Raw genomic sequence first — 57365 nt, forward strand, 5'->3', positions numbered from 1 at the left:
CGAGGCCGAGGGGGCGGCACGCACCTGCGCCTCCTTCAACCTGCCGGTCTCAAAGTCCACGATCACCCACCACTTCCGGGTCCTGCGCGAAGCGGGCCTGGTCCGCCAGGTGGACCGCGGCAACAGCCGCGCGGCCACCCTCCGTCGCGAGGACCTCGACAAGCGCTTCCCGGGCCTGCTGGACCTGGTCCGCGCCAACCCCTGAACTCCCCTGCCCGGAGAGGTGGTTCGGCGAGGGGTGGGTTGCGACTCCTGGCCGCCCCTCGCCGCCCCTCGCGCCCCTCGCCGCCCCGGACCCGCCGCGCCCGCCGCCCCGCGCCGCCCGCCACCCCCGCGGCTCACGCCGGTTCGTAGGTGGTGCTGCGTACCAGGGCGAGGGCGCGGGTGGAGTCCATGGGGTGGGCGAAGAGGTAGCCCTGGCCGAGCGGGCAGCCCATGGCGGCCAGCAGGTCGCGCTGTTCCGGGTGTTCGATGCCCTCGGCGATGACCTGGACGCCGAGCGTGTCGGCGATCCGCGAGATGCCCTCGACCAGGGCGTACTGCTGGGCGGAATGGCCGAGGCCGTCGATGAAGGACTTGTCGATCTTCAGCAGGGAGATCGGGAACTCCCGCAGGTAGGAGAGCGAGGAGTAGCCGGTGCCGAAGTCGTCGATGGCGATGGCGACTCCGAGGTCGGAGAGGGTGGCCATGTCGGCGTGGATGCGGTCGTCGCGGCGCATCAGCACGGACTCGGTGAGCTCCAGGACGAGGGTGTGCGGGTCGATGCCCGAGGTGGCGAGGGACTGGCGGACGACGTCCACGAAGCCGGCGTCGCGGAACTGCCGCGCGGAGACGTTGACGTTGACCCGCAGCGGGGGCCGCCCGGTCGCGGCGCGGACGGTGGAACTGGCCGCCTGCCAGGCGGCGGCCTCCTGGGCGGCGCGCTCCAGGACCCACGCGCCGAGCGGGACGATCTGGCCGCTCTCCTCGGCGAGGGCGATGAACTCGTCGGGCAGCACCATGCCGCGCCGGTCGTGCGGCCAGCGGACCAGGGCCTCGAAGGCGACCAGGTCGCCGGTGCGCAGGTCGACGATCGGCTGGTAGTACAGCTGGAACGCCGATTCCGCGATCGCCGAGTCGAGGTGCTCGTTCAGCTCGTGCCGTTCCACCAGCCCGGCCTGCAGGGCCGGCCGGTAGTGGCACCACTGGCGGCGGCCGGCCGCCTTCGCCGAGTAGAGCGCGAGGTCGGCGTGGGTGAGCAGTTCGGTCGCGTCCACGCTGTCCTCGGTGGTCGCCACCCCGATACTGGCACTCACCCGCACCGCACCCGCCTTGAGCTTGAACGGCTCGGTGAAGACCTCCAGCACGCCGGCCGCGATGGTGTCCACGTCCGCCGGCCGGGTCGCGTCCTCGACCAGCACCGCGAACTCGTCGCCGCCGAGCCGGGCCGCGGTGTCCGAGGAACGCAGCGCGGTGGAGATCCGCAGCGAGACCGCGACCAGCAGTTCGTCGCCGACCGCGTGGCCCTGGGTGTCGTTGACCACCTTGAAGTCGTCCAGGTCGATGAAGAGCACCCCGGTGACGGACCCGCTGCGCTCACCGCGGGAGAGCGCGTGCCCGACGCGGTCCTGGAACAGCACCCGGTTGGCCAGGCCGGTCAGCGAGTCGTGGAAGGCCCGGTGGGTCAGCTCGCGCTCCATCTGGCGCTGCTCGGTGACGTCGCGCAGGGTGAGCACCAGGGCACCGACGGTCGGGTCGGCCCGCAGGTCGTTGAAGCGGACCTCCGCCTCGATCGGGGTGCGGTCCTGGCGCAGCAACCGCCAGTGCTCGCGGGGGTGCTCGCGCGCGTGCTCGCCGCGCGGCGGGTCGCCCGCGCCGCGCATCCGGGCCAGCGCCTTGCCCACCTCCCGGCTGTCCTCCGGCGGGACCAGGTCGGTGACCAGGGTGCCCGCCAGGCGGGGGCGGCCCAGCACCGACTCGGCGGACGGCGAGGCGTAGCGCACGCCGTCGTCCGCATCGAGGATCAGGATGACGTCGCTGGCGTTCTGCACCAGGGTGCGGAAGTACAGCTCGCTGTTGCGGCGGGTCACCTCCTGGCTCAGCACCACCCGCTCGACGGCGAGGGCCGCCTGCGCGGCCAGGATCTCCAGCGAGCTCCACAGACTGGCCAGTTCCTGCTCGGTGCCGGTGACGATGAGCGCGCCGATCAGCGGGTCGCCGGACGGCCGTTCGGCGAGGGTGAGCGGGCAGATCAGGGCGTACGGCATGCCGTCCAGGTGCCCGGTCAGCTCGCGGGTGGGCAGGTCGACGGCCTCGACGGGCAGCAGCCGGGTCTCGCGGTAGGCGGCGAGGGCGAGCACCTGGTCGGAGTCGGAGGCGGTCCCCACCCGGTGCTGCGCCGCGCCGCGCTCAGCGTGCCGCACGTGCAGCACGCCCGCCTCGGCGACGGCGAGCAGGGCGACGTGCCCGGGCTCGGCGGGCATCAGGGTGGAGGCGGCCGACTGCACGGCGTCCGCGACCTCCTCCACGGTGACGGCCGCGGTCAGCCGGGCGCCGGCCTCGCGCAGCGCCCGTTCGCGGGCGATGGCCTGCCTGCGGGCGGAGACCACCACCGCCAGGCGGGCGAGCACGAGCAGGTACAGGAGCGCGGAGAACGCGCCGATCACGCCCGCGTTGCTGGTGTTGCCGGCCAGGGACTCGATGATCAGGATCGCCGGGGCGATCAGCGAGGCGAGGGTGAGCAGGACGAGCCGGGCGGCGCCGAGATCCGGCTGCTGGGTGGGGACGGGCCTGGTCAGCTCGACCATCGACGGGTGCAGCGCGGCCGCGCCCCAGGCCGTGTAGAAGGCCGCCCAGCCGAGCTCGACGGGCGTGCCGATGCGCCAGGTGCCGTGCAGCTGGATCAGCGCGTACAGCACGTCGGAGACCAGCAGGCCGACTGTGCCGACGGCGAGCAGCTGCAGCGAGCGGGAGTTGCCGCCGCGCGGGGTCAGCAGGCGCAACAGCAGGGCGAGCACGACGACGTCGCCGAGCGGGTAGGCGATCGAGACGGCCTTCTGGAACCAGGTGAGGTCCGGGTTCTGGGCGTACGGGAGGATCAGGTAGATCCAGGCGAGCAGGGCCAGGCCGATGGTGGGGATCAGCGCGTCGAGCAGCCCGGCGCGGTCCTGACGGGCCGTGCGCCAGCGGATGAAGCCGAGCACGCCGGCTGCGTACAGCACGTACTCGGCGAGGTAGAAGGCGTCCGCGACGGAGGGGAACGGGTTGGCCTCGTGCAGGATGTCCAGTTGGACGGCCTGCACCACCTCGCCCGCGGTGAAGCTCAGGTTGGCGAGCGCCAGGACGTACCAGAAGCGTGCGTGCGCGGGGCGGTTGAGGCGGACGCCGAGCACGATGGCGGCCACGCCGCCGAGCCCGATGCCCGTCCACCAGACGATCCGCTGGCCCGGATTGGCGTAGTAGATGCCGGTGAACACCACCATCCAGAGCAGGTAACAGGCCATCAGGCGTTGTCGCCGGCGTGTCAACGAGCTACCTCCTCCACGACATCACCCCGCCGGTCGGGCGGGGGATTCGGGTGAGGGCGGGGGCCGGGCCGGCTGCGGGGGGTTCGGTGGGCCAGGCTATCCGATTCTCCTGGCTCCTGGCGCCTCCGGGCCTTCCTGGCGGGGGCTGCGCGTGTCCGCGCGAGGACCCGGCGGGTGTCGGCGCCCGGTGCCGGGTGTGTGTCCTTGCCCGGTGTCGGGTGCATGCGTCTTCGCGCGGGTGTGCGGCGTCCGGTCGTTGTGCGACCGGACGTTCTCGATGTGTCGTGAGTGCGTATAGTCGGAAATGTCGCACTCCCAAGCATTCTGCCGCCACAGCACGAGGTCAAGCCGGTGGATGACGCAGCAGACAGCGCACGGGGCGTACGAACGGATGCGAGGTCCGGGCGTCACGCCGTGGTGCGCAACGACAACGGTCAGTACGCGCTCTGGCCCGGGGACTTGACCGTCCCCGCCGGGTGGCACCCGGTCCACGGGCCGGCCGGGCGGGACGAGTGCCGGGCCTGGGTGGAACGGGAATGGCGGCCCGCGGGGCTGGGATTCACCGGTCCCGGGGACGGTCCGGGAGAACCCGGGGGCGGTCCGGGGGCAGGCGCGGGTGAAGGTGCGGGCGCGGGTGAAGGCGCGGGGGGCGCGGGTCGCGAAGCGCCGGCGGCCGGATTCGCGGACACCGTGCACGGGTTGTTCCGCACGCGGGCGGCGCACGACCCGGATGCGCTCGCCGTCATCGCCGAGGACGCCACCCTGAGTTACCGCGAACTCGACCTGCTCAGTGACCGGTTGGCCGCCGAGCTGCGGGCGCGCGGCACCGGGCCGGAGCGGGTGGTGCCGGTCTGTCTGGAACGCGGGGCGGCCCTGGTCGTCGCCTGGCTGGGCGTGCTCAAGGCGGGCGGCGCCTTCCTGCCGCTGGACCCGGCGCACCCGCAGCGGCGGTTGGCCCGGCTGGTCGAGGACTGCGGGGCGCGGGTGGTGGTCACCGACGGTCACGAGTTTCCCGAGGTGGCGGGGGTGGCGGCGGTACGGGCGGACGGCACCGGTACGGGTACGGGTGCCGGTGTCGGTAGGGGTGCGGGTGCGGGTGCGGAGGCCGGGGTCGAGGAGGTCCGGTCCGACGACGGCGCCGTCCCGGACGACCTCGCGTACCTGATCTACACCTCCGGCACGACCGGCCGACCCAAGGGCGTCCCGGTCACCCACCGTGCGCTGGTGTTCACCCTCGACCGGATCGTCCGCGCGTACCGGCTGGCGCCCGGCGAACGCGTCCTGCAACTGGCCGCGCTGGGCTCGGACACCGCGCTGGAACAGGTCTTCGGAGCCCTGCTCGCCGGCGCCACGGTCGTCCTGGGCGGCGGCGGGACCGGCGGCGGGACGTGGGCACCCACCGAACTGGTGGGCCGGCTGCCCGGGCTCGGCCTCGCCGTCGCCGACTTCACCCCTGCCTACGGGCACCATGTGCTCGACCTGCTCCCGCCCGGCGGGCCCGGCCCGGACGGGCTGCGGCTCGTGGTGGTCGGCGGGGACGTCGTGCACGCCGACGACTGCCGCACCTGCCTGGACCGGCTGCCCGGCGCGCGGCTGCTCAACGCGTACGGGGTCACGGAGGCGGCCGTCACCTCCACGCTCTGCGAGGTCACGGCGGAGCTGCTGGGGGACGGGAGCTCGGGCGGAGGATCAGGCGCGGCCGGGAGCGCGGGCGGGAGTGGGGGCGCGGGCGGGGGGCCGGCCGCCCCCGTGCCGATCGGACGACCGCTGCCGGGGGTGCGGGTGCACGTGCTGGACGCGCGGCTGCGGCCGGTCCGCCCCGGGGAGAAGGGGCAGATCCACCTCGGCGGGCCCGGCCTCGCCCGGGGCTACTGGCGCAGCCCTGGCCTGACTGCAGAATCCTTTCTGCCCGACCCGTACGCGCCGCTGCCCGGTGAGCGGATGTACTGCACCGGCGACGCCGGACGCTGGCGGCAGGACGGACAACTGGAGATCCTCGGCCGCTTCGACGACCAGGTGAAAGTCCGGGGCCACCGGGTCGACCCGGCCGAGATCGAGGCGGTGCTGGCCGCCCACCCGGACGTCCGGCAGGCACGGGTCGCGGCCGACGGGACGGCCGCGGACGGCAGCCGGGCGCTCACCGCCTACTACACGCTGGCCGACGGGGCGGGCGGCAGCGCCGAGGGGATCCGGGCGTTCCTGGCCGAGCGGTTGCCGGAGTACCTGGTGCCCGCCGAGTTCGTGCCGCTGGAGGCGATGCCGCTCACGGCGGCGGGGAAGATCGACCGGCGCCGACTGCCGCACGCCCCGGTACGGACGGCGCCCCGGGCGGCGGGACCGGGCGGGACAGGCGCAGGGAGCGGCGCCGGGGGAGCACGGGACGCGGTCGAGGAGGCGGTCGGGCAGCTGTGGGCGGAACTGTTCGGCGTCGAGACCGTCGGACCGGACGACGACTTCTTCGCGCTCGGCGGCACCTCGCTGCTGGCGATGGAGATGCTGGCCCGCGCCCGGATCATGTTCGGCATCGACGTCGGCCGGGTCCGCACGCTCACCCGCTCACTGCTGCGCGAGTCCGTGCTGCGGGCCTTCGCGGGGGCGCTGCAGGAGGCCCGTACCGACGGCGGGGCCGGTGCGGGGCCGGGCGGCGGGGCTGCCGCCGGTACGGGGCCGGGTGTTGCCGCAGGCGTCGGGGCCGGCGTCGGCGTGGGCGTCGGCGCCGGCGGTGCGGAAGCGGCCGTCGACTGGTTCGCGGAGGCCCGGCTCACCGAACCCGTCGGGCAGTCCTGGAGCCCCGCACCCTCCCGGGCCGAACCCGCCGAGATCCTGCTCACCGGCGCCACCGGCTTCTGCGGCGCGCACCTGCTGCACGCGCTGCTCGCCACCACCCGGGCCCGGATCCACTGCCTGGTCCGGGCGCCCGACGAGGAGCACGCGCTGGAACGGCTGCGGGCCACCCAGCAGCGCTTCCTGCGGCACGACCTCGCCGACCGCCGGGTCGTCCCGCTGGTGGGCGACCTCACCCGGGCCCGGATCGGGCTGGCGGAGCGGCAGTTCGACTGGCTGGCCGGCCACCTGGACGCGGTCTACCACCTCGGCGGGCAGGTCAACTTCCTCTACCCGTACCACCAGTTGCGCGACGCCAACGTGGGCGGCACCCGGGAGATCGTCCGGCTCGCCGGACACAGCCGGGGCATACCCGTGCACTACCTTTCCACCCTCGCCGTGCTGGCCGGCTTCGGGGCGGCGGGCGTCGACAAGGTCACCGAGCGGACCCCGCTCGCCCATCCCGACCGGATCGGCGTCGGCTACGTCGAGAGCAAGTGGGTGGCCGAGCAACTGCTGCACAACGCGGCCGCCGCCGGACTGCCGGTCACGGTGCTGCGCACCAACGACGTCACCGGGGACCTGGCGAGCGGCGTGATGAACACCGGCACCGAGCTGTGCGCGCTGATCAAGTACCTGGCGGACAGCGGCACCTGCCCCGACGTTCGGCTGCTGCTCGACTTCGTCCCGGCCGACCGCTTCACCGGCGCCATCGCCCACATCGCCGCGCACGCACCCGCCGACGGCGAGGTCTACCACCTCACCTCCCCGCGGCCGGGCGTCCTCGCAGACCTGGCGGACCGGCTGCGGGCGCGCGGCCACCGGATCGTCCAGCTCCCGTACGGGGAGTGGGTGCAGCGGCTGGTCCGCTTCGCCGCAGGTAACCCGACGCACCCGATCGCGCCGTTCGTCCCGTTGTTCGTGGACCGCGCGCCGGGGTCGGAACTGTCGATCAGCGAGATGTACTTCCGGCCGACGTTCCCGCTGTTCGACCGGGCCAACGCGGACGCGGCGCTGGCCGGGAGCGGGATCGAACTGCCGCCGGTGGACGCGGGGCTGATCGACCACTATCTGGCGGGGCTGGAAGGGGAAGGGTTCTTGGGGGTGGCGCGATGAACATCACTCATGGGGGGCGACATGAGCGGGCGTCATGCGTGGACCTCATGGGGCGGCGCCATGAGCAAGTCTCATGAGGGGGAGCGATGAGCAAGTCTCATGGGCCGGTGCGATGAACAGGTCTCATGCGGGCAGCGCGATGAGCAGCGCTCATGGGGTGGCGGCATGAGCGGGGCTCATGACGCGGTCGGGGTCTTCGACGCGCTGGACGTCCGGCACGGCCTCGCGGACGGGCCGGTGGCCTTCGGCGGCAGGCTCGGGTCGCAGGAACTGCTGGCGGCGTACCGGTGCGGGCTGTTCCCGCTGCCGGCGGGGGACGTGTACGCGAGCGCGTACAGCGAGGCGCTGTACGGGGACGCCGTCGAGGCGGGCGAGGTGGCCCTGCTGCCGGGCGGGGACGATCCGTACGCGCTGGCGTGGTGGTCGCCCGATCCCCGGCCGGTGATCGCGCCCGACGGCGTACGGCTCGGGAGCCGGCTCGCCCGGCGGCTGCGCAACCGCTCGGAGTGGTGGACGACCGCGGACCGGGCCTTCGGGCGGGTGTTGGCCGAGTGCGCCGAGCGGCGCCGGCCCGTCTGGCTCACCGAGGAGTTGTCGACGGCGCTGGAGCACCTGCACGTACTCGGGGCGGCGCACAGCGTGGAGGTGTGGGAGGGGGAGGAGCTGGTCGGCGGGGTGTTCGGGGTCGCGGTCGGGTCGGTGCTGAGCCTCGACTCGATGTTCCACCGCCGCCCGGACGCCGCCCGGGTCGCCGTCGCCGACCTCGGCGCCCGGTTCGCCGCGGCGGGCGGGCGGCTGCTCGACGCGCAGTGGGACGGGCCGCACGTGCGCAGTCTCGGGGCCGAGCCGATGGCGCGCTCCCGGTACCTCGCGGAGCTCTCCGCCGCCACCGGGACGGGCCCGCTGTCGCTGGAGCGGCTGCCGGCGTCGCGGCTCGGCTGACCGGCGGCTGGGCCGACCGGCGGTCGACCCCCGCGATGGGCCGACCGGCGGTCGAACCCCGCGATGGGCTGACCCGCGGTCGAACCCCGCGATGGGCTGACCCGCGGTCGAACCCCACGTCAGGCGCCCGTTTGGCCTGTCTTCGACAAACTAATTCCTCGTCAGTAACATGACGCCGCGTGTTCAAGCGTTCGATAGGCAGGGCCGCCGGCCCCGCCGCTCTCACCCTCATCCTCGCCGGGGCCGCCGCGTGCGGGCCGACCAGCCCCGGCACCACCCAGAACGGCGCCGCCCCGGCGGCCGCCACCGTCGCCGACGCGAGCGCGACGGCGGCCGGGGGCAGCCCGGCCGCCGCCGTACCCGCCGCCGGCACCCCGCGCGCCAAGGCGGCCTCGCCCGCCACCGGCCGTCCGACCGCCGGTGCGGCGCCCGTCACCGCGGCGCCCGCCGGAGACCAGCAGGCCGCGATCGGCAGCCCCGGCAAGGACGGCAGCGCCGTCACGGCGGCGGCGAAGGGCCTGCAACTGACCGCCTACGACCCGGCGGGCGGCACAGCAGTCCTGACGGCGGCCGGCCCCCCGGCAGCTTCCCCGAGCTCGGCGCCGAGCAGCACACCGAGCGCCGCCGCCCCGAGCACGCCCGCCCCGAGCACCCCCGCCCCGGCCGCTGGCGCCCCGGCCGCCGCTGCCGCCGTCCAGCCCGGCCAGCTGATCGCCAGCCCGCCCACCGCCGCCGCGCCGCAGGGCGCGCTGGTGGCGGTCACCGGCGTCCGCCCCGGCGCGGGCAACACCGTCAACCTGACCACGCGTCCGGCCACCCTCGCCGAACTCCTCGGCGGCACCGAGGCCGACGGCAGCGTGCCCGTCGATCCGCACGGCATCACCGTGACACCGCTGGTCAAGGACCTCAAGGCGAGCGTCGGCGTGGACGGCAACGGCGTGAAGGGCGACGCCTCCGGCACCCTGGAGGTCAACCTCAAGGCCCCGGTCCCGCTGCCCGAGGGCGCCAGCCTGGACGCCTCCGGCGCGCTCCAGCTGCACCCGGCCGTCCACTTCGCCTACCACGGCGCCACCGTGGGCAGCCCGCGCACCGCGTCCATCGGTTTCGACCTGGGTGCCCACGCCCAGTGGAAGGTCACCGGCGACGTGGCCCGCAACACCGGTGCGGCCCCCATCCGGGTGCCCTTCGCCAAGCTGCAGGCCAGCCCGGTGCTGACCGTTGCCGGCCTGCCGGTGGTCGTCAACCTCGGCCTGACCTGCTACCTGGAGGTCAGCGCCGACGGCCAGGTCCACCTGGAGGCAGAGCAGGACGCCGCCGGCACCTGGGCCGTGCGTGCCGACTACACCGGCGGCAAGGGCTGGACGCCGGTCACCAACGCCGAGACCAAGATCAGCCCGGTCCACGTGCGGCTGAACGGCAAGGCGGGCGTGCGGGCCGCGCTCGGCGCCGAGATCAACCTCGGCCTGTACGACACCGTCGGCGTGGAGACCACCGTCGCCCCCTACCTGAAGGCCCAGGTCGAGGGCTCGCTGGTCGCCGACTCCTCCGGCAACCCGCCGCAGGCGCAGGGAAGTTGGTCGCTGCTCGGCGGAGTCGACCTGAACGGTTCGCTGCTCGCGCACCTGAAGGTCTTCGGCACCCCGATCATCGAGGGCAAGCTCCCGCTGCCGCCGTTCCACCGCGAGTGGCCGCTGCTGGGAGGCTCGGCCGCGCTGCCGTCCCCGCGCGCGAGCAAGAGCTGACGCACCGCCGACGAGGCCCCTTGACCGGTCCTCCGGTCAAGGGGCCTCGTCGTATCACCGGCCGGGCGGCGCGGGCGGGCAGCCAGACGGGCGGGTGCGGTCGGCGGGTGCGGCGCGGGCCCGAACGGTGATGGTGCTGACAGGATGGCCGCATGGAACGTGTGCTTGGAATCGGCGGGTACTTCCTGCGTGCTGCCGACCCGGCGGCCCTGAGTGCCTGGTACCGCGACCGTCTGGGCTTGGATGCCGACGAGTACGGGCTGTGGCGGCAGGCGTCCGGGCCGACGGTGTTCGCGGCCTTCGAGGCCGGGACGGACTACTTCGGATCCCGCACCCAGCAGACCATGCTCAACTTCCGCGTCCGCGACCTGGACGCGATGCTCGCCCAACTGCGGGCCGGGGGCGCGGAGGTGGCCGAGGAGACGCAGGACATGGAGGGTGTCGGCCGGTTCGGCTGGGTCACCGATCCCGAGGGCAACCGGATCGAACTGTGGCAGCCCGTCTGAGCGGGTCGACACCGCGGCCGGACGTCCACCGCGGCCGGACGTCCACCGGGGACGACGGCGACCCGTGTGATCACGTGGTCGGGAGCGGTCGAGCCTGCCTCCTCCTTCTCCTCCTCCGCACGGCCGAGCACGAGGGTCCGCGCGGCGGGCGCGTTGATCGATTGTCTGCCGGTGGTTGGTCGACTGGGGCCACTGACCAGTTCGGACCGAAGGAGGACCATCGTGATCAAGCGTGTCGTCGTGGGTGTCGCAGCAGCGGCCGTGATGTGGGGCATCGGCGCGGGCTCGGCTTCCGCGGCCACCGGCGCAGGCGGGGGCGGGTCCACGGACGCCTGGATCTGCCACGCCTGCCATGAGGAACTGCTGGTGACCGCTGCGGCGCCGGCGACTCCGGCTGCCTGGATCGGCCACGAGGAGCACCGCGTCCTGGCGGTCGGCGGTGAGGTCGCCATGGACAGCTGGCTCGACAAGCCGCGGCCGGGCGTGCTCTGACCTTTCGGGAGCGCCCGTCGGCAACGGGTTCGGAGCGAGACGTCGGATCGGCCGACTTCCCACTCCGTTCGCGTGGTCACGGGCGGGCGGGGTCGAACCCGCCGCCCGGTCAGCCTTCGTGTCGTTCGCCGCGACCGTCCCGGCCGGCCGTGCCTTCCCCTACTCTTCCTCCATGCTCTCTGTGGTGGTGGCCCCTTGGGCGGGCGAGGCGGAGCCGGTGTTCGTCCATAACCCGGACGAACTGCACGACGCCGCAAGCACGATGAAGATCGCGGTACTCGCCGCGCTGACCCGCAGCGGTGCGAACCTCGATGCCGAGGTTCCGGTGGTGAACCGCTTCGAGTCGGTCGTGGGCGGGGACTTCGGCAACGATCCGGACTGGGACAGCGATCCGCTCCCCTGGGAGCTGCTGGGCACCCACGTCCCCCTCCGCCTGCTCGCCGAGCGGATGATCACCCATTCCTCCAACCTCGCCACCAACCTCTGCCTGGCCCGTACCACCCCGCGGGCCGTCGCGGACGTGTGGCGTGACGCCGGGGCCACCCGCAGCGCCAGCCCGCGCGGGATCGAGGACTACGCGGCGCGCGAGGCCGGCATCCACAACCTGGTCACCGCCCGCGACCTGGTCCGCCTCCTGCACTCGCTCGCGGGCGAACCGGAGTTGCTGGACCTCCTGGAGCGCAACGACTTCCGGGTGGACCTCGCGGCCGGCCTCCCCCCGTCCACCCGGATCGCCTTCAAGAACGGTTGGGTTCCGGGTGCCCGCCACAGCGTGGGCCTCATCCAGCCGCTGGACTGCCCGCCCTACCTGCTCGCCGTCTGCTACACCGGCCCGCTCGCCACCGGCGCCGACCGCAACGACCCCGCGGGCCGCCTGCTGGCCCGGATCTCGGCGGCGGTCTGGGCCCGGCGCCGGGACATCGGCAGGGCGTTCGACGGCGACATCGGCGGCGAGTTCAACGGCGAGTTCAAGGGCGAGTTCAAGGGCGAGTTCAAAAGCAAGTTCGAAGGCGACTTCAACGGCCGAGGGCCGTCAGCCCTTCGAGCGCCGTTTCGTTCAGCAGGTTGATCCGTACGAACCCCTCGTGCCCGGTGAGTTCGAAGTGCCGCTGGTCGAGCGCGAGCAGCCGGTCGGCCACGGTGACGTCCCCGTGCAGGTTGAGGTGCAGTTCGGCGAGCGGTTCGCGCAGCCGCTCGGGGGCCGGCAAGTGGGCGCAGCGGTAGCCGCGGACGGACAGGTACGTGGTGGGGCTCACCAGGCGCAGCGTGCAGCGCCGCGATCTCGGCCCGCAGCGCGCGGTCCTCGTCGATCGCCGAGTAGCGGGTGACGTCGCCGAGCAGGTACGGCGGGGTGTCCGCGAGCGGGCCCAAGTAGTCGGCGACGTACGGGTGTCCGCCGTCGTCGTCGGAGACGAAAGCCGCCCGCCCGGGTGCTGCCGTTTGCGTTCCACGGACTCGTGCAGGTCGAGCATGCGGAACAGGGAGGACGCCGTACCTCCAGGGCGTCGGGCGGTCGGGACGGCCGCCGGCCTGCCCCGCGGTCGCATCCGGACACAAGGCCGGTCTCCGTGTGCATGACGATCAGTCAGAAGTGGTATGGGTGTGGAGCGTTCCGCTCATGCTGTCGGGGGAGAATCATGGGGATGGGCTGAAGTGTCGTCGCGCCTGCGGAGGTTCGCCAGACTGGTCACGGGGCTCGCCGTCCTGTCGGCGTACGTCGCGTTGCACCTGCTGATCAGCGTGGGTCTGGGCGAGGGAGCCGGCCCTAGCGCCGTCGCGGCGCTGTGGTTCGGCGTGGCCGCCCTGGTGCTGCTCGGCCCGGCCCTGTGGCTGCGCCGGCGCCGGCTGTCCGGGGTCGCGGAGTTGGTGCGGATCGTCAGTGGGTACGCGCCGCCGCGGAAGCCGTGGCAGCGGGCGCTCCTGTTGGCCAACAGCCTCGGCCTGGTGCTGTTCGGGGGCGGGACCTTCGCCGTCGACGGCTCGGAGAGGCAGGGGCACAAGATGCCCATGGAGGCGCAGTCCCTGCTGCTCTTCGGCGGCCTGGCCGCCATGGCGGCCGGCCTGCTCATCCTGCGCCGCACCCGTCCGTACGCGGCCCGCCCGGCGGCCCGCGCCCTGCGGCTGGACGGCCGGAAACCCGTGCTCTACCTGCGCAGTTTCGGCGACGACGAGACCGCCGCCGAGGTCGACGACGCAGCGGAGATCAATCTGCACACGCGGGAGGAACAACTCGCCGCCGGGCTGGGCGTCGTCGGCCCCGTGATCGCGGTGGGACGGCCGGGGGAGTTCCTTCCGCACCTGGGAGCGTCCCGCTTCTACCTGCCGCCGGACGACTGGAAGCCCACCGTCCTGCGGCTGATGGAGCTGTCCCAGCTGATCGTCCTGCGCCTGGGGCAGGGCGACGGGTTGTGGTGGGAGGTCGAGCAGGTGCGCACCACCCAACCGGCCGCGAAGCTGGTGCTGTTGGCCCCGGGCGGCCCCTCCGACCTGGTGGCCAGGCTGAACGATCACCTGCCCAGCCCGGTGCCGCCGGACGAGCTGGGCACGAGCGAGCACTGGATCTCCGCCGTCATCGTCTTCGACGACCTCTGGACTCCCCGGGTGTTTCCGGTGGGCCGCAGGCGCAGGGGGCTGTGGAGCCGGCTGCGGCGAGCCCTGACGATGGAGAATTCCACGGCCGACGTGGCGCTGGCCATGAAGACCGCGCTCGCCTCCGTGGGTCGCCGCCGACGGGGGATGATCTGGCGGTCCCGGGGAGCGACGTACCTGGCCGTGTACGCGGGTGCCGGGCTTGCGTCGGCGGTGGCCCTGGCGGGCTGGCTCGGTTACCGGGCAGTGCAGTTGACCGGACTCTGGTGAACACGAACCCTGGGGGAGACATGGACGATCCGCACGGAGGCAGCACGTCCGAGGGCGGCAAGTTCGACGGCAGCAGGTTCCGGGACAGCAGGTTCGAGGGCAGCAGGTTCGAGGGCAGCAGGTTCGAGGGCACGCGTACGGCCGGGACCGGAGCGCGGCAGCACAGGGCCCTCTCAGGGCTGGGGGTGGCCGCGTCGATCCTGATCGTGCTGGTGCTGGTGTACGACGTCCTGCACGCGGTGTCCGACTGGCAGGTCTACAACGCGGTCGAGGACGTACTCGCGGGAACGGCGACGGACTCGCAGATCCAGGCGGCCGACGACTTCGGGCGCTACTTCGACGGGCTGCAGGAACTGCTGTTCCTCATACCGGCCGGCGTGGTGTTCCTGGTCTGGCTGTGGCGGGCGAGGGCCAACGCGGAGTCGCTGGGCGGTCCGGGCAGCCAGCGCCGGGCACGGGGCTGGGCGGTCTTCTCCTGGATCACCCCGGTGGCGAACCTGTGGATCCCCTACCAGGTCGTGACGGACATCTGGAAGGCCGGCAGGCCCCGGCGGCCCGTGCCCGGTCCGCTGCTCGCCGTCTGGTGGGGGGCGTGGGTGATCGGGGGCTATGTCGGCCGGGCCTACACCTACGAGGTCACGCGGGACACGTTCTCGGAGGACGACCTGCGTCGCGCCGTGTACCTGGGCACCGTCTTCGTCGTGCTCAACGTGCTGGCCGGTGTGCTCATCGTCTACGCCATCCGTCAGATCAGCGTCTGGCAGACCCAGCGGAGCGCCGAAGCGCTCCGCTGAGCCCGCCGACCGCCGAGGCCGTCGGGCCGGCTGCCGTGATGGTCGGTCCGATCGCGGTGACGGTCGGACCGGCCGCCGTGACGGCTGGTCCGGCGATCAGTACGGCTGGACGAGGACGTGCGCCGCGCCCGGGATGCCGACCTTGAGGAGTTCGTCCTCCTCCGGGGTGGTCGGGGTGCCGGTCTCCTGCTTGAGGACCGCGCGGGACAGGGCCTGGACCCACAGGGCGCGCGGGCGGCGCCTGGCCTCCCAGGCGGCCAGTGCGGCGGGGACGGTGTCGGCGGCGTCCAGGCTCTGCGCGAGGACGAGCGCGTCCTCGACGGCCATCGCGGCGCCCTGGGCCAGGTGCGGGGTGGAGGCGTGCGCGGCGTCGCCTGCCAGCACGATCCGGCCGACGTGCCAGGGCCCCTCGACGGTCACCTGGGAGATCCGGGTGTGGACCACGGCCGCCGGGTCGGTGACCTGGGCGAGCGCTGCGGCGATCGGGCCGCCGAAGCCGGCCAGGCGCTCACGGAGCTGCTCGTGGGCGCGCTCGGGGTCCGGGTGGAAGCCCTCGGGCTCGGCGAACACCGTGCCCAGGTACATCAGGTCCGCGCTGATCGGGGTCAGCAGCGCCTTCGCCTTCAGGTTGCCGGCGGACATCACCACGCCCCGTACCTCGGGCGAACGCGGCAGCGTCACGCGCCAGTTGGCGAAGCCGGTGTACTCGGGCGCGTACGTCCCGCCGTACAGGTGCTTGCGCAGCGGCGAGCCGATGCCGTCGAAGCCGACGACCAGGTCGTAGCGGGCGGCGTGGCCGTCGCTGAGCGTGACGTCGACGCCCGCGCCGTCGTCCGTCACCGACGCGATGGTGGTGCCGAAGCGGACCGTGGCGCCCGCCTTGACGGCCGCGTCGGCGAGGACGCGGGCCAGGGCGGGGCGCGGGATCCCGTTGGCGGAGGGGGCGTCGCTCATCCGGGGCTGCGGGATCTCGGCGAGCGTGGCGCCGGCCGGGTCGCAGATGGTCAGCACGTCCCACTCGAAGCCGACGGCCAGGCAGTCCTCCAGGACGCCGATCTCGCGCATCACGTGCAGGGCGTTGGACGGCTGGACGATGCCGACGCCGAGCGCCTCCAGCTGCTCGCGCAGCTCGGCGACGTCGACGTGGTGGCCGCGCCGGGCGAGGGCGGTGGCGAGGGTGAGGCCGCCTACGCCGCCGCCGTGGACGAGGACGCGCAGGGGTGTGGTCATGGTGGTGCTCCCAGGGAAGTGCGGTTCAGCCGGGGACGGGTGAGGCTGGGAAGGTGGGCGCAAGCCGGGCGCAAGCCGGGATGGCAAGGGCCGGCCGGAGTCGGGGTCAACCGACGGGGGCGGTGGCGGCGAGGTCCATCAGGTGGTCGACCAGGGCGAGCAGCAGGTCCCGGCCGAAGGCGCGTTCGCGCACGTCGCCGAGGAGCATCGGGACCTGCGGGTCGAGGTCGAGCGCGGCCCGGATCTCGTCGGGGGTGCGGGTGTTGGTGTTGTGGAAGCAGTTGATCGCCACCACGAAGGGGATGCCCCGGCTCTCGAAGAAGTCGATCGAGGCGAAGCTGGTGTCCAGTCGGCGGGTGTCGGCGATGACGATGCCGCCGAGGGCGCCGTTGACCAGGTCGTTCCACATGAACCAGAAACGTTCCTGCCCGGGCGTGCCGAACAGGTAGACGACCAGCTCCGGGTTGACGGTGATCCGGCCGAAGTCGAGGGCGACGGTGGTGGTGTCCTTCTGGTCGACGCCGGACAGGTCGTCGACGCCGATGCTGGCCCGGGTCAGGTACTCCTCGGTGCGCAGCGGGGTGACCTCGCTGACCGAGCCGACCAGGGTGGTCTTGCCGACGCCGAAGCCGCCCGCGATGAGGATCTTGACGGCGGCCGGGGCGGCCGGGGCTGCCGCGGTGGTCCCGGCAGCTCGGCCGGCCGGGCCGGTCAGGCCGGTCGGGTGGGCGGCGGCGGTGGTGGAGGGGTGGGTGGCGGTGGGGTCGCCGATGGCGGAGTGGGGTGTTGCCATGTCAGAGTCTCCGGAGTCCTTCGCGTACGGCCGTGAGCAGGCCGAGGTCCACGCCCCCGGCGGCCCGGGCCACCGAGAGCGGGGCCCGGGCGCGCAGCAGGCCCTGGGCGACCAGGTCGCCCAGCAGGATCTTGGTGACCGAGACCGGGAGGTCCAGGCCGGCCGACACCTCGGCGACGGCCGCCGGGCGGCGGCAGCGTTCGAGGATCAGGCGGTGCTCGGGCTGCAGGCCGCGGGCACCGGCGCGGCTGCCCCGCGCCAGGGCCGCCTCGGCCTCCGCCTCGACCGTGGTGAGCACGGTGATGAGGGTGAGGTCGTCCCGCTCGGGTGCCGTCCGGCCACGGGTGATGGTGTACGGGCGGACCATGACGCCCGTCTCGTCCTCCGCCTCTGCGTCCTCGATCTCGCTCCAGTGCGGCGCCAGGCCGGGCCGGCGGTCGTCGGGGAGGCCGTCTGAGAGGCCGTCCGAGCCGCCGGTGCCGGGACCCGGGCCGGGGCCCCAGGAGGCGTCGTTCCCGTACGGGCCCACCCGGGTCAGCCCCGGTTCCGGGCGGCGAAGACGTCGAAGGAGGCGGGGGCGTTCGGCGTGTCCTCGCCGCGGGCCGGGGTGGTGAGCTTCTGGCCGACCTGCTGCACCAGGGTGTGCATCGCGACGGACATCACCTCGGCGTCCACCTCCTGGGAGGCGACCACGGCCAGGTGGGTGCCCTGGGCGGCGGCGATGACGAACAGCCAGCACTCGGCCAGCTCGACGATCACCTGGTGCACCGGCCCGCCGTCGAAGAGCTGCCCGACCCCGCGGGCCAGGCTCTGCTGGCCGGTGGCCACGGCGGCCAGGCGCTCGGCGTCGGCCCGCTCGATGGTGCGGGAGTGGCTGACCACGAGACCGTCGTCGGAGAGCAGGACGGCGTTCCTGGTCCCGGTCACCGAGTCGACGAGTCCGTCCAGCAGCCAGTCCAGGTCCTGGTGGGTGGCGATCGTGCGGTTGATCACTGGTCATCCGTTCGTGTGGTTCGGGGGTCCGCGGCGGGCAGGGCCCAGGGGGAAGGGCCGGGCGCCGGAGTCGGGGGACCGGCGGGCGTGGGGGGAGCCGGTCGGGTCAGGGCCTGGGGCAGCCGGTGTTCACCGCTGTCCTGGGACCGGGCGGCCCGGGACTGACGCTGGAAGGCGCCGATCGCCGCGCCGGAACGCCGCACCGGGTGCTCGGGGCGCTGGAACGGGCCCGCGGGCGGCGCGGCCTCGGCCGTCTCGGCCGGACGCTCCACCCACCGCGGGGCGGCCGGAGGCACCCGCAGCTCGGCGGCCAGGCTGGCCTGCCGCACGCGCTGCGGAAGCGGCGGCTGCCCGCCCTCGGCCGGGCTGTACGGGACCGAGGTCGGGTAGTCGCGCCTGCCGCGCCGCTCGGCCAGCCGGTAGTGGTCGGCCGGGCGGTACTGCTCGTCGGCGTACGGGGCCTCGGCCTCGGTGACCCGGGCGTAGGCGATGTCCGGGTAGGCCGGGGTGTCGTGCGCGGTCGCCGGGTCGGCGGGGGAGCTGTGCTCGATCGGCTGCTCGGACCGGAGGGGCTGCTCCGGCTGGAACGGCTGGAACGGCTGGAACGGCTGGAGCGGCTGGTCGGGCTGGAGCGGGTGATCGGGGTGGAGCGGGTGATCGGGGTGATCTGAGCGCTCGGGCTGCTCGGGCTGGTACGGCGCCGGAGCCGAGGCCTCCGCCGGCGTCGGCAGGGACACCGGGGCCGCGGGCGTAGGCGACGGCGCGGGCAGCGGCACCGGTGCCGCCTGCGGCACGAAGTCGCCCCGTCCGAAGGACTCCACCGGCGCGACCGGCGGCCCGGCCACCACCGGGGCGGGCACCTCGTCGGAGGCCGAGCGCAGCGCCCGGCGCGAGCGGCGCACCAGCGGGATCGGCTCGGCGGCCGCGGCGGGGGCCCCGTCCGGCAGCCCGGTGTCGCCCTCGATGACCAGCTCGTCCGGGACGAGCACGACCACCCGGGTGCCGCCGAAGGCGGACGGGCGGAACTCGATCTTCAGTCCGTGCAGCGAGGCCAGGCGCGAGACCACGTGGAAGCCCAGCCGGATGTCGTCGGCCCGGGCCAGCACGTCGGTGCGCGGCGGGCGGCTCATCAACTCGTTGGCCGCGTCGTACTGTTCCGGGTCCATGCCCAGGCCGCGGTCCTCGATCTCGATCGCGAGCCCGCGGCCGACCATGGCGGCCCGCACCTCGACCGGCGTGGGCGGCTTGGAGAAGGTGGTGGCGTTCTCCATCAGTTCGGCGATCACGTGGGCGACCGGGCCGACGGCCCGCTCGGACAGCCACGGGTGGCCCTCGACGTCGATCACGATCCGTCGGTAGTCCTGCACCTCGCCCTGCGCGGAGCGCAGCACGTCCAGCAGTGGGACGGGCTTGCGCCAGCGCCGCTGCGGCTGGCCGCCGGCCATGATGACCAGGTTCTCCTCGTAGCGGCGCAGTCGGGCGGTGAGGTGGTCGAGGTCGAACAGGCCCTCCAGGACCTCCGGGTCCTCGTGCCTGCGCTCCAGCTCGTCCAGCTTGCGCAGCTGGCGGCCGATCAGCAGCTGGGTGCGGCGGGCGATGCGCTGCAGCAGGCGCTCGAAGCCGCGGTGCTGCTCGGCCTGGCGGACGGCGGCCTGCAGGGCGGAGGCGCGGGCCAGGTTGAGCGCCTGACCGAGGCGGGCCAGCTCGTCGGTGCTGCCGCTGCCGGTGACGGTGCCGGCGCCGGTGTTGTTGCCGTCGCCGGTGCTGCTTTCGGTGTCGGTGTCGGTGCCGGTGCCGGTGTCGTTCGGGCCGGCGGTGATGGTGCGGGTCTCGGCCTCGACGTCCACCTGTTCGCCGCGCCCGAGGCGCTCGACCACCTCGGGCAGGGTGCGCTGCATCTCCTCGGCCTGGGTGTGCAGTTCCCCGATACGGCGGCGCAGTGAGCGACTGAGCCGCCAGGAGGCGACGACCACCGCGACGACCGTGATCAGGCCGATGACGGTGGTCAGCACCACCCTGGTCAGCAGGTTCAGGATGGTGCCCTTGCCGACCTCGACGATGCCGCTGGTGCGGGTCTCGATCGCCTTGACCAGCTGAGGGTTGAGCTGGTCGAGGGCCTGGCGCCACTGGTCCTGGGCGGCCGGGAGCCGGACGGTGCCGTTGGCCTCGGCGGCGGTGGGCTTGGTCAGCTGCTGCTCGACGGCGGCCTTGGCCTGCCAGGCCGGGCTGTTCATCAGGTCGTGCCAGGCGGCGGCCTCGCCGTCCGGGACGTACGGGACGACCTGGACGGTGAGCAGGTGGTCCTGGGCGCCGATGGTCTGCTGGACGGCCTGGTAGTCGGCGGTGCTCAGCCGGCCGGAGGGCCAGCCTCGGGCCAGCAGGGCGTCCTCGCGGGCCAGCATCTCCTTCGCCCAGAAGGCGTTCACCAGGGTCTTGGAGATCCAGGTGACCTCGCCGGTGTCCACGTGGCTGAGTGCGGTGAACAGCCGTAGGTCGACCGCGATCAGGTCGGTGTAGTACGTGAAGACGGTCTGCTGGTCGACCGATCCGCGGTCCACGGCGGCGCGCTGCTCGGCGAGTCTGCCCATGGCCTGGCGGGCCTCGGTGACCGCTGTGCGCACCTCCTCGGGCGCGCTGTCGGCCGTCTCGCCGGACAGCGTCTGGAACTGGCGCACCGCGTCGTCGGTCGCCTGGCGTTGGCGGCGCAGCTGGTCGGTGTTGGCGCCGGGACGGGCGAGGGCTTCGGCGCTGAGCCGGCGCTCCTCCTGGAGGTTGTAGTAGACGATGTTGGACGGCTGGCCGGCCTTCTGGGCCAGCAGGCCCTGGGCCGCCTGCCGTTGGAAGTCGAAGACCGTCTCGCCGCTGGTGACCGCCCAGAGGAGGACGAGGGCGATGCTGGGGACGACGGCCAGGACGAGCAGTGCCGTCCGCAGGGACAGGCGTGACCGCCTGCGGGGGCCCTTCGGCGTCGGGGGCCGCCGATTTGCACGCGCGCGCAGAGCAGTCTCCTTGGGGCTGGCGGCCGGCCGGTGAGGGGCGGGCCGTCCGGGCACGGGCTTTTGACGAAGCGATACTAGTCATACCGTGTGATTGGAGTGAAAGCCCGTTCGCTGCCTGGGCGGTGCTTGTGCACACCTTGGACACAACGTCATGCAGTCGTTGACCGTCCGTATGCGGAGCAGACTGTTCCGGGCTCGCCCGACACAGTGTCAACGTGTCGCGCGGCCGCCGGATGGCCACCGTGTGAAAACTGTGTGACGCCGTATCGGGGGGTCGACCGGTCGGTCGATCCATCGGACTCAACGGGCCGGACGTGGCTCCGCGTTCAGGTGCCGGCCCCGAGTGCCGGTCGGTTCATTGCCGGTCTGGTCCACTGTCGGTCCGGTCCGTTGCCGGTCAGTCCGCCAGGAGGCGGGAGCGGGTGGCCTCCAGCTCCGCGGCCAGGATCCGGCCGGCCGCCTCCGGGTCGCCGTCGTGCACGGCGCGCACGAGGTCGGCGTGCGAGGCGTAGCCCTGGTGCGGGTCCTCGGATCGGATGCCGAACAGGCCGACCAGCAGCACCAGTTGTTCCCGCAGCACCGGGGCGAACTGGGCGAACAGGTCGTCCAGGACGGGGTTGTGGGCGGCGGCCACCAGGGCGGTGTGCAGGGCGATGTCGGCGTCGACGAAGGCGGTGTCGTCGGCCCCGCCCGCCGCGCGGCGGGCCGCGAGGGCGGCGTCCAGGGCGGTCAGGTCCGCCGCCGTGCGGCGGGTGGCGGCGAGCCGGGCGGCCTGCACCTCGACCATCGTCCGCACCTCGTAGACGTGCGCCAGCTCGGCGCGGCGCAGCCGGGCGGGCCAGTCCTCGGCGGGACGGTCGGCGGTGACGAACACCCCGGAGCCCTGGCGGCTGCGCACCATCCCGGCTGCGGCGAGCGTGCGCAGCGCCTCCCGGACGGTCGAGCGGCCGACGCCCAGCTCCTTTGCCAGCGCCACCTCGCCGGGCAGCTTCCCGCCGACCGGCCACTGGCCGGCCCGGATCCGCTCCTCGATCCGCGCGGCGGCCTGTTCGGCGAGGGGGGAGGGGCGGAGCGGGGTCATCGAGTTCACCTGTCAGGTTGTCTGAGGACTTCGGTCATGGTTACTCTACCCGGCATGCAGCCGTGGATCCTCCCCGTGGGGGGCCTTCTTCTTGGTGGCCGCAGCGGGGCGTGACCGGACCGGCACCCCGCTGCGGGGCGCCGTCCTGCCGGTCACCGGTACAGCCGATGAGGAAGTCTCATGCGATCCCCCGTACCCTCCCCCGACCTGCACGCCTCTGCTCCGCACGCTCCGGGTCCGTACGCCCCGGCTCTCCGACCCGCACTGCGTGCCCCGGCCGGGCCGGTTCCGGCCGGTGCGCCCGGCTGGAACCCGCAGCGCGGCGGCGCGATGCCCTCCCACCGCTACCGCCCCGCCCACGAGCGGGTCCACGTCCCCGCCCTGATGCGGCGCTGGCCCGGCCGGCGGATCGAGCAGGCGCCGCTGTGGGTGCCCGTCGACCTGCGCGACGGCAACCAGGCACTCGCCGAACCGATGGACCCGGCACGCAAGCAGCGGATGTTCGACCTCTTCCTCGCCATGGGGTTCAAGGAGATCGAGGTCGGCTACCCCTCCGCCAGCCGGACGGACTTCGACTTCGTCCGCCAACTGGCCACCACCCCCGGCGCGGTGCCCGAGGACGTCACCGTCGTCGTCTTCACGGCCGCCCGGGCCGACCTCATCGAGCGCACCTTCGAAGCTGTCGCCGGCCTGCCCCGGGTGGTCGTCCACCTCTACACCGCGACCGCACCGCTGTGGCGGGAGGTCGTCCTGGGCAAGGAACGGGCGGAGCTGCGCACGCTGATCACCGGGGCCGCGACGCTCATGGCCCGGCTCGGGGACGGACGGGACGGGCTGCGGTTCCAGTTCTCGCCCGAGGTGTTCAACCTGACCGAGCCCGACTACGTGCTGGAGGTCTGCAACGGGCTGACCCGGCTGTGGGACGCCTGCCCGGACCGCCCGGTGATCCACAACCTGCCGGCGACCGTCGAGATCGCCACGCCGAACGTCTACGCCGACCAGATCGAGTACACCGACCGCCACCTGGAGCGGCGGGACTCGGTGATCCTCTCCGTCCACCCGCACAACGACCGGGGCACCGGCGTCGCCTGCGCCGAACTGGCCGTCCTGGCCGGCGCGCAGCGGGTCGAGGGCTGCCTGTTCGGCAACGGCGAACGCACCGGGAACGTCGACCTGGTGACCCTCGCCCTCAACCTGCACACCCAGGGCGTCGACCCGATGCTCGACCTGTCCGACATCGACGGGATCCGGCGCACCGTCGAGCACTGCAACCGGCTGCCGGTCCACGCCCGGCACCCGTACGCCGGGGACCTGGTGCACACCGCCTTCTCGGGCACCCACCAGGACGCCATCCGCAAGGGGTTCGCCCGGCACGCCGAGACCGCGGCCGCGCTGGGCCTCCCCGAGCGGGACGCACCCTGGTCGGTGCCGTACCTGCCGGTCGACCCGGCCGACCTCGGGCGGGACTACGAGGCGGTGATCCGGGTCAACAGCCAGTCCGGCAAGGGCGGGATCGCCTACCTGCTGCAGACCGAGGAAGGACTGGAACTGCCCCGGCGGCTGCAGATCGACTTCGCGCGGGTCGTGCAGGCGGCGGCGGACGACAGCGGCAAGGAGGTGACGGGTGAGGAACTGTACGGGCTCTTCCGGGCGGAGTACCTCGATGAGACTTCCTCATGGGCCTGGCGGGTGGGTGACGACTGGGCCGAGGTCGACGGACGGCGCGGCACCGGCGCCGGGCCGCTGGACGCGGTGGCCGACGCCGTCGGGGTGGAGATCCTCGGCTTCAGCGAGCACGCGGTGGGCTCCGGACCGGACGCGGTCGCGTACGTGGAGGCGAGGGTCGGAGGCGAGGTCGTCTGGGGCGTCGGGCGGGACGCCTCCGTCCTGACGGCGGGCGTACGGGCGGTGCTCAGCGCCGCCGGCCGGGCGCGCGCGGGCGGCATGAGCGGCGCTCATGGGCGGAAGGCATGATGGGCCGGTGACCTCCTCTTCTCTCCCCGCCCGAAGCGTGGCGGTCGCCGAGGCGCTGACGGCGGCCGGCATCCCCGGTGAGATCGTCGTCCTGCCCGACTCCGCCCGTACGGCGGCCGAGGCCGCAGCCGCCCTCGGCTGCGCGGTCGGCGCGATCGCCAACAGCCTGGTGTTCCGGTGCGATGGCGAGCCGCTGCTGGTGATGACCGGCGGTGCCCACCGGGTCGACACCGACTACCTGGCCCGGCAGTTGGGAACGGGCGCGATCACCCGGGCGAGCGCCGACCAGGTCCGCGAAGCCACCGGTCAGGCCATCGGCGGCGTCGCGCCCACCGGCCACCCGGCGCCCCTGCGCACGGTGGTCGACACCGCGCTGCAGCAGTACGAGGTGCTGTGGGCCGCCGCCGGACACCCGCACACCGTCGTCCCGATGTCCTACGAGGAACTGCTGCGGGTCACCGCGGGCACCCCGTCCGCCGTGACGGCGGACTGAACCGGATCCCCGCTCGGGGGCCGGCTCGGTCCGGTCGCCGACGGTGACCGCGCGGCTCAGTGCCCGAGCGCGGTGACGGTCTCCCGGGTGAGTTCCCGTGCCCGGGTGATCGTTGCCGTCAGCGCCTCCTCCGTGCCGCCCGGGGCGGCCAGCAGGCTGCGCACGCGCGGGCCGAAGTCGGCGGGTGCGTGCGGGAGTTGTTCGGCGACGGCGAGTGCGCCCTTCTCGTTGAGGCACCAGCGGCGGTCGTGGGCGTACAGCGCCTGCACCAGGACGCCGACGGCGCGGGACAGACAGAGCGAGACGTGGAGGGTGTCCGCCCGGGCGGCGCTCTTCGTGGCGATGTCCAGGAGGAAGCCCGCCTCCCAGGCGGCCGCCGTCAGTGCCTCGCGGAGCGGTTCGGGGTACCGGATGGTCTGCCGCTTCAGCTGCGTCAACTCCCCGGCGGGGTCGGCCAGTACCTGCCCGAGGGCGATCTCGCCCGGGTAGCAGGGCGACCAGAAGCCGAGCGGATGACCCGGCTGAATCCCCACCTCGTACCGGCCCGCGCGGCAGTCCGCCCAGACCCGTTCGACCCGGTCAAGGTCCCGCAGGATCCAGTCCACCGCGACGCCGTCGACCTGCAGCCAGGCGCCGCCGTTCACCCACGGTCCCCAGTCGCCCGGCCCGGCCACCTCGACCCCCGGGCCGGCCAACTCCCGCAGTGCGTCGAGGTCGAGGGTGCCCCGGTAGTAGACGCCGAGGTCCCAGTCCGAGCCGGGCCGGTGCTCGCCGCGCGCCCGGCTGCCCCCGAGCATCACGCCCACCACGCCCGGCACCCTTGCCAGTTGCCCGGCCATGTCCTCGATGATCGCTCGCATGCCGCGAGTCTGGCAGAGCGGAGGAGGACGGAAGCGAAAGAAAGGCCGGGAGGGGACGAGCGGGCCGAGGAGGCGTCCTCACTCCTCTCCACTCTCAACTTATAGCGCACGGGGGGCCTTGCGGCAAGGCCCCGGCCATGCCGCAGAATCACCAACTCAAGGACGGGACCTGCAGGAACGGGAGAATCACGGCGTGCGAGTGGTGTTGTCGACGTATGGGTCGCGCGGGGACGTCGAGCCGCTGGCCGGGCTGGCGCTGCGGCTGCAGGAGTCGGGCGCGGAGGTGAAGGTCTGCGCGCCGCCGGACGAGGAGTTCGCGGCGCGGCTGGCCGAGGTCGGGGTGGAGATGGTGCCGGTCGGGCAGTCGGTGCGCGCGCTGGTGACCGGCCGGATCAAGGGGACGGCGGACTTCCCCCAGCGGGCGGCCGCACTGGTCGAGCAGTTCTACGAGGCGGTGCTCGCGGTGGCGGAGCCGGACGGCGTGGTCGCGGCGACCGGCCTGTTCCCGGCCGTTGCGGGCGCGCAGGCGGCGGCCGAGAAACTGGGCGCCCGCTTCGCGTACATCGCACTGCAGCCGACCATGCTGCCGTCCCCGCACCACCGGCCGTTCGAGTACCCGTGGCAGCCGTACCCGGCGGAGGTGACCGACAACCGGGAGCTGTGGGAGCTCAACATCGGGACCATGAACGCCCTGTTCGGCGCGCCGGTCAACACCCACCGCACGGCGGTCGGGCTGCCGGCGGTCGACAACGTCCGCGACCACGTCCTCACCGACCGTCCGTGGCTGGCCACCGACCCGACGCTCGACCCGTGGCTGCCGGCCGCCGACCGCGAGGTGGTGCAGACCGGCGCGTGGATCCTGCCGGACGAACGCCCCCTGCCGGCCGACCTGGAGGCCTTCCTGACGGCCGGTGAGGCGCCGGTCTACGTCGGCTTCGGCAGCATGCCGCTGGGCGACGCGGCGGGCGCCGCCCGGGTCGCCGTCGAGGCGGTCCGCGCCCAGGGCCGCCGGGTGCTGCTCGGGCGCGGCTGGGCCGAGCTGGCCGGGGCCGACGGGGCCTGCGGGGCCGACGGGGCGTCCGGAGGCGCTACCGACTGCTTCGCCGTCGGCGAGGTCAACCAGCAGGCGCTGTTCCGCCGGGTCGCCGCCGTCGTCCACCACGGCGGTGCGGGCACCACCACCACGGCCACCCGGGCCGGTGTGCCCCAGGTGCTGGTGCCGCAGATCGTGGACCAGCCGTACTGGGCGGCACGGGTGGCCGACCTGGGCATCGGCGTCGCCCACGACGGCCCCACCCCGACGGTCGAGTCCCTCACCGCCGCCCTCCGGCAGGCCCTCGCCCCCGAGACCGCCGAGCGGGCCGCCGCCGTCGCGGGCGAGGTCCGCACGGACGGTACGGCGGTCGCGGCTGCCCTGGTGCTGGAGGCCGCGACGGTGCCGGCGGTGGGCTGAGGCTCACCCCGGCGTCGGTTGCGGCCACGGCGGGGGAGTGGGAAGTCGGTCCCGCCGACTTCCCACTCCCTCCCGCCCGCCGCCGGGGCACGTGCTCAGGAGGCAGGCTCCGTCAGGTACTTGGCGCCCGCGTCCGGGAGTTCGGTGCCGTTGGTGTCGAAGAACTGCCAGGACGTCGCCCGCATCGTCCCCGGGCGGGGGATCACCAGGTGGCGCGTCGGGGAGTCCCCGACGGTGACGGGCCGGGGCTCGGTGGTGGTGCCGTCCGCCCAGGTCACCACCACTCGGCCGACCGCGGGGCCGATCGTCAGGTGCACCACGTCCAGCGGGGCCACGGTGTCGCCCTTGCCCCGGTGGCCCTCCAGACCGCCGCCGAACAGGTCCGCGTCCCGCGGGTCGAGCTTGCCCGGGGACGGGGTGATGCCCTGCGCATCGTGGCCGAGCCGGACGCCGTCCAGGGTGAAGTAGGTGTTGGTGACATCGGAGTTCGGGTCGTAGTAGTGCAGGACGAAGTCCTCCGTCGGCTTGGTGACGGCCGGGTCGTAGGGGGCGCGCTCCTGCCACACCGCCAGTGCCTGCTCGTACGCCCGCTCCTTCGGCGCCGCCGGCCAGAGCGCCTGCCAGAGCTCCCACGTCCTGCCGTTGACGACGCCCTGCCCCAGCCGCACCCGGAACGGGGTGAACGGGTCGCGCACACCGGGGGTGGCGGAGGCGGCGGCCGGGGCGGCCGCGGGGGCGACGGCCGCGCTCCCGGTGCCGGCCGGGGAGAGCCGGTGGGCGGCCGCCGGGTCCGGGCGCAGCTCCGCCAGTGCCCCGCCCGTCAGCGCCACCACCGAGGCCAGCGCCACCGCGCCGACCACCGTACGGCGGCGGTGCCGCAGCCGGCGCCCGCCCGCCAGGATGTCGGCCACCGGCGCCGGGCCCACCGCCGCGCCGGCCGCCGCATCGGCCAGGCCGAGCCCGACCCACAGGTCCGCGTCGTCGCTCAGGTTCGTGCTCGCGCCCGCCCTCGTACCGTTCGCGTCCGGGTTCACGCCACTCCTCCGATGTGTTCCGTACCGATGTGTTCCGTGCCGAGGTGTTCGGTGCCGACCTGTTCCGCACCGATGCGGTCGGCGCGGAGGCGTTCCGTGTCCTTGAGGGCCACCAGGTCCGTGACCTGCCGCAACCGCGCGATGCCCTTCGCCGCGTGGCTGCGCACAGCGCCCACCGAGCAGCCCATGGCCGTTGCCGTCTGGCTGTCGCTCAGGTCCTCCCAGTGCCGCAGCACCACCGCCTCGCGCTGGCGCGGCGGCAGGGTGGCCAGCGCGGCCAGCAGCGCCCCGCGCTGGTCGGAGCGGGCGAACCCGTCCTCCCACCCCGCCGCGTCCGGCACCGCCTCGACCAGCAGCTCCGGCAGCCGGCGCCGCCAACGGCGGGCGTGCTGGTTGACCAGGATCCGCCGAACGTAGGCGTACGGATCGTCTGCCCGCCGCACCTTCGACCAGGCCGCGCAGGCCTTCTCCGCCGCCGACTGCACGAGGTCCTCCGCCGCGTACTGCTCGCCGGCCAGCAGGTACGCCGTCCGCACCAGGCGCGGCCAGACCCCGACGATGAACGCCTGGAACTCCTCGTCCCGCCCGCTCTTCGCTTCTCCCATGAGCACCTCCTCACCCACCCAGAGCCCGCCCGGGACCGGAAGCGCTTACTCCGGCCCCGAGCCCGATCCGTTCACCTGGTGCTACGGGCGGAGCGGACAGGGAGGATCGCCGAGGCGGTGATCAGGGGGCGAGGGGTAATCGGGTGGGGGAGCGGTGATGGGATGAGTACGATCCCCCGGATGATCCTTTCTCATGACGTATCAGGCAGCGGACCCGCCGTCGTGCTGCTGCACTCCGCGGTGTGCGACCGGCGGATGTGGGACGCGCAGTGGCAGCAGCTGGTGGACGCCGGGTACCGGGCGGTCCGGTGTGACTTCCGGGGGTTCGGCGACTCGCCGCTCGCGGACGCCCCGTACAGCGACGCCGGGGACGTGCTGGCGCTGCTCGACCACCTGGGCATCGAGTCCGCGGCGCTGGTCGGCTCCTCCCACGGCGGCCGGATCGCGCTGACGGTGGCCGCGCTGCGGCCCGGGGCCGTCACCGCGCTGGCCCTGCTCTGTCCGGGCATCCCCGGGCACCGGCCCAGTGAGTCGCTGCGCGCGTTCGGGGCGCGCGAGGACGCGCTGATCGAGGCCGGCGACATCGACGCGGCCGTGGAACTGAACGTCGAGACCTGGCTGGGGCCGGAGGCCGACGAGGAGACCCGGGCGAGCGTCCGGACGATGCAGCGGCACGCCTTCGACGTGCAGATGGAGGCGACGGTCGGCCCGAACCGGGAGGACGTCGACCTCTCCCTGATCACGGCCCCCACCCTGGCCGTGGGCGGCGCGCACGATGTGCCGGACTTCCGCGGGATCGCCGCCGAGCTCCCCACCCGCCTCCCGAACGCCCGGCACCTCGAACTGCCCTGGGCCGGCCACCTGCCGAACCTGGAGCGGCCGGAGGAGACCACCGCGCTGGTGCTGGAGTTCCTGAAGGAGGCCGCGCCGGTCGGTTAGTCGGCCGGCGGGTCGGCGGTCGTCCGGGCACGTTGCGGGGAGTGGGAAGTCGGATCGGCCAACTTCCCACTCCCTGCACATTTCCGCCACATGTGTCCCTTGTTTCACGTCCTCCCCGTCGCCGGCCTGTCCGAATTGCCGGGCGACGGCGACTTTGCGATGAAATCATTGGCATGAGCACATTCTGTGCGTCGTCATGCATCAGTAAAACTTCGCAAAGAATTTCTCCCTTCAACGAACTCGATGCGCCTCTGATTCAACAGAATGTTGCAGCTCAGGGCCATGATGGTGACTCTTCGTCGATTTGGTGTGACTCGGTGTTCCCGTTCACCTCCGCAATTCGCAGGAGTACGGTTCCGGAGGAATCGCCCGGGGCTGCTTCCCAGTACCCGGCCGTACCGGAAATTGGTGCGAAGCATGGGTCAGGAAAACGGTGGGGAGAACGGCGCGGCAGCCGGTCGTCCGATATCCGTGAAGTTGGTCGTCGCAGTCCTGCGCAGCGTCGCACAGGTCGATTTCATGCCCTCCGCCGCGTGCGGACTCCTCTTCGTGGCCGCACTGTTCGCCGGAGGCCTGCAGTACGGCCTCTACGGTCTGCTCGGCAGCGCCGTCTCCACCGCCGTCGCGTACGGGCTGGGGCTCCACCGGGGCGCGGTCGAGGCCGGCCTGCACGGGTACAACGGGTGCCTGGTGGCGCTCGGTTGCGCGGTGTTCCTCGGCGCCGGACAGCCGGCCACGGTCGCGGTGGCGGTCCTCGGGGCCGCCGTCGCCGTGGTGGTGACGGCGGGGCTCGGGGCGGTGCTGCAGAAGTGGCGGCTGCCGACCCTGACCGCGCCGTTCTGCCTGGTCGCGACGGCCGTCACGGTCGCCGCCCCCGGCTTCCGGAGGCTGTGGCACAGCGCGGGGCAGCCCGCCGCCCTGCCCCTACCGGCCGTCGGGGAGAGTGCGCCGAGCTGGGAACAGCTCTGGCACGGCTTCTTCGCGAACATCGGTCAGATCTTCTTCCTGCCCCAGTGGTACGTGGGCCTGCTGTTCCTGGCCGGCCTGTTCGTGGCGAGCCGCCTCGCGGGCCTGGTGGCCGGGGCGGGCAGTGCCACCGGACTGCTCACCGCCTGGACGTTCGGCGCGCCCGTGGAGGCGGTGGAGCAGGGGCTGCTCGGCTACAGCGGGGTGCTGGTGGCCCTCGCGCTGTGCGGGGTGTTCGTCGTCCCCAGCATCTGGAGCGCGGCCTACGCGGTGCTCGGCGCGGCCGCTGCCACCGTGCTGACCCCGGCGCTCACGGCGATCTCCGCGCCCTTCGGCGGCCACGCCTTCACCTGGCCGTTCGTGCTGACCACGATGCTGTTCCTGGCGGCGGTACCGGCCGTTCCCCGCCTGCGCCGGATCTGATTGTCCGTCCAACTCTCTTGCATTTCATTGGATTCCTCGGAAAGGAAGAGTGATTCCCGTGAATCTCTCGCCGCGCGAGATGGACAAGCTGTACATCTACGTCGTGGCCGATCTGGCCCGCAAACGCCGCGACCGGGGCGTCAAGCTGAACTACAGCGAGGCCTGCGCACTGATCAGCGAGGCGATCATGGAGGGCGCCCGGGACGGTCGCACCGTCGCCGAGTGCATGGAGATCGGCAAGCAGGTCGTCGGAAGCGCGGACGTCATGCCGGGCGTGCGCGACATGCTGCCGCTGCTCCAGGTCGAGGCCGCGTTCCTGGACGGCACCAAGCTGGTCTCCTGTCACGACCCGGTGGGTGCCTGAGCCATGGCACGACCTCAGGGCGTCGCCGCCACCGGTACCGGCATCACCACCGTGGTGCTGGCCGGCGGGCACGAGAGCGACGGCGCACGGGACTTGGCCGCGCTGGTCGCGGCCGACCCGACGGCCACCGCGACGGCCGAGGGCACCACGGCCGCCGGTCTGGTCGTGCACGCAGCCGCCCCGGCGGGCCGGCAACTCACCGGCGCCGTACGATCCGCGCTGGCCGCGGGCGAGGGCCCGGTGTGCGTCGTCCCCATGACGCTCGGCCGCGACCCCAAGCTGGTGGCCGACACCGCCCGGGCACTGCGCTGGCTGGCTGCCGGGGACGGCCGCGGCCGCCTCGCCCTGACCGCGCCCTTCGGCGCCGCCGAACACCTCATCGGCTGGCTGCGGGCCGCCGCTGCCACCGCCCCTGACGGCGCGGTGCTGGTCACCGCACCGGCGGCCGGCCCCTTCGAGGACGCCGAGCTGTTCCGGATCGCCCGGCTGGTCCGCCAGTACGGGCGGCACCGCTGGGTGGAGGTGGCCTTCGAGGGCGGCGACCCCGACCCGGCCGAGGGCGCCGAACGCTGCCGCCTGCTCGGTGCGCAGCAGGTGACGGCCGTCCCGGCCTCCTTCGGCCCGGCGCTGCGCGGCGCACCGACCGGCGTACGGGACGGCGGTCCGCTGCTGCGGCCGTCCGCGATTGCCGGGGTGGTCGCGGCCCGGGTGGCGGCGGCGCTGCACCTGCTGGGGCACGGGGAGGACGGCATCACGGCCGGCCTCGACGCCGAGCACGGGCACGGCTACGCCCACAGCCACGGACCGGGCGGGGACCACCACCCGCACCCGCAGCCGTCCTCGCACCAACACCCGCACCAGCACCCCCACCCCCACCCCCACGCACACACCCCCCACGCACACACCCCCCACTGAACCGGCAGAGAGGAAGGCCAGCCATGTCTGGTGGCGCCGCATACCTGTACGGCGACGACCCGGTGGAGATCAACGCCGGCCGCGCCAAGGCCACCGTCACGGTCAGCAACACCGGCGACCGGGCGATCCAGGTCGGTTCCCACTACCACTTCTTCGAGGCCAACCGCGCCCTCGACTTCGACCGCAACGCCGCCTTCGGCAAGCACCTGGACATTCCGGCCGGCACCGCAGTGCGCTTCGAGCCCGGCGACACCAAGGACGTCACGCTCGCCGAGTTCGGCGGCCACCGCCGCCTGGTCGGCTTCAGCAACCTGGTGGACGGCGGCACCACCGCGCCCGCCACCCGCGCCCGGGCCATCGACCGGGCCATCGCCCGCGGCTTCAAGGGCACCAACCTCGACCACAAGGAAGACCGGCCCCGGGACTTCCACACGGAGACCCGCCCGGAAGGCGAGCGCTGATGGCCATCCTCTCCCGCAAGCAGTACACCGACCTGTTCGGCCCGACCGTCGGCGACCGCTTCCACCTCGCCGACACCAACCTCGTGGTCGAGGTCGAACAGGACTTCAACCAGGGCCACTACGGTGACGAGGCCGTCTACGGCGGCGGCAAGGGCATCCGCGACGGCATGGCCCAGGACCCGGCCGCCACCTCCGTGCAGGGCGCGCTCGACCTGGTCATCACCAACGTGGTCGTCCTGGACCCGGTGCTCGGCGTCGTCAAGGGCGACATCGGCGTCAAGGACGGCTTCATCACCGCCGTCGGCAAGGCCGGCAACCCGCACACCCAGAGCGGTGTGCACCCGAAGCTGGTGATCGGCCCCGGTACCGAGGTGATCTCCGGCGAGCACCTGATCGCCACCGCCGGCGGCATCGACACCCACATCCACTTCATCGCCCCGCAGCAGGTGCAGGAGGCGCTCAGCAACGGCATCACCACCCTGATCGGCGGCGGCACCGGCCCCTCCGACGGCACCAACGGCACCACCTGCACCCCCGGCCCGTGGAACATCCACCGGATGTACCAGGCGGTCGAGGACCTGCCCGTCAACGTCGGCCTGCTCGGCAAGGGCAACGGCGCGCTGCCCGGCGCACTGCGCGAGCAGGTCGAGGCGGGCGTGTGCGGCCTCAAGGTGCACGAGGACTGGGGCAGCACCCCGGCCGCGATCGACAGCGCGCTGGGCATCGCCGACGAGTACGACGTCCAGGTGGCCATCCACACGGACACCCTCAACGAGTCCGGCTACTTCGAGGACACCCTGTCCGCGATCGACGGCCGCACCATCCACACCTTCCACACCGAGGGCGCGGGCGGCGGCCACGCCCCCGACATCATGCGGATCGCCGGCGAGCCCAACGTCCTGCCCTCCTCCACCAATCCGACGCTGCCCTACACCGTCAACTCGGTGGACGAACTGCTCGACATGGTGATGGTCTGCCACCACCTCAGCCACGACATCCCCGAGGACGTCTCCTTCGCCGACTCCCGGGTGCGCGCCGAGACCATCGCCGCCGAGACCGTGCTGCACGACGAGGGCGTCATCTCGATCTTCTCCTCCGACTCGCAGGCGATGGGCCGGATCGGGGAGACCTTCACCCGCGCCTTCCAGACCGCCCACCACTGCAAGGACCGGCGCGGCAAGCTGGCCGGGGACAGCGAACGGCACGACAACGTCCGGGTGCTGCGCTACCTCGCCAAACTCACCATCAACCCGGCCGTCGCCTCCGGCACCGCCGACCACATCGGCTCGCTGGAACCCGGCAAGCTCGCCGACATCGTGCTCTGGCCGATCAACTCCTTCGCCGCCAAGCCCAAGATGGTGATCAAGGGCGGGGTGATCAACTGGGCGCTGATGGGCGACCCGAACGCCTCGCTGCCCACCCCGCAACCGGTCTACTACCGCCCGATGTTCGGCGCGTACGGCCGGGCCCGGCAGGCGACCCGGGTCTCCTTCATGTCCCAGGCCGCGGTGGACCTCGGAGTCCCGGCCCAACTGGGCCTGGAGAGCCGTGTGTTGCCGGTGCGACGGTGCCGCTCGGTCGGCAAGCAGCACATGGTGCGCAACGACGCGCTGCCGAAGATCGCGGTCGACCCGGAGACCTACAAGGTCACCCTGGACGGCGAGCCCGCCACCATCGAGCCGGCCCGCGAACTGCCGCTCAACCACCTGTTCTACCTCGCGTGACCGGCACCGGCACCGGCACCGCCGCTGACGCAGGCGTGGGCACCGACGACGGGTTGGACGCGCTGCTGGTCTGCCTCCAACTGAGCGACTCCGCCTTCCCCAGCGGCTTCTACACCCTCTCGCACGGCCTGGAGGGCTACGCCCAGGCCAAGGCCGTCACCCCCGACACCATGCCCGCACTGCTCACCGACCTGCTGCGGCACGGCGTCGGACCGTCCGACGCCACCGCGCTCGTCCTCGCCCACCGGGCCGCCACGGCGGGCGACTGGGAGCTGCTGGCCGAGACCGACCGGCGGCTGCACGCCACCCGGCTCAACCGCGAGCTGCGACTGGCCGCCACCCGGACCGGACGCCAACTCCTGGACATCGCAAGGGAGTCGGTGGGCGGCGAGGCCCTGGAGCAGTACGCGGCGCTGGTCGCGGACAAGCGCGCCCCCGGCTGCCAGGCGGTGGCCGCCGGGGTGGCCTACGCCTCGGCCGCCGTGCCCGTCGAACAGGCCGTCACCGGCGACCTGTTCGCGTTCTGCACGAGCTTCGTCGGTGCCGCCCTGCGCCTGCGGCTCACCGACCACCGCCGGGCACAGGTGGTGCTGCGGGCGGCCGCCCCAGTGATCCGGGAGGTCGTCGCGGCCGCTCTGGTACGGGACTTGGCGGATCTCGGCGGCTGCGTGCCGGTCGCCGACGCGATGTCCGGACGACACGAGCGGGCCGAGGCCCGGCTGTTCGCGAGCTGACCACGCCCGCGAGTCGACCACACCCACGAGCTGAACACACCCACGAGCTGACCACACCCACGAGCTGACCAGGCCCACGAGTGAACGAGACCAGTGGAGGAGACCCCATGACCGAGAACGTGCTCCGGGTGGGCATCGGCGGGCCGGTGGGATCCGGCAAGACGGCGCTGATCGAGGCGCTCGTCCCGGTACTGATCGCGCGCGGCCACCGCCCCGCGGTCATCACCAACGACATCTACACCCAGGAGGACGCCGAGCACGTGCGCCGCACCCTCGCCGGGGTGCTGGATCCGGAACGGGTGGTCGGCGTGGAGACCGGCGCCTGTCCGCACACCGCCGTCCGCGACGACCCGACGATGAACCTCGCGGCCGGCGCCGAGATGCTGGAGCGCTTCCCGGACGTCGACACCCTGCTGTTCGAGTCCGGCGGGGACAACCTCACGCTGACCTTCAGCCCGGTGCTGGTGGACCTGTTCCTGTTCGTCCTCGACACCGCCGAGGGCGAGAAGATGCCCCGCAAGCGCGGCCCGGGCATCACCGAGTCGGACCTGCTGGTCATCAACAAGATCGACATCGCCCAGTACGTCCGCGCCGACCTCGGTATCATGGAGTCCGACGCCCACCGGGTGCGCGAGGGCGGGCCGGTGGTGCTCACCAACTGCCTGACGGGGGAAGGGCTGGAGGAGATCGCCGCCTTCCTGGAGACCTTCCGCAAGGTTCCGGCGTGACGGCCGCCTCCGAGGTCGTGACGGCCGCCCCCGAAACGGAGGAGGCCGTCCGGGCCGTCGCACCGGAGGCGGTGCCCCGGCTCGACCCGCGGCACTACGAACCGGCCCGCGTCCCGTACGAGGTCCGCCGGCACGCCGGGACGCCCGACACCCTCGCGGTCGGGCGCCCCGGCAAGGTCGGGCTGCTGGAACTGGCCTTCGACAAGGTCGGCGGGCGCACCGAACTCACCGGCCACTACCAGAAGTCGCCGCTGCAGATCATGCGCCCGCTGTACTTCGACCCGGCCCGCCCCGACCTCGCCGTCACCTTCCTGCTGTCCACCGGCGGCGGCATCCTGCAGGCCGACCGGCTGCGGACGGACGTGCGCTGCGGCGCCGACACGGCGGTCCACCTCACCACCCAGGCGGCCACCAAGGTCTACCGGATGGAGTTCGACTACGCGACACAGCTCCTCCACCTGGACGCCGGCCCCGGCGCCTACGTCGAGTACCTGCCCGAGCCGGTGATCCCCTTCGTGGACTCCCGGTTCTACCAGCGCACCGTCCTGACCGTCGACCCGGGCGCGACGGTCCTGCTCGGCGAGACCGTCCTGGCCGGCCGCCTCGCCCGCGGCGAGCGCAACGCCTACCGGGTGTTCGCCTCGGACCTCGAAGTGCGGCGCCCGGACGGCGAGTTGGTGGCGGTCGACACCGTACGGCTGGAGCCCCCCGGCCCCGGTGGGGGAGTGGGCGGCGCCGGGGTCACCGGCCCGGCCGTCCTCGCCGGACACGACGTGATGTCCAGCCTGTACGTCCTCAGCCCGCTCGCCCCGGCCGCCCGGATCGCCGACGCCCTGCACGACGCCCTGGCCGACCGCGGCCTGCTCCACGGCGTCAGCGTGCTCCCGCAGGACAGCGGCGCCTGGCTGCGCCTGCTCGGCTCCGACACCCGCGCCTGCGCGGCCGCCCTCCGCGCGGCCTGGGACGCGGTACGACGGCTGCTGATCGGCGCCCCGGCACCGGACCTGCGCAAGACCTGAGGCCCGCCGGCGCTACGCCGGGCGGCTGTCCGTGATGTCTGCGCACCTCAGGGGCGCGGCTGGTGCGGCGGGTCCTCCGAGTCTGCCCACCCACGGAGCCGGGCTGGCGTCCACCGCCCACCGCTTCCTACGCATCGGGGTCAGGCCGGGCGTTCGACGAACTTCCGTTGCCAGGGCGTCTCGACGGCGTGCCGGCTGTAGTGCTCCCGCACGTAGGCGACCGCCTCGGTGGCCGGGACGCCGTCCAGGACGGCGATGCAGGCGAGGGCGGTGCCCGTGCGGCCGCGGCCGCCGGCGCAGGCGAGTTCGACGCGTTCGGTCGCGCAGCGCCGCCAGGCCTCGCGGAAGGCGTCGGCGGCGTCCGCGCGGTCGGCGGGCAGCCGGAAGTCAGGCCAGCGCACCCAGCGGTGTTCCCAGTCGAGGCCCTTCGGCGGTCGGCCCAGCAGGTAGAGGCCGAAGTCGGGCCGGGGGCCGGCGGGCAGCGGGCGGGTGAGGCCGCGTCCGCGCAGCAGGCGGCCGGAGGGTAGCCGCAGGATGCCGGGGGCGGTGGGATCCCAGGTGCCCGGTCGGTCGGTGGTGGCGGCTCCGGGGGGTTCGGCCATGTCGCCTGTCTCCAGGGGGAGTTGTGGAGGGGGTGGGTGGTGCGGCGGCGGCCGGCGAGGGGCCGCGGGCTCAGGACGCCACGTGTTCAAGGACGCCACGTGTTCAGGACGCCACGTGCAGCCCCACCGCGCCGGCGGGCATCCCCGCGCGGTGGGCCAGGGCCGCCGCCTCGCCGCGCGAGGCCACGCCCAGCTTGGCCAGGATGTTGGCGACGTGGAACTTCACCGTCGACTCGCTGATGTGCAGCGCCGCCGCGATGTCACGGTTGCGGCGGCCCTGGGCGAGCTGGTCGAGGACTTCCGACTCCCGCGGCTGGAGGCCGTCCAGCGGGTCGGTGGCGAGGGCGGGCTCGGGCAGGGCGAGCGGCAGGTCGACCGTCACCGTGGTGCCCCAGCCGGGGACGGCCTCGACGGTGCAGCGGCCGCCGAGGGCGGTGATCCGGTCCGCGGTGCGGTGGACGGCGAGGGCGTCGACGGCCAGCACGCCCAGGCCGTCACCGCGGACCACCGCCCGCAGCGCGTCCTCCGGGGTGAACCGCCAACTCACGTGCAGGCGGGTCGGCTTCTCCTGCTCCAGCATCAGCAGCACGGCCACCCGGACGGCATCGCGGGCGGTGTGCGCGGCATCGGCCGGGACGGAGCGGGCGGACTCGGCGGGCGGCGCCGCGTCCAGCCGGACCCGGGTGTGCCGCAGCAGCGGGCGCAACTCCCGTACGAGCCGGGCGAACGCGGCGTCGGCGGGCTCCTCGCTGAGCGTACGGTCCAGCTCGGCGCCCTGGCGCAGGTCGAGCAGGGCCGTGACGGCCAGCTCGGTGGCGCTGCGGCGCGCGGCGGCGTCGTCCAGGTCGGCCGAGCGCAGCGGCGCCAGGATCGCGCTGAGCGCGGCGCTGTGCGTGCCGGTGAACTCGGCGATCGCCCGGGCGCGGGCGTTGGCGGAGGCGCGGGAGGCCGCCGCGTGCTTGGGCGCGGCGTCGGTGGCGCGGTGGTCGGAGTGGGCGATGACCAGCTCCCAGAGCTGCTGCAGCACGGCGAGTGCCCCCGGCGCCACGGGGGCGGTGTCCGCCCGGACGAGGACGAGGACGGCGCCGTTGGCGAGGCTGTGCGGTGTGGTGGTGTCGATCGGTGCGTCGGTGGCGGCCGGTGCGGTGGCGTCGGCCGGTGCGGCGCCTCCCGATGGGGCCGAGACGACCACCACCGGCCGGGTGCGGCCGGCGAGGTCGGCCTCGCCCTGCCAGGGGCGGCCGGTCGCGGTGGTCGCGGTGGCGTGCGCGGCCAGCCGGGACAGCTCCAGGCCGCTGATGCCGTCGACCAGCTCGGGCAGGCCGTGGGAGTGCGTGGGGGAGAAGGTGCAGACGCCGCTGAGCTGCGCGATCGCCACGTGCGGCACGAGGGTGGCGAGCGTGCGGGAGAGCCGCGGCAGGAGGTCCGGCCGCGGCGTGCGCAGCACCTCCACGGCCAGCGCCAGGGCGTCCTCGGGGCGGGCCCAGGCCTGCCGCCACCGCTCGTCCGCGCTGTCTGCGTCCCTCGTTCCGATCACGCCGCCCCCACCCTCCGCACCGCCTGCACTGTCCGCACCGTCTGCACTGTCCGCCCCGTCCATGCGTCGAGTCTAGTCGGGGCGTGGACGGCCCGGCCTGGCTGTTCGGACAGGTCGAACCATCCGAAAGGACAGGCACCCGGGTCATGGCCCCCGAGCCAGGATGGAACCCGTCGGAGGTACCAACTCCACCCAACCCCCAGGAGATTCCATGACCAAGGCGATCGCCTTCAACGAGTACGGCGACCTGGACGTGCTGCGCCCGGCCGACATCGAGCTGCCCGCCCCCGGTCCCGGCCAGGTGCGGGTGGCGGTCCGTGCGGTGGGCGTGAACCCGCTAGACCACAAGGTGCGCAGCGGGGCCATGGTCGACATCTTCCCGGTGACCTTCCCGGCCGTGCCCGGCTACGAGCTGTCCGGCGTGGTGGAGGCCGTCGGCCAGGGCGTCAGCGGTTTCGCGCCCGGCGACGAGGTGTTCGGCGCCGTGATGGGCGGCGCGTACGCCGAGCAGGCGCTGGTGCCCGCCGAACAGCTGGGCCGCAAGCCCGCCTCGCTCGGCTGGGAGGAGGCCGCGGCGATCCCGGTGGCGGCCGAGACCTCCGAGCGGGCCCTCGACGTCCTGGGCGTACAGCCCGGTGAGACCCTGCTGGTGCACGGCGCGGCGGGCGGGGTCGGCACCGTGCTGCTGCAGTTCGCCCGGGCGCGCGGGATCACCGTGATCGGCACCGCGAGCGAGGCCAACCACGACCACCTGCGCGCGCTCGGCGCGATCCCGGTGACGTACGGCGACGGCCTGGCCGAGCGGGTGCGCGCGGTCGCCCCGGGCGGGGTTGACCGGGTGCTGGACGCGGTCGGGCAGGGCGGCGTGCTGCCGCTGTCCGTCGAGCTGGCGGGCAGCGCCGACCGGGTTCTGACCATCGCCGACTTCGTGGGCGCGGAGCAGCACGGCATCCGCTTCACCGGCGGCACCGAGACCGTGCTGTACCACCAGCGCGCCTACGCCACCGCGCTCGCCCTGCACGACGCCGGTACCCTGCGGCTGCCGCTGCACCGGGTGCTGCCGCTGGCGGAGGCGGCCGAGGCGCAGCGGATCAGCGAGGGCGGGCACCTGCGCGGCAAGGTGGTGCTCACCGTCTGACGGCATGGCCGGCCCGGCCGGGCCGGCCTGTCTCTCGGCGCCCGGCCCTGCGGCCGCCGGGGTACTGGCCGCGGCGGCCACCGGGCGGTGGCGGGGCGCGGCCGCACTCCCGCTCGTACGGGCCAACGAGGTTGGCCCGTACGGCCGTTGCCCCTCCTGACCGGCCCTTCCTCCGGGTGCGTCCCGTCCCGCCGACGCGCCGACGGCAGGATGTCGGCGGAACACCGATCTCCGCCCGACCCGGTCGGTAGAGTCGCGCCCATGGTGACGACGAATGCGGCGGGAAGCCCGGCGACCGGTCGGCTGGCAGGGCGTTCCTGCGTGGTGACGGGCGCAGCCAGCGGCATCGGACGGGCCGTCGCCGAGCGCTTCGTCCGCGAGGGCGCGTCGGTGGTGGCCACCGACATCGACGCCGAGGGGCTGAGCCGCCTCGCCGACCGCTTCCCCGGCGCCGTCAGCACGGTGGTCGGCGACGTGGCCGACGACGCGGACGCCCGCCGGATGATCGATGCCGCCGCCGAACGGCACGGACGGCTGGACGTCCTGGTGGCCAACGCCGGGGTGCTCCCGCTGATGGAGGTCACCGAGGCCACGGCCGAGGACTGGGACCACGTGATGGCCGTGGACGGCCGCGGCATGTTCCTCACCTGCAAGTACGCGATCCAGGCGATGGTCGCCCAGGAACGGCCCGGCGGCTCGATCGTCTGCCTCTCCTCCATCTCCGGCGAGGCCGGCCAGCGCGGCCAAGCCGTCTACGGGCCCGCCAAGTTCGTCGCTTCCGGCCTCACCAAGCACCTCGCGGTGGAGTGGGCCGGGCGCGGCATCCGGGTCAACGCCGTCGCCCCCGGCACCATCACCACCGAGCGCGTCGCCCGCCTGAGCGACGAACCCGGCGGCCCCGAATACCTCGCGGCGATCGAGAAGCTCCACCCGATGGGCCGCCTCGGCGCCCCCGCCGAGGTCGCCGCCGCCGTCCTCTTCCTCGCCTCCGACGACGCCTCCTTCATCACCGGCGCCGTCCTGCCGGTCGACGGCGGCTACTTGGCGCAGTAGGCGGCAGCAGCGGGCGGTAGACGGCAGTAGCGGGCAGGGGCGCACGGAAATCCGGGTGACTCGGGGAAGCGGGCATTCCTACACTCACTCCCCATGGCCGCCGACCCGCACCTGCTGAACGTGATCGACGTCGAAGCGACCTGCTGGCAGGGGCAGCCACCGCCCGGGCAGGTCAGCGAGATCATCGAGATCGGACTCACCGTCGTCGACCTGCGCGCGGGTGAACGCCTCGCCAAGCACCGGCTGTTGGTGCGCCCGGCCCGCTCGCAGGTGAGCCCCTTCTGCACGGAGCTGACCGGGCTGACCCAGGCCGAGGTGGACGGCGGTCTCTCCTTCCGCGAAGCCTGCCGGCAATTGGCGGCCCGGCACCGGGCGGGCTCGATCGCATGGGCCAGTTGGGGCGACTACGACCGCAACCAGTTCACCCGCCAGTGCCGCCACACGAACACCGCGTACCCCTTCGGCGACCGCCACACCAACGCGAAGGTCGCCTTCACGGCCTCCTACGGCCTGCGCCGACGCCCCGGAATGGCCGAGGCGCTGACCGTCGCCGGCCTCCCCCTGGAAGGCCGCCACCACCGGGGCGACGACGACTCCTGGAACATCGGCGCCCTGGTCCTGGACCTGGCTGCGCGCGGGCACTGGCCGGCCGGCCAGTACTGAAGGCCCGACCTGCGGAATCACCGTGCAGACCCCGCGTCAGGGCCGATCATCCGACACTTCTCGGGCGGAGAGCAGTTCGAGCAGAAAGGACACCCCGTCCGGCCCGAGACCGGCCGTGACCGCCCGCCGGGTGAGGGGAGTGCAGCGTCCAGCACGGAGGTGTCCAGGCCGTGGGCCGGGCGGTGTGCGCGACGTGCGCCGGCCCGGCTGCGGCGGAGGCCACGCTGCTGTGGTCGCCCGGCTGGTGGCGGTCGTCCGCGCGGCGGGCGAGGTCCTCGATCGGCGGGGGTGGCAGTCGCGGCAACCCCTGGGCGTACTGGGTGAGTTCGGCGCCGCCGATGCCCTCGGCGCAGGAAAGGGCCAGGGCGTGGACCAAGCCGTGCACGGTGGTCCAGATCAGGTCGAGCAGGGCGGTGTCGAAGGCGGCTGCCCGGCCCGGGTCCGCGCCGGCATCGCGTACGGTGCCCAGGGTCCGGAGCGTCCCGGCGTGCGGGGCGAAGGCCTCAGGATCGCCGCTGACCAGGACGGTGCCCTCGGGTCGACCGATGGTCGGGGTGGGGGCGAGGATCGCGGCGTCGAGGAGGCGGACGGCCCCGGGCTTCGGCGTCGGCGGCGGTCGCCCGCGCGTCGTCCGGTGCGATCGAGGCGGCGTTGAGGACGGTGCGGCCGGGCAGGCCGGGCCAGAGGGCGACCAGTGCGACCCGGGCGGCGGCCTGCCCCCGGGGCAGCGCCGGCCCGGCCCGACCTGCCCGGAACTGCTCGCGGGCCTGGCCGTGGAGCGTGCCCGGACCACCCGGCGGATCGACGAACTCGCCGCCGCACGGGACTTGGTGGACGCCGTCATGGACGCGGAGGCTCCGAGCGAGGTGATCCGCGCCGGCCGGCCGGGGGAGCGGTCTGCTGGCCGGTCTCGCGGCTGGTCTCGCGGCCGGTCGTCGGGTGAGCCGGAGCCGGTCGGACGGATAACGGGTGGCGCGCGCTCCCGGGCCGTGCTGGAGTGAGCGGATGGATCATGACGACGTGCTCGCCCTGTTCGACGACCGGATCCGGCGCAACGCGGCGCCGGGCGACCCCGGCGTCCGCGTCGAGCGGGACGGTGCGGTGGTGCGGCAGGTGGGTGGAGAGGACTCCTGGAACGGCGTGGTGTGGTCCGGCCTGGACGAGGCCGGGGCCGACGCGGCGATCGCGGCGCAGGTGCGGCACTTCGCGGCGCTGGGCCTGGAGTTCGAGTGGAAGGCGTACTCCCACGACCGCCCCGCCGACCTCGGGGAGCGGCTGCTGGCGGCCGGCTTCACGGCCGAGCCCGCCGAGGCGCTGATGATCGCCCGGATCGAGGACCTGCCCACCGACGTGGTCCTGCCCGAGGGCGTCCGACTGCAGCCGGTGACCGACGAGGCCGGTGTGGACCTGCTGATGGAAGCCCACGAACAGGCCTTCGGCCGGGAACTGCCGCGCCTGCGCGAGCGGATCCTCGACCACCTCCGGCACGGCCCCGACACGGTCAGCATGGTCGTCGCGATGGCCGGTGACCGCCCGATCTCCGGGGCCCGGATGGAACTGAACCCGGGCACCGGATTCGCCGGCCTCTGGGGCGGCGGCACCGCACCCGACTGGCGCGGCCGGGGCATCTACCGGGCCCTCGTCGCCCACCGGGCGCGCCTCGCCGCCGACCTCGGCTACCAGTACCTGCAGGTCGACGCGAGCGACCAGAGCCGCCCCATCCTCCAGCGCCTCGGCTTCGCCTGGGTGAGCACCACGACGCCCTACCTGCGCGGCCCGGCCTGACACCCGGGGGCTGCCCTCTGCCCTTTCCCGCTCTGCCCCTCTGCCCCCTGCCGATCGGCAGGGGGCAGAGGGGCGTTGCCGCTCAGGTTGTGCCGTTCGGTACATGTGCGGGGAGGGGTGCCAGGTACAGGGTTGAGGCACAGCGAACGGGGGTCGTCCGGGCCCCCGGGAAGGGAGCCGCACCATGATCCGCCCCCGTCACCCGGCGCTGTGGCCAAGGCCGGGCTGAACAAGAGCATCATGGACGCGGGTTGGGGGTGTTTCCTGGGCATCCTCGCGAACAAGGCTGAAAGCGCCGGTCGCATCGTGATCCCCGTGGACGCCCGCAACAGCTCCCGCACCTGCCCCCGCTCAGCGTGCGGGCACATCAGCGCGGACAACCGCCCCAACCGAGCAACCTTCCAATGCGTCAAGTGCGGGCACACCGACAACGCCGACCGCGTGGGCGCACTGAACGTCGCGATCAGGGCCGGGCTGGTCCTTCCCGCCGTAGCCCAGCCACCGACAGGAGAAGCCCCCCGGATTCATCCGGGGGGAGGAGTCACCGTAACGACCGAAACGGAAGGAAAAGGTTAACTGGAAGCAATGGGACGGTAGTCGGGCGGGGGCCGAGAGCCTTCTCGCCTCCCGGGTCACGTCGGCGCGGTCGGCCGGATGGTCATCTCCCCGGGCTCCCCCGAGAAGACCACCTCGCCCCGGTGCAGCACGTGCACCACCGCCGCCCCGGCGAGGGTGGGGGGCAGGGACTGCGCCGAGATCACGACCGTACGGCCGCCGGTGGCGCCGGCCAGCAGGTGGGCGTGCAGCCGGGCGGCGACGGCAGGGGCCAGGCCGCGTTCGGGCTCGTCGAGCAGGAGGAGGGTGGGCTCGGCCACCAGGGCCCGCCCGACGGCGACCAGTTGCTGCTGGCCGCCGGAGAGGGTGCCCGCCCGGCGATTCAGCAGCGCGGTCAACTCGGGGAAAAGTTCGAGTACTTCGTCCCTTCCCGGGCCGCCCAGGCCCAGGTTCTCGGCGACGGTCAGCGACCCGAACACCCCGCGCTCGGCAGGCACCAGCGCCAGCCCGCGCCGTACCCGCTGGTGCACCGACAGCCCGCCGATGTCCCGGCCCCGCCAGGTCGCCCGGCCGCCCGACAGCGGAACGACCCCGGCGAGGGCGTGCAGCGCGCTCGTCCGCCCGGCGCCGTTGCGGCCGAGCAGGACCGTGACGGCGGCGGAGGGGAACGCCAGGTCGACCCCGTGCAGCGCCTCCAACGGGCCGTACCGGACCCGGGCGGCACGCAGCGCGGCCTCGACGGGCATCAGGCCACCCCTCCCCAGGCCCGGGAGACACGGGGGTCGGCGAGGACGTCGGCGGTCGGACCGGCCGCGACCATCCGGCCCTCGGCCATCGCGTACACGGAGTCGGCGAGTTCGGCGACCAGCTCGGCGTCGTGCTCGACCAGCAGCAAGGCCATGCCGCGCTCGGCGAGCCCCCGCAGCACCGACACCAGCCGGGCCGTCTGCGCGGCGTCGAGCCCTGCCGCTGGCTCGTCCAGCAGCAGCACCCGGGGCCCGCCCGCCAACGCCCGCGCCAGCTCCACCAACCGCAGAACGCCGGTGGGCTGCGCCCCGGCAGGCTCGGCGGCGACCTCCTGCAGCCCGAACAACCGCAACGCCCGGGTGGTCCGCTCGGCCGCTGCCCGAGAGTCGGCCCGTCCGGGCCGGACGGCCCGCCTGTTCTGCTGCTCGGCACCCACCCGGACGTTGTCGGCCACCGTGAGGGTCGGGAAGACGGCGATCTGCTGGAACGTCCGCGCCAAACCGAGCCGCACCCGCCGATGCGCGGAGAGCCGGGTGACATCCCGCCCGCCGAGCAGCACCCGCCCCGCATCGGGCCGGGCAGTGCCGGCCAGGCAGTCGAACAACGTGCTCTTGCCTGCCCCGTTGGGCCCGATCAACGCGGTGATCCGCCCCGGCAACGCCACCAGATCCACCCCGCCCACCGCCTCGATCCCCCCGTACCGCCGAACGACCCCCCGAGCGGTCAGCCGCGCAGCGCCATGAGCGTCGCTCATGGCCGCCCGCCTTCCGCCTCGCCCGCCGCCCGGCACACCGGCGCGAGTCCGACGGCAGGCGGGAGGAGCCAGGAGGCGTGATGAACCTTCCTCATGGCCGCCCGCCCCACGCCGAGATCACCTCTCACCCCGGACCCCGACGAGCCGATCGGTGCCGCTGGCACTCCCGATGACATGCGCGGTGCTCATGGCTCTCCCTTCGGTGCCGTCCGGCCGGTCGCCGGCCCCGGGAGCACCCGGTCGCGGAAGGGGCCGCTCGGTTGGGTGATGAGTGCCGCTCATCGCGATTCCGCTTCCTGATGGTCCGCGTGTAGTTGGGCTCGCTGCGCTGCGGTGGGATCCACTCGGATGGGTCATGAGCGGTGCTCATGGTTGCGCCTGCCGGGACGTGATGGTCTCGCGGACGCGGCGGCCTGTCGGAGTGAGGTGGGCAGGGGGTAGGGCGGCGGGTGGGTGGCGTTGGGGGAGGCGGAGGGCGGCGAAGCCGCCGGGGAGGCGGCCGATGGCGGCGGCGAGGACGCCGACGGCGACGGCGGAGACGCCGGCGACGCTGCCGGCGTCGAGGCCGATGAGGAGGGCGGCGGCCAGGACGGCGGCGAGGGCGTTGTCGGCTCCGGCGACGACGACGGCCGCGAACCAGAGCAAGCCGCGTACCGGGTCGAAGGCGGCAGGGTCGAAGGCGCGTCCGGCGAGGCCCATCAGGCCGCCGCCGAGTGCGGCGAGGGCCGCGCCCGTGACGAAGGCGAGGAGTTTCAGGCCGGGGACGTCCACGCCGGCCGCGACCGCGCCGGGTTCGTGGTCCCGCATGGCGGTCAGTGCCCGGCCGAGGCGGCCCCGGTGCAGGCGCCGGACGGCGAGCAGGCCGACGCCGAGGAGCAGGAGTTCGGCGAGGTAGAAGGCGCGGTCGCCGGCCAGGAACGACGGACGGTCGAGGACGAGCCCGGTGGTGGCGTACGGCTGCTGGAAGACGAAGCGGCTCATCGCCGTTCCGACCGCGAAGGTGACCAGGGCGAGGGCGAGCCCGCGTCGGCGGATCGCGGGCCAACCGGTGAGCAGTCCGAGCGGGGCGGTGACGAGGACGGCGATCAGCAGCGCGGGTACGGCGGGCAGTGGCGGGATGCCGGGGATGCGGCCGGACATCAGGAGCGCGGTCCCGAGTGCGCCGAGTCCCGCGTACCCGGCCTGGCCGAGCGAGATCTGCCCGCCGTAGCCGGTGACCACGACGATGGACAGCAGCACGAGCGCGAGCGCCGGGACGAGCAGGGCACTGCGCAGGTCGTTGCCCCGGAAGCCGAGCGGCAGCAGGAGCAGTACCAGGCAGACGGCCCCCGCCAGGCGTCCGCGCCCGGCTCCCGTACCGCGCCCGGCTCCCGTACCGTGCCCGCCTCCCGTACCGTGCCCGCCACGGTCGCCGACCCGGCCCGTGCGGACGGGCAGCGGGGCGGTCTCGTCCCGCTCGCCGGTGATGCGCGGCCCGGCGAGGAGCGCGGTGGCGAGCAGGGCGACCACGAACAGGTTGGACTGCACGGCCTCGACCAGTGGCAGCAGTTGCCCGGACGGGCGCAGCCGGGTGAGCTCCGCCTGGGCGATGCCGAGGCCGAGCCCGGTGGCGATGGCAACCGGGATGCTGCGCAGCCGGGCGGCGACCGCGACGGCCATGGTCTCCATCACCAGGAGCGGAAGTCCGTACGGGTCGAGCAGCAGGTACGGGGCGAGGGCGATGCCGACGAGTCCGGCGGTGAAAGTGCCGAAGGCCCAGCCGATGGCGGAGACCCGGTCGGCGTCGACGCCGGCGAGGACAGCGAGGCGGCGGTCGTCGACGACGGCCCGCAGCCGGAGGCCGAAGCGGGTCCACCGGGTGACGACGAGGACGGTGACGCCGAGGACGAGGATCGCGGCGAGCTGGGCGACGGTGTCGGGGCGCAGGCTGTGTCCGCCGGGCAGCCGGATCGGGGCGCCGCCGAGCGGGGAGGGGGCGCCGGCCAGTGGCGCCGCGCCCCAGAGCAGGACGACGACGCCGATGAGCAGGACGAACACGCCGAGCCCGGCGACCGTGGTCTCGGCCGGTCCGGCGCCGCGCCGCTGCAGTGGCCGGTAGACGAGGACGTCGAGCAGTGCGCCGAGGGCGGGGGCGACGACGAGCAGGCAGCAGGCGACGGCGGGCCAGACCGGCCAGTGCCGCACCACGACGAGGTCGCGCAGCAGGTAGGCGACGGCCATGGCCTGGGCGCCTTGGGCGATGTTGAGTACCCCGGTGGCGCGGTGGCAGACGACCAGGCCGATGCCGCTGAGCGCGGCGGCGCTGCCGACGGTGAGTCCGGCGAGGGCGAGGTCGACGGTGAGGCTGAGCGAGCCGGGGGCGCCGGGGGAGCCTGAGGAGCCGAGGGAGGCTGCGGTGAGGAGGAGGGAGTTCATGGCTGCTCAGCCGCTCGGCGGGGGGCCGGTTCGCCCGGACGGGTGGCGGGGTCGGGGTCGGGACCGGGACCGGGACCGGCGTCGGCGGCGGGTGGGGAGCAGAGCGGGCAGGGCGTCAGGCCCCGGGCGCGGACGGCGTCCGAGTCGACCGGTTCGGCCCGAGCCTTGCCGATGACCAGCGGGCAGTCCGGTCGGTGGTAGCGGATGCCCCCGGGGACGGCCAGCCACAGTCCGGCGCCCAGACCGGGCGGGCCGGGTGAATCGGGAGGATCAGGCCCGAGGCCGGCTCCGGTGTCCGGCCCAGGGCCCGGGTCCGTATCCGGTTCGACCAGCAGGTCGTACAGGCGCTCCACCCGGCGGTCGGTCAGGTCCTCGTGCTCCGGCGGAGAGGGCGGTCGCAGGGCGAACAGGACGGTTCCGGACACGATCAGCGCCGCGCCCGGGATGGTGGACGACGCCAGGTACGGGATCTGCTGCTCGACGAAGCGCTCTCCGGAGACCCCGTACCAGCCGAGCACGCACAGCACGGCCCCGGCCGCCAGGAGGAGCCAGCCCGCCCACTCCCGCGCACCCCGAAACGGGCCGCCCCGGAACGGGCCGCCCCGGAACGAGCCGCCCCGGGCGAACCGGCCCCGGAACGCGCCGCCCCGGAAGGAGGAACCCTTCGGGGCGTTACGGGTGATTTCTCCGCCGGATTGCGATTCGTCCATGGATCCGCCTTCATGGTGTCACTTGTGACGTTTCCAGGATCAGCCTGGAACAGCATCCGGGACACCGAGCGACCGGCCCGGGCGGCGCAGTCGAGAGGGAACACCATGCACGTGACGCGAAGCGGCACCCGCACGGGCGGCGGCCGGGCCCTGCGGACGGCGAGTGCGCTGCTCGTCCTGACGCTGGCGGGCACGGTGGCCGCGTGCAGCAGCAGCAAGTCCGGCTCCTCGGCCTCCTCCCCGGCGAGCGCGAGCGCCAGCGCCACCCCGAGCGCCGGCGCCACCCCGACCGGCACCGCCCCCGCCGACCCGGCCGCCGCGAAGGCGGAGATCACCACCAACTGGGAGAAGTTCTTCGACCCCAACACCCCCATCCCGGACAAGGCGAAGCTGCTCCAGGGCGGCGACACGCTGCTCCCGGTGCTGCAGGGCTTCTCGCAGGACCCGCGGGTCGGCCAGGTGCAGGCGAAGGTGAGTGACGTCGCGTTCACCGACGCCTCCGACGCGGCCGTCACCTACTCGCTCTCCCTCCAGGGCACCGTGGTCGAGCCGAGCGCGTCCGGCCAGGCCGTCCTGGAGAACGGCACCTGGAAGGTGTCCCGTTCGACCCTGTGCGGCCTGCTGACCCAGGCCGGCGGCGCCAGCGGCACCCCGATCCCCGGCTGCAGCTGACCGGTGCGGCCGATGGCCCCACCGCGGCACCGGGCCGCCGACGCGTTCGCGTGCCGGCGGCCCGGTCGCGTCCCGGCGGCGGCCCTGGCCCTGCTGCTGACCTCCCTGCCGGTCCTTGCGACGCTCTCGCTCTCCGGCTGCGGCACTCGCCTGCCCGGGGCCGCCTTCTCCGCCCGCTCGTCCCCACCCGCCGCCCCGACCGGCAGTGCCGGCCCCGGTGCCACCGGCAGCGGGACCACCAACCCCGCCTCCGACACCGGCGTCACCGCCACCGAGATCCGGATCGGCGTCGTCACCTCCCTCACCAGCCCGGTCGGCAGCGAGGTGTTCAGCGGCCCGCGGTACGGGGCCCAGGCGTTCTTCCAGGCCCTCAACGACCGCGGCGGCCTGCACGGTCGCACCGTCCACCTGGTGACCTGCGACGACGGCGGCAGCGGTGTCGGCAACCAGGACTGCGTGCACCGGCTGGTCGACCAGGCGCACGTCTTCGCCTTCGTCAGCGGCAGCGTCCTGGACTACGCGGGTGCCTCGTACGTGAGCGGCAAGGCGGTGCCGGACATCGGCGGCCAGCCGATCGGCACGGCGTACGACCGGTGGCCGCACCTGTACGGGATCTACGGCAGCTCTGCGCCGCGCGACGGGCGGGCGGTCGGCTGGAACGGGACGCTCTACCAGAGCACCGAGGTGTTCCGTTTCTTCAAGCAGCACCTGGGCGCGGGCAGCGCCGCCGTGGTGGCGTACAACCAGGCCGACTCGGCCCGCTACGCCGGTCAGCTGAAGGCCGGACTGGAGGCCGAGGGCTACCGGGTGCTGCTCCAGACGGTGGACTTCGCGCTGCCGAACTTCCAGGCCGTGGCCGCGGCCGTGCACGCCGACGGCTCGCAGCTGCTGTTCGACGCCATGGACACCCGGGGCAACGCGGCGCTGTGCCGGGCGCTGGACGAGGCCGGGGTGACGGTGGCGGCGAAGGTCACCAACGTGCAGAACTGGTCGGAGTCGGTGCGCACCGACTACGCCTCCTCGCCGAACTGCCGCAACGCGCTCTGGGCGACCTCGTCGAGCCTGAACTACGAGGACCAGCAGTACCCGGCGGTGCGCGACTTCCGGACCGCGATGGCCCGCTACTACCCGGACCGGGCCGGGCAGTTGTCCGCCTGGGAGCTGGAGGGCTGGGCGGGGGCGCAGTGGCTGGCGGACGCGCTGGACTCCTGCGGCGCCGCGCCGACCCGGTCCTGCGTCGAGGCCTTCATGAACCGTGCCGAGCCCTACGACGCGCACGGGCTGATCCTGCCCGCCTCCTTCGTCCCGCAGCCGCCGCCCGCCGGCCCGACCCGCGCCTGCCTGAACGCCGCCCGCTGGCAGGACTCGGCCCCGGGTGCCCAGGGCGGGCAGGGTGGCTGGGTCACGCAGGTGCCCTCGATGACGGCGAACTGCTTCGACGTGCCGCAGCTGCCGTACAAGCCGTAGGGCGCCGGCGAGCACCGGTTCAGGAACGGCGGCTCCCGGACGGTCCGTCGTCCGGGAGCCGTTCGACCACGACCATGGCCGCGTCGTCGTCCAGCCGGCCGCCGACGTGGGCGAGCAGGTCGCGGCGGAGACGGTGGAGCAGGGCGGTGGGGCGGTCGGCGCGCCAGGCGGTGACGCGTTCGATGAGCGGGTAGAAGCGCCGCTGGGCGTCCCGGGCCTCGATCACGCCGTCGGTGTAGATGAGCAGCCGGTCGCCGGGGCGGAACGGGAAGGTCTCCACCTCGTACCGCACCGGGGCGAGCTCGCCGAGCCCCAGCGGTGGGGCGGGCCGGTGGGCGGCGAGGGTGCTGACGCCCTCGGGGCGCAGCAGCAGCGGGGGCGGGTGGCCGCAGTCGATCAGGCGGACCGGCGAGCCGTCGTCGGGGATGTCGAGCAGGACGGCGGTGATGAAGGACTCGCCGGCCTCACCGCTCTCGTCGGGGAAGTCTCCGGCGGGTGGGCGGGGCCGGGCACGCCGCGGCTGCCCGGACGGCCGGGAAAGCCTTGCCTGCCGGGCCTCTCGTGCCTGCCGTGCCTGCCGGGACTGTTCGGCGAGCTGGGCGAGGTCCCAGCTGACGCTGCCGTCCAGGTAGGCGGCCAGGTCGGGCAGCTCGGCGTGCAGGTGGGCGGCGGCGCGGAAGGCGCCGAGCAGCAGGGCGGCGTCTCCGAGCGAGGACAGGCCCTTGCCGCGCACGTCGCCGACCAGCAGCCGGGTACCGGTGGCGGTGCGGGCGGCCGCGTACAGGTCGCCGCCGACCTGCGCCTCGGCCTCGGCGGCCAGGTAGACGGAGGCCAGGTGCAGCGGCCCGATCAGCTCCGGCAGCGGGCGCAGCAGGACCCGCTGGGCGGCCTCGGACACCGACCGGACCCGGGCCAGTTCGCGTTCGTGCCGCTGGCGCAGCACCCGCAGGCCGACGATCAGTGCGGAGACGGCGAGCTGCGCGCCGAGCTGGGTCTGGTGGTTGGCGGTGGTGAGGCCGTCCCGGGTGAGGCCGATGACGGTCAGCGCGGCGAGCGCGAGCAGGGCGACCCCGGCGGTGGCCCGCGGGCCGGCGAAGGAGGCGGTCAGGGCGGGGGCGACGATCAGCAGCGGACCGAGGTGGATGTCCGGCGGGGACAGGATGTCGACGACGGTGATCGCCGCGATCAGCGCGAGCGTGAGCACCATCAGCACCCGGCGGTCGGGACGCCGGGCGCGGCGGGGGCCGGGGGAGTGCGGCGCGTGTTGCGGGCGCGGCGCACGGGGACGCTGCCGGAGGGGCACCTCTCCTCTGTACACCGTGGGGGCGCCGGGGCGCACCCCGAGGACTCGGCGGGCGGCCCCGGTTCGGTGTTCCGCCCGTTCGGCGCTTCTCCCGTTCGGCCGTCCTCGCCGGTTCGGCCGTCTCGCGGTTCAGCCTTCTTCGCCGTAGCGGGCCAGGTAGGCGGCGAAGCGGGCGACGTCCTCGTCGGACCAGTCGGTGAAGCGCTCGGTGAAGGCCAGCCGGCGCTGCTCGTTGGCGTCCCGCAGCAGGGCCAGTCCGGCCTCGGTGGCGCGCAGGATCTGGCCGCGCTGGTCGTCCGGGTCGGCCTCGCGGGCCAGCAGGCCGAGCTTCTCCAGGGCGGTGACCTGGCGGCTGACGGTGGACTTGTCGAGCATGAAGTGCGCGGCCACGTCGGCGGCCCGGCAGCCGCCGCGCTCGGTGAGCAGGTCGAGGATGCTGTAGGTGACCAGGGACAGGTCGGGGTGCAGCTGGGAGGCCTTGTGCCGGGCTCGGCGGGCGAAGGCGGTCAGTTCGCGCTGGATGGTGTCGATGGACGACTGGCGGCCGGGCACGGCGTTCCTATCTCTCCGAGATTTGTTGCACTATACAACGGATTTGCCGGGGCGGGTCGCGCGGCGCTCCGGCGCCCGTCCGGCCCCCGGAGCCTGCGCGGACCGGGCGGCCTGCCAGGCGCGGGCGGCGGCGATCCGGCGGGTCGCACTCGGGTGAGTGGCGAACAGTAGCTCAAGCACCCTCGGCGGGTCGACATCGGAGACGTTCGCCAGTGCCAGTCTGCGCTGCATCGCCACGAACTGCTCGACGTCCCCGGTCAGTTCGAGTGCGTGCCGGTCCGCCCTGGCCTCGATCCGGCGGCTCACCGCGCACTGCGCCGGCCCCGACAGCGCGCCCAGCAGCGCGCCGAGCGCCGCCAGCAGCGGCAGCGCCCGGGGATCCGCCGCGTCCGTCGCCCCGGCGGCGTCCAGCAGCGGCCGCCAGGCGGCCAGCAGCCCGAGCACGGCCACCGCCACGGCCGCCCCGACCGCGCCCAGCGCGGTGCCGACCGGCACGTCCCGGTGCTTGACGTGGCCCAGCTCGTGCGCGACCACCAGCTCCACCTCGCGCGGCTCGGCGGTGGTCAGCAGCGTGTCGTACGCGACGATCCGGCGCGTCGCGCCCAGCCCGGAGACGTACGCGTTGAGCGCGGTGGTGCGGCGCGAGGCGTCCGCCACCAGGACGTCCCGCACCCGGACGCCGTCCCGCTCGGCCAGCGCCAGCAGCGCGCTGCGCAGCTCGCCCGGCGGCATCGGGGCGAAGCGGTTGAACACCGGCTCGACCAGCAGGGGGTAGAGGAAGGAGAGGGCGGCCGTCAGCAGAGCCGCCGCACCCGACGCCGGCAGCCACCAGCGCTGCGGCGACCAGGCGGTCAGCGCGAACAGCCCGAGGACGAGCGGCAGCACCAGGCCCAGGGTCAGCACGAGGCCGCGCAGCGCGTCCAGCGCCCAGCCGGCCCACCCCTGGGTCACCAGCCCGTACCGGGTTCGGACGGCCCGCACCCGGGCGCCGAACGGCAACTGCAGCGCCTGCCCGAGAACCAGCAGGGCCGCCGCGCCGGCCAGGACGGTGGCGGTCCGGGAGCCGCCGAACCAGCGGCCGGTGGCGGTGACCAGCGCGGCGCCGACGGGGGTGAAACCGAGCAGAACGGTCAGCGCCAGGCCCGCCAGCCGGGCGCCCAGCACCCACGGCAGCTGCTCCCGGCGCAGCGCCCGGCCCCGGGCGCGCTCGGCGGCGGTGAAGCCGGGGGTGGCGTCCGGGGTCGGGGCGGCATCCGAGTCAGGCCCGACGTCGGGGACGGGGCCGGGGTCCTGGGCGGGCTGGGGGCCGGGGGTGGTGTCCATGGGCGGGATGCGGCTCCTCCGGTCGGGACGGCGTCGCGGTTCAGCATGGCGTACCCGGCCCGGCGCTGCTCACTCGTCCGTACGGTCGGTGGCGTCGTGCATGCCGGCGCGCAGCAGCTGGTGGCCGAGGTCCACCAGGGCGCGGCCGACCGCGAACTCGTCGCCGACCTGCGGGGCCGGGGTGTCGCGGGGGTTGCGGCGGGAACGGGCGTCGCTGTGCAGCACGGTGCCGTCGGCGTCCAGGACGGCGTGCACCCGGGTGGTGTCCCGGTCCTCGACCACGTGCAGGCTGAGCTGCCAGTCCTTGGTGCGGACCACCGGTTCGGCCGCGCCGGCTGCCCCGGCCGCCTTCGCAGCGTCGTCCGCCGCAGCCGTGGCCGGCGAAGCCGTGGGCCGGTGCGGTGCGGTGGCCGTCCCGTCGGAGCGGACGATCACCACCGGGCAACTCCCGTGCACCGCGCAGCGGGCGCTGACCGAGCCCAGCAGCGTCCGGGCGAAGGTGCCCCGGCCGCGGCTGCCCAGCACCAGCAGGTCCGCGTCCTCGGCGGCCTCCAGCAGCACGTCGGCGGCGTGGCCGAGCACCAGGCTCTCCCGGACCTCCACCGGGCGCTCCGGGCCCAGGACCTCGTTGATCTCGGCGCTCAGCGTGCGGCGGGCGGTCTGCTCGAAGCCGTCGTCCACCATCGGCGCGAACCAGCCGTACAGCGACGGGTACTCCCAGGCCGCCACCGCGTGCACCGCCGCCCCGGTCAGGACGGCCTGTCCGACCGCCCAGCGCAGGGCGGCCTTCGAGGGCGCGGAGCCGTCGATGCCGACCACGATCCGGCGCTCCGGGCCGGGGGAGCGCCGGGCGCCCTCCGGGCTGCCGGCCGGTTCGGCGGTCGGAATGCCACCCGGGGCGTCTGCCGACCCGCTGGCCGCGTTCGACCCGCTGCCCGCGTTCGACCCGCTGCCCGCATTGCTGCTGCCCATCACGTCACACCTCCGGACCCCGGCACGGGACGGGTTCCCCACGGGTTCCCCGTACCACCACGCTGCGCGCGCTCCCGGCCGCCGCGCCAGGGACACGGCGGCCGGGTCGGGCGGGGCGATTGGGACGGGTGGGCCAGGGGAGGGGCCGCCGGTGCCGTTCCGTGTCCGGAATGTTGCGGGTCCGGGCCCGAAGTGTGGTGATCCGGTGGCGTAGGCTGACCGTTCTTGCACTGTCCTCGGGGGGAACCACTCATGCGCCGTGCCGCGGCCACCGTCGCCCTGCTCGTCGGACTGACTGCCGTCACCGCCTGCGGCCCCGACGACCCCGATCCGGCCCCGGCCGGCGCCGCGCCCGCCCCGATCCCGGCGCCGACCTCCGCCGCCGCCACCCCGGGCACCCCCTCCACCGGCACGGCCCCGAGCAAGAAGGCCGCTCCCCGGCCCGACGGCACCGTCACCGTCGCCTTCGCCGGTGACGTCCACTTCGAGGGCCGCACCGAGGCCCGGCTGGCCGTCCAGCCGCCCGAGCCGGCCCTCGGCCCGATCTCCGCCACCCTCGCCGACGCCGACCTCTCCGTCCTCAACCTGGAGACCGCGATCACCGGGCGCGGCGCCCCCGAGCCCAAGCTGTACACCTTCCGCACCGCGCCCAAGGCGCTCTCGGTGCTCAAGGACTCGGGCGTCGACGTCGTCTCGATGGCCAACAACCACGCGGTCGACTTCGGCGCCGACGGCCTCACCGACACCCTCGCCGCCAAGGACTCCTCGCCGATCCCGGTCGTCGGCGTCGGGCGCAACGCCAAGGAGGCGTACGCCCCGTACGTCACCACCGTGCGCGGGGTGAAGGTCGCCGTGGTCGCCGCCAGCCAGGTCGAGGACCTCACCAACCAGAAGTGGCGGGCGGGCGCGAACAAGCCGGGCATCGCCTCGGCGCTGGACGTCCCGGCGCTGGTCAAGGCGGTGGAGACGGCGAAGCAGCAGGCCCCGGTCGTCCTCGTCTACCTGCACTGGGGCGAGGAGGGCAAGGCCTGCCCGACCGCCGCACAGACCACCATCGCCAAGAAGCTCGCCACCGCCGGCGCGACCGCCGTGGTCGGCACGCACGCGCACACCATGGTCGGCTCGGGCATGCTCGGCAACACCTACGTCGGCTACGGCTTCGGCAACTTCCTCTGGTACGGCACCTCCGACTACCCGAACTCCAACGACACCGGCGTCACCACCCTCACCCTCACCGCCGACGGCAAGGTCACCGGCGAGGCCTTCGCCCCGGCCGCCATCGACGACAAGGGCATCCCGGAGCCCGTCACCGGCGCCACCGCCGAGGCCGCCCTCAAGCGCCGCGACGGCCTGCGTGGCTGCGCAGGCCTCTCCCCGGCACCGAAGGCCCCCGCCGCCACGCCGTGACCCTGCCGTCCCGGGATCCGGCCCCACGGTTGGGCAGTTGGGCGCTCGGCCGGGCGGACAGCCGGCGGCCTCGACCGACACTGTCCCCGCTGCGGCTCGGGGCGACTGTCGGTGAGACCTGCCATGCTGTGCGTGACCTGAAGGGGGCGGTGGTACATGGGCGGGACCGATACAGCGCGCGGCATGGGGTTCCAGACGGCGTGCGCCCTGTTGCAGTTGATCCGCGTTCCGGAGCAGTACCCGGAGGCCGACACCTTCCGGGTGGAAGGGGCGGACGAGGCGATCGACTTCGAGGTCCGTGACGCCGAGGGCCGGCCGCTGTTGCTCGCCCAGGCCAAGACGCGGGTCGAGCCGGGCACGTGGTCGGGCGGGGAACTGCTCAGGCTCGCCCGCCGGTGGGGAGCGGCGGACCCCGACGGGTCGGCGGTGCTGCGGTTCCTCTCGGACGCGCCGGTGCACTCCTCCGGGAAGGCCCTGCGGGAGGTCGCGGAACGGGCCCGCGCCGTACCGGATCCGGCGCGGTGGCTGGCGGAGTGCCGGGGCCTGGTGCCGTCCTCGGTCACCCTCGTGCCCGAGGACCACGCGCTGCTCCGACGGCTGGAGATCCTGACCCGGACCGGCCCGTGGGAGCAGATCCTCGACCAGGCACGGCTGGAACTGCTGCGGCTGTCCGCCGTTCCGCTGGCGGCGGCCGAGGTCGACAGCACCGTCGAGGCTCTGTTCGTGAAGCTGTTCCAGTACTCCGGGGACCACCGCCTCGACCGGCGCACGATCCGGCTGGACGAGCTCCCCTGGCTCGTCCGGGGGCGCCGGGCCGCGCCCCGAGCCGGGGCCGGCGGGGCGGCGGCTGGGGGACGCGCGCTGTTCCGTGACGTCCCCTCGGCCGCGGGCGTGCGCGGCCGTGAGCGGGAACTCGCCGCGTTGGAAGGGAAGTTCGGGAAGTCCGGGTCGTCCGGGGTGTCCGGGGAACTCGGGCCGTTCGGGCAGGACTTCGACGACGGAGCGGTTCGGGTCGTGATGTCCGGGCTCGGCGGCATCGGCAAGTCGAGCATCGCGCGGCTGTACGCCCACCGCTCCCGGAACGCCTACGAGTTCGTCTGGTGGATCCCCTCCGACACCCGGGAGGACGTCCTCGCCGCCTA

49 protein-coding genes and 3 pseudogenes (2 of these 52 cut by a window edge) are annotated in these 57365 nt (G+C 74.1%); 31 read left to right on the forward strand and 21 right to left on the reverse strand.

From position 1 onward, the window contains the following. Positions 1-205, forward strand: partial view of a helix-turn-helix transcriptional regulator gene (locus BX285_RS27095; protein ID WP_097235501.1) — the 3' portion only. 107 nt of this gene lie to the left of the window's left edge; the window shows 205 of its 312 coding nt (coding positions 108-312); its start codon lies off the left edge, out of view; the stop codon is at positions 203-205. 133 nt (positions 206-338) lie between these two features. Here the strand turns inward: BX285_RS27095 and BX285_RS38705 are convergent, their stop codons facing one another. After that, positions 339-3506: a bifunctional diguanylate cyclase/phosphodiesterase gene (locus tag BX285_RS38705; protein WP_147465239.1), complete on the reverse strand. Its 3168-nt coding sequence runs from the start codon at positions 3504-3506 to the stop codon at positions 339-341. A gap of 351 nt (positions 3507-3857) precedes the next feature. Between BX285_RS38705 and BX285_RS39560 the strand changes: the two are divergent. From BX285_RS39560 to BX285_RS27130, 7 genes and pseudogenes are all read left to right on the forward strand, one after another. Further along, positions 3858-4025, forward strand: a pseudogene (locus tag BX285_RS39560) (MbtH family NRPS accessory protein); the annotation flags it as partial. 180 nt (positions 4026-4205) lie between these two features. Then, positions 4206-7445 (forward strand): non-ribosomal peptide synthetase, encoded by a 3240-nt coding sequence (locus BX285_RS27105; RefSeq protein WP_259470885.1) that lies wholly within the window; start codon positions 4206-4208, stop codon positions 7443-7445. A gap of 165 nt (positions 7446-7610) precedes the next feature. Next, positions 7611-8387 carry a leucyl/phenylalanyl-tRNA--protein transferase gene (locus BX285_RS27110; RefSeq protein WP_179852697.1) on the forward strand — a complete coding sequence of 259 codons (777 nt, stop codon included), beginning with the start codon at positions 7611-7613 and terminating at the stop codon, positions 8385-8387. 179 nt (positions 8388-8566) lie between these two features. Next, positions 8567-10129, forward strand: a complete 1563-nt coding sequence (locus BX285_RS27115; RefSeq protein ID WP_121178509.1) for a hypothetical protein — start codon at positions 8567-8569, stop codon at positions 10127-10129. 152 nt (positions 10130-10281) lie between these two features. Beyond that, positions 10282-10635, forward strand: coding sequence for a VOC family protein (locus BX285_RS27120; RefSeq protein ID WP_097235496.1), 354 nt, complete (start codon positions 10282-10284; stop codon positions 10633-10635). A gap of 222 nt (positions 10636-10857) precedes the next feature. Then, positions 10858-11127, forward strand: a complete 270-nt coding sequence (locus BX285_RS27125) for a hypothetical protein (protein WP_121178510.1) — start codon at positions 10858-10860, stop codon at positions 11125-11127. Between the two features lie 172 nt (positions 11128-11299). After that, positions 11300-12196 carry a serine hydrolase gene (locus tag BX285_RS27130; protein WP_097235494.1) on the forward strand — a complete coding sequence of 299 codons (897 nt, stop codon included), beginning with the start codon at positions 11300-11302 and terminating at the stop codon, positions 12194-12196. Here the strand turns inward: BX285_RS27130 and BX285_RS27135 are convergent. After that, the gene (locus BX285_RS27135; protein ID WP_121178511.1) at positions 12144-12383 is read right to left on the reverse strand and encodes a hypothetical protein; all 240 of its coding nucleotides are present in this window, start codon (positions 12381-12383) and stop codon (positions 12144-12146) included. The two genes, BX285_RS27130 and BX285_RS27135, sit on opposite strands and share 53 nt — an antisense overlap. Positions 12384-12780: 397 nt before the next feature. Here BX285_RS27135 and BX285_RS27140 point away from each other — a divergent pair, with 397 nt between their 5' ends. Both BX285_RS27140 and BX285_RS27145 read left to right on the forward strand, forming a co-directional pair. Further along, positions 12781-13986, forward strand: a complete 1206-nt coding sequence (locus tag BX285_RS27140) for a transferase (protein ID WP_121178512.1) — start codon at positions 12781-12783, stop codon at positions 13984-13986. Between the two features lie 20 nt (positions 13987-14006). Next, positions 14007-14780, forward strand: coding sequence for a DUF4328 domain-containing protein (locus BX285_RS27145; protein WP_121178513.1), 774 nt, complete (start codon positions 14007-14009; stop codon positions 14778-14780). 96 nt (positions 14781-14876) lie between these two features. On the opposite strand, the gene BX285_RS27150 is transcribed toward BX285_RS27145, so the two are convergent. The 6 genes from BX285_RS27150 to BX285_RS27175 form a co-directional block, all read right to left on the reverse strand. Further along, positions 14877-16010, reverse strand: coding sequence for an FAD-dependent monooxygenase (locus tag BX285_RS27150; RefSeq protein ID WP_121178514.1), 1134 nt, complete (start codon positions 16008-16010; stop codon positions 14877-14879). A gap of 106 nt (positions 16011-16116) precedes the next feature. Beyond that, complete coding sequence (locus BX285_RS27155) at positions 16117-16803, reverse strand: ATP/GTP-binding protein (RefSeq protein WP_097235489.1); 687 nt, start codon at positions 16801-16803, stop codon at positions 16117-16119. A 1-nt stretch (position 16804) separates the two neighbouring features. After that, positions 16805-17332, reverse strand: a complete 528-nt coding sequence (locus BX285_RS27160) for a DUF742 domain-containing protein (RefSeq protein WP_398901249.1) — start codon at positions 17330-17332, stop codon at positions 16805-16807. 5 nt (positions 17333-17337) lie between these two features. Continuing rightward, the gene (locus BX285_RS27165; protein WP_097239880.1) at positions 17338-17793 is read right to left on the reverse strand and encodes a roadblock/LC7 domain-containing protein; all 456 of its coding nucleotides are present in this window, start codon (positions 17791-17793) and stop codon (positions 17338-17340) included. Next, the gene (locus tag BX285_RS27170; RefSeq protein WP_259470806.1) at positions 17793-20849 is read right to left on the reverse strand and encodes a nitrate- and nitrite sensing domain-containing protein; all 3057 of its coding nucleotides are present in this window, start codon (positions 20847-20849) and stop codon (positions 17793-17795) included. Before BX285_RS27170 ends, BX285_RS27165 begins: the two co-directional genes overlap by 1 nt. Before the next feature lie 343 nt (positions 20850-21192). After that, a complete protein-coding gene (locus tag BX285_RS27175) occupies positions 21193-21876 on the reverse strand; it encodes a FadR/GntR family transcriptional regulator (protein ID WP_121178515.1) in 684 nt (227 codons plus the stop codon). 180 nt (positions 21877-22056) lie between these two features. Here BX285_RS27175 and BX285_RS27180 point away from each other — a divergent pair, with 180 nt between their 5' ends. Both BX285_RS27180 and BX285_RS27185 read left to right on the forward strand, forming a co-directional pair. Beyond that, positions 22057-23850, forward strand: a complete 1794-nt coding sequence (locus tag BX285_RS27180) for a 2-isopropylmalate synthase (protein WP_121178516.1) — start codon at positions 22057-22059, stop codon at positions 23848-23850. Then, positions 23834-24343, forward strand: coding sequence for a YbaK/EbsC family protein (locus BX285_RS27185; RefSeq protein WP_121178517.1), 510 nt, complete (start codon positions 23834-23836; stop codon positions 24341-24343). The genes BX285_RS27180 and BX285_RS27185 overlap by 17 nt, the downstream gene beginning before the upstream one ends. A 56-nt stretch (positions 24344-24399) precedes the next feature. Here the strand turns inward: BX285_RS27185 and BX285_RS27190 are convergent, their stop codons facing one another. Then, a complete protein-coding gene (locus tag BX285_RS27190) occupies positions 24400-25203 on the reverse strand; it encodes a nucleotidyltransferase domain-containing protein (RefSeq protein WP_121178518.1) in 804 nt (267 codons plus the stop codon). 193 nt (positions 25204-25396) lie between these two features. Here BX285_RS27190 and BX285_RS27195 point away from each other — a divergent pair, with 193 nt between their 5' ends. Then, the gene (locus BX285_RS27195; RefSeq protein WP_121178519.1) at positions 25397-26656 is read left to right on the forward strand and encodes a glycosyltransferase; all 1260 of its coding nucleotides are present in this window, start codon (positions 25397-25399) and stop codon (positions 26654-26656) included. A 95-nt stretch (positions 26657-26751) separates the two neighbouring features. Here BX285_RS27195 and BX285_RS27200 read toward each other — a convergent pair whose 3' ends face one another. Next, on the reverse strand, positions 26752-27690 hold the full coding sequence (locus BX285_RS27200; RefSeq protein ID WP_121178520.1) for a hypothetical protein: 939 nt from the start codon (positions 27688-27690) through the stop codon (positions 26752-26754). After that, the gene (locus BX285_RS27205; RefSeq protein ID WP_121178521.1) at positions 27687-28295 is read right to left on the reverse strand and encodes a SigE family RNA polymerase sigma factor; all 609 of its coding nucleotides are present in this window, start codon (positions 28293-28295) and stop codon (positions 27687-27689) included. The genes BX285_RS27200 and BX285_RS27205 overlap by 4 nt, the downstream gene beginning before the upstream one ends. Before the next feature lie 180 nt (positions 28296-28475). Between BX285_RS27205 and BX285_RS27210 the strand changes: the two genes are divergently transcribed. The 9 genes from BX285_RS27210 to BX285_RS27250 all read left to right on the forward strand — a co-directional run bounded on the left by BX285_RS27210 (position 28476) and on the right by BX285_RS27250 (position 36568). Then, a complete protein-coding gene (locus BX285_RS27210; RefSeq protein WP_121178522.1) occupies positions 28476-29234 on the forward strand; it encodes an alpha/beta fold hydrolase in 759 nt (252 codons plus the stop codon). Between the two features lie 417 nt (positions 29235-29651). After that, positions 29652-30623: an urea transporter gene (locus BX285_RS27215; protein WP_097235479.1), complete on the forward strand. Its 972-nt coding sequence runs from the start codon at positions 29652-29654 to the stop codon at positions 30621-30623. Between the two features lie 58 nt (positions 30624-30681). Then, on the forward strand, positions 30682-30987 hold the full coding sequence (locus tag BX285_RS27220; RefSeq protein WP_097235478.1) for an urease subunit gamma: 306 nt from the start codon (positions 30682-30684) through the stop codon (positions 30985-30987). A 3-nt stretch (positions 30988-30990) separates the two neighbouring features. Continuing rightward, positions 30991-31902 (forward strand): sirohydrochlorin chelatase, encoded by a 912-nt coding sequence (locus tag BX285_RS27225; RefSeq protein ID WP_121178523.1) that lies wholly within the window; start codon positions 30991-30993, stop codon positions 31900-31902. Between the two features lie 23 nt (positions 31903-31925). Beyond that, positions 31926-32363 (forward strand): urease subunit beta, encoded by a 438-nt coding sequence (locus BX285_RS27230; protein WP_097235476.1) that lies wholly within the window; start codon positions 31926-31928, stop codon positions 32361-32363. After that, the gene (gene ureC, locus BX285_RS27235; protein WP_121178524.1) at positions 32363-34087 is read left to right on the forward strand and encodes an urease subunit alpha; all 1725 of its coding nucleotides are present in this window, start codon (positions 32363-32365) and stop codon (positions 34085-34087) included. Before BX285_RS27230 ends, ureC begins: the two co-directional genes overlap by 1 nt. Continuing rightward, entirely contained in the window at positions 34084-34821 is a 738-nt protein-coding gene (locus tag BX285_RS27240; RefSeq protein WP_097235474.1) for an urease accessory protein UreF, read from the forward strand. Before ureC ends, BX285_RS27240 begins: the two co-directional genes overlap by 4 nt. 107 nt (positions 34822-34928) lie before the next feature. Beyond that, positions 34929-35549, forward strand: coding sequence for an urease accessory protein UreG (gene ureG, locus BX285_RS27245; protein WP_121178525.1), 621 nt, complete (start codon positions 34929-34931; stop codon positions 35547-35549). Positions 35550-35620: 71 nt separating this feature from the next. Beyond that, the gene (locus tag BX285_RS27250) at positions 35621-36568 is read left to right on the forward strand and encodes an urease accessory protein UreD (protein ID WP_121179034.1); all 948 of its coding nucleotides are present in this window, start codon (positions 35621-35623) and stop codon (positions 36566-36568) included. A gap of 140 nt (positions 36569-36708) precedes the next feature. Here the strand turns inward: BX285_RS27250 and BX285_RS27255 are convergent, their stop codons facing one another. Beyond that, a complete protein-coding gene (locus BX285_RS27255) occupies positions 36709-37170 on the reverse strand; it encodes a protein phosphatase (RefSeq protein ID WP_121178526.1) in 462 nt (153 codons plus the stop codon). Positions 37171-37273: 103 nt separating this feature from the next. After that, positions 37274-38707: a LuxR C-terminal-related transcriptional regulator gene (locus BX285_RS39320; RefSeq protein ID WP_310794240.1), complete on the reverse strand. Its 1434-nt coding sequence runs from the start codon at positions 38705-38707 to the stop codon at positions 37274-37276. A gap of 211 nt (positions 38708-38918) precedes the next feature. On the opposite strand from BX285_RS39320, the gene BX285_RS27265 reads away from it, so the two are divergent. The 3 genes from BX285_RS27265 to BX285_RS27275 all read left to right on the forward strand — a co-directional run bounded on the left by BX285_RS27265 (position 38919) and on the right by BX285_RS27275 (position 41561). Next, positions 38919-39845, forward strand: a complete 927-nt coding sequence (locus BX285_RS27265; protein WP_121178528.1) for an NADP-dependent oxidoreductase — start codon at positions 38919-38921, stop codon at positions 39843-39845. A gap of 261 nt (positions 39846-40106) precedes the next feature. After that, entirely contained in the window at positions 40107-40898 is a 792-nt protein-coding gene (locus BX285_RS27270) for an SDR family NAD(P)-dependent oxidoreductase (protein WP_097235470.1), read from the forward strand. Between the two features lie 93 nt (positions 40899-40991). Then, entirely contained in the window at positions 40992-41561 is a 570-nt protein-coding gene (locus tag BX285_RS27275) for a 3'-5' exonuclease (RefSeq protein WP_121178529.1), read from the forward strand. Between the two features lie 46 nt (positions 41562-41607). Here BX285_RS27275 and BX285_RS36910 read toward each other — a convergent pair whose 3' ends face one another. After that, on the reverse strand, positions 41608-42405 hold the full coding sequence (locus BX285_RS36910; RefSeq protein ID WP_147465240.1) for a hypothetical protein: 798 nt from the start codon (positions 42403-42405) through the stop codon (positions 41608-41610). A gap of 161 nt (positions 42406-42566) precedes the next feature. On the opposite strand from BX285_RS36910, the gene BX285_RS27285 reads away from it, so the two are divergent. Together BX285_RS27285 and BX285_RS27290 are read left to right on the forward strand one after the other, a co-directional pair. After that, on the forward strand, positions 42567-43346 hold the full coding sequence (locus tag BX285_RS27285) for a GNAT family N-acetyltransferase (protein ID WP_121178531.1): 780 nt from the start codon (positions 42567-42569) through the stop codon (positions 43344-43346). 204 nt (positions 43347-43550) lie between these two features. After that, positions 43551-43841: pseudogene (locus BX285_RS27290) on the forward strand (zinc ribbon domain-containing protein); the annotation flags it as partial. Positions 43842-43978: 137 nt separating this feature from the next. Here BX285_RS27290 and BX285_RS27295 read toward each other — a convergent pair. The 3 genes and pseudogenes from BX285_RS27295 to BX285_RS27305 all read right to left on the reverse strand — a co-directional run bounded on the left by BX285_RS27295 (position 43979) and on the right by BX285_RS27305 (position 48527). Then, complete coding sequence (locus BX285_RS27295) at positions 43979-44647, reverse strand: ABC transporter ATP-binding protein (protein ID WP_121178532.1); 669 nt, start codon at positions 44645-44647, stop codon at positions 43979-43981. Beyond that, positions 44647-47748, reverse strand: a pseudogene (locus BX285_RS27300) (ATP-binding cassette domain-containing protein); the annotation flags it as partial. The gene BX285_RS27295 and the pseudogene BX285_RS27300, both read right to left, overlap by 1 nt. Before the next feature lie 65 nt (positions 47749-47813). Then, entirely contained in the window at positions 47814-48527 is a 714-nt protein-coding gene (locus BX285_RS27305) for a hypothetical protein (RefSeq protein ID WP_310794241.1), read from the reverse strand. A gap of 105 nt (positions 48528-48632) precedes the next feature. Between BX285_RS27305 and BX285_RS27310 the strand changes: the two genes are divergently transcribed. Both BX285_RS27310 and BX285_RS27315 read left to right on the forward strand, forming a co-directional pair. Further along, a complete protein-coding gene (locus BX285_RS27310; protein ID WP_121178533.1) occupies positions 48633-49199 on the forward strand; it encodes a hypothetical protein in 567 nt (188 codons plus the stop codon). A 12-nt stretch (positions 49200-49211) separates the two neighbouring features. After that, positions 49212-50666, forward strand: coding sequence for an ABC transporter substrate-binding protein (locus BX285_RS27315; RefSeq protein ID WP_121178534.1), 1455 nt, complete (start codon positions 49212-49214; stop codon positions 50664-50666). A gap of 19 nt (positions 50667-50685) precedes the next feature. On the opposite strand, the gene BX285_RS27320 is transcribed toward BX285_RS27315, so the two are convergent. The 4 genes from BX285_RS27320 to BX285_RS39325 form a co-directional block, all read right to left on the reverse strand. Further along, a complete protein-coding gene (locus tag BX285_RS27320) occupies positions 50686-51873 on the reverse strand; it encodes a PP2C family protein-serine/threonine phosphatase (RefSeq protein WP_121179035.1) in 1188 nt (395 codons plus the stop codon). A 225-nt stretch (positions 51874-52098) separates the two neighbouring features. Then, positions 52099-52521: a MarR family winged helix-turn-helix transcriptional regulator gene (locus BX285_RS27325; RefSeq protein WP_097235463.1), complete on the reverse strand. Its 423-nt coding sequence runs from the start codon at positions 52519-52521 to the stop codon at positions 52099-52101. A 30-nt stretch (positions 52522-52551) separates the two neighbouring features. Next, positions 52552-53844: a M48 family metalloprotease gene (locus BX285_RS27330; protein ID WP_121178535.1), complete on the reverse strand. Its 1293-nt coding sequence runs from the start codon at positions 53842-53844 to the stop codon at positions 52552-52554. A gap of 69 nt (positions 53845-53913) precedes the next feature. Then, positions 53914-54816, reverse strand: coding sequence for a universal stress protein (locus BX285_RS39325; protein WP_121178536.1), 903 nt, complete (start codon positions 54814-54816; stop codon positions 53914-53916). Positions 54817-55068: 252 nt separating this feature from the next. Between BX285_RS39325 and BX285_RS27340 the strand changes: the two genes are divergently transcribed. Together BX285_RS27340 and BX285_RS27345 are read left to right on the forward strand one after the other, a co-directional pair. Then, a complete protein-coding gene (locus BX285_RS27340; protein WP_121178537.1) occupies positions 55069-56223 on the forward strand; it encodes a CapA family protein in 1155 nt (384 codons plus the stop codon). A 183-nt stretch (positions 56224-56406) separates the two neighbouring features. Then, positions 56407-57365: the 5' portion of an NB-ARC domain-containing protein gene (locus tag BX285_RS27345; RefSeq protein WP_259470809.1), read on the forward strand. It continues 2608 nt past the right edge of the window; only the first 959 of its 3567 coding nucleotides appear in the window; it begins with the start codon at positions 56407-56409; its stop codon lies off the right edge, out of view.

It is taken from the genome of Streptomyces sp. 1114.5 (assembly GCF_003635085.1).
In the GTDB taxonomy this organism is placed as follows: Bacteria; Actinomycetota; Actinomycetes; order Streptomycetales; family Streptomycetaceae; genus Kitasatospora.

Coding starts and splice junctions, on each gene's coding strand:
- BX285_RS27110 (WP_179852697.1), top strand. CDS start 7,611: ATGAGCGGGGCTCATGACGCGGTCGGGGTCTTCGACGCGCTGGACGTC.
- BX285_RS27120 (WP_097235496.1), top strand. CDS start 10,282: ATGGAACGTGTGCTTGGAATCGGCGGGTACTTCCTGCGTGCTGCCGAC.
- BX285_RS27130 (WP_097235494.1), top strand. CDS start 11,300: ATGCTCTCTGTGGTGGTGGCCCCTTGGGCGGGCGAGGCGGAGCCGGTG.
- BX285_RS27145 (WP_121178513.1), top strand. CDS start 14,007: ATGGACGATCCGCACGGAGGCAGCACGTCCGAGGGCGGCAAGTTCGAC.
- BX285_RS27150 (WP_121178514.1), bottom strand. CDS start 16,010: ATGACCACACCCCTGCGCGTCCTCGTCCACGGCGGCGGCGTAGGCGGC.
- BX285_RS27155 (WP_097235489.1), bottom strand. CDS start 16,803: ATGGCAACACCCCACTCCGCCATCGGCGACCCCACCGCCACCCACCCC.
- BX285_RS27175 (WP_121178515.1), bottom strand. CDS start 21,876: ATGACCCCGCTCCGCCCCTCCCCCCTCGCCGAACAGGCCGCCGCGCGG.
- BX285_RS27180 (WP_121178516.1), top strand. CDS start 22,057: ATGCGATCCCCCGTACCCTCCCCCGACCTGCACGCCTCTGCTCCGCAC.
- BX285_RS27185 (WP_121178517.1), top strand. CDS start 23,834: ATGGGCGGAAGGCATGATGGGCCGGTGACCTCCTCTTCTCTCCCCGCC.
- BX285_RS27190 (WP_121178518.1), bottom strand. CDS start 25,203: ATGCGAGCGATCATCGAGGACATGGCCGGGCAACTGGCAAGGGTGCCG.
- BX285_RS27205 (WP_121178521.1), bottom strand. CDS start 28,295: ATGGGAGAAGCGAAGAGCGGGCGGGACGAGGAGTTCCAGGCGTTCATC.
- BX285_RS27210 (WP_121178522.1), top strand. CDS start 28,476: ATGATCCTTTCTCATGACGTATCAGGCAGCGGACCCGCCGTCGTGCTG.
- BX285_RS27215 (WP_097235479.1), top strand. CDS start 29,652: ATGGGTCAGGAAAACGGTGGGGAGAACGGCGCGGCAGCCGGTCGTCCG.
- BX285_RS27225 (WP_121178523.1), top strand. CDS start 30,991: ATGGCACGACCTCAGGGCGTCGCCGCCACCGGTACCGGCATCACCACC.
- BX285_RS27230 (WP_097235476.1), top strand. CDS start 31,926: ATGTCTGGTGGCGCCGCATACCTGTACGGCGACGACCCGGTGGAGATC.
- ureC (WP_121178524.1), top strand. CDS start 32,363: ATGGCCATCCTCTCCCGCAAGCAGTACACCGACCTGTTCGGCCCGACC.
- ureG (WP_121178525.1), top strand. CDS start 34,929: ATGACCGAGAACGTGCTCCGGGTGGGCATCGGCGGGCCGGTGGGATCC.
- BX285_RS27255 (WP_121178526.1), bottom strand. CDS start 37,170: ATGGCCGAACCCCCCGGAGCCGCCACCACCGACCGACCGGGCACCTGG.
- BX285_RS27265 (WP_121178528.1), top strand. CDS start 38,919: ATGACCAAGGCGATCGCCTTCAACGAGTACGGCGACCTGGACGTGCTG.
- BX285_RS27270 (WP_097235470.1), top strand. CDS start 40,107: ATGGTGACGACGAATGCGGCGGGAAGCCCGGCGACCGGTCGGCTGGCA.
- BX285_RS27275 (WP_121178529.1), top strand. CDS start 40,992: ATGGCCGCCGACCCGCACCTGCTGAACGTGATCGACGTCGAAGCGACC.
- BX285_RS36910 (WP_147465240.1), bottom strand. CDS start 42,405: ATGACGGCGTCCACCAAGTCCCGTGCGGCGGCGAGTTCGTCGATCCGC.
- BX285_RS27285 (WP_121178531.1), top strand. CDS start 42,567: ATGGATCATGACGACGTGCTCGCCCTGTTCGACGACCGGATCCGGCGC.
- BX285_RS27295 (WP_121178532.1), bottom strand. CDS start 44,647: ATGCCCGTCGAGGCCGCGCTGCGTGCCGCCCGGGTCCGGTACGGCCCG.
- BX285_RS27305 (WP_310794241.1), bottom strand. CDS start 48,527: ATGGACGAATCGCAATCCGGCGGAGAAATCACCCGTAACGCCCCGAAG.
- BX285_RS27310 (WP_121178533.1), top strand. CDS start 48,633: ATGCACGTGACGCGAAGCGGCACCCGCACGGGCGGCGGCCGGGCCCTG.
- BX285_RS27315 (WP_121178534.1), top strand. CDS start 49,212: ATGGCCCCACCGCGGCACCGGGCCGCCGACGCGTTCGCGTGCCGGCGG.
- BX285_RS27320 (WP_121179035.1), bottom strand. CDS start 51,873: ATGGTGCTCACGCTCGCGCTGATCGCGGCGATCACCGTCGTCGACATC.
- BX285_RS27330 (WP_121178535.1), bottom strand. CDS start 53,844: ATGGACACCACCCCCGGCCCCCAGCCCGCCCAGGACCCCGGCCCCGTC.
- BX285_RS39325 (WP_121178536.1), bottom strand. CDS start 54,816: ATGGGCAGCAGCAATGCGGGCAGCGGGTCGAACGCGGGCAGCGGGTCG.
- BX285_RS27340 (WP_121178537.1), top strand. CDS start 55,069: ATGCGCCGTGCCGCGGCCACCGTCGCCCTGCTCGTCGGACTGACTGCC.